Annotated in this window: 46 protein-coding genes, 6 tRNA genes, 1 other RNA gene and 1 CRISPR repeat array (2 of these 54 cut by a window edge); of the genes, 14 read left to right on the forward strand and 39 right to left on the reverse strand. The window is 35.5% G+C overall.

Annotated features, from left to right (window positions below):
- Together J3U63_RS02085 and idnR are read left to right on the forward strand one after the other, a co-directional pair.
- On the forward strand, positions 1 to 353 hold the end of the coding sequence (locus J3U63_RS02085) for an MFS transporter (protein WP_267370338.1). Its footprint begins 898 nt before the window's first position; 353 of the gene's 1251 nt are visible here — the last part of the coding sequence; its start codon lies off the left edge, out of view; its stop codon occupies positions 351 to 353.
- A gap of 143 nt (positions 354 to 496) precedes the next feature.
- Positions 497 to 1489 (forward strand): DNA-binding transcriptional regulator IdnR, encoded by a 993-nt coding sequence (idnR, locus tag J3U63_RS02090; RefSeq protein WP_267370339.1) that lies wholly within the window; start codon positions 497 to 499, stop codon positions 1487 to 1489.
- A gap of 70 nt (positions 1490 to 1559) precedes the next feature.
- Here the strand turns inward: idnR and era are convergent, their stop codons facing one another.
- From era to J3U63_RS02130, 8 genes are all read right to left on the reverse strand, one after another.
- Entirely contained in the window at positions 1560 to 2465 is a 906-nt protein-coding gene (gene era, locus J3U63_RS02095; protein WP_065633327.1) for a GTPase Era, read from the reverse strand.
- The gene (gene rnc, locus J3U63_RS02100; protein ID WP_416379573.1) at positions 2462 to 3139 is read right to left on the reverse strand and encodes a ribonuclease III; all 678 of its coding nucleotides are present in this window, start codon (positions 3137 to 3139) and stop codon (positions 2462 to 2464) included. The genes era and rnc overlap by 4 nt, the downstream gene beginning before the upstream one ends.
- A gap of 8 nt (positions 3140 to 3147) precedes the next feature.
- The gene (gene lepB, locus J3U63_RS02105; protein ID WP_267333342.1) at positions 3148 to 4149 is read right to left on the reverse strand and encodes a signal peptidase I; all 1002 of its coding nucleotides are present in this window, start codon (positions 4147 to 4149) and stop codon (positions 3148 to 3150) included.
- Between the two features lie 20 nt (positions 4150 to 4169).
- A complete protein-coding gene (gene lepA / locus J3U63_RS02110; RefSeq protein WP_065633325.1) occupies positions 4170 to 5966 on the reverse strand; it encodes a translation elongation factor 4 in 1797 nt (598 codons plus the stop codon).
- Positions 5967 to 6122: 156 nt separating this feature from the next.
- Positions 6123 to 7058, reverse strand: coding sequence for a MucB/RseB C-terminal domain-containing protein (locus J3U63_RS02115; protein WP_267333341.1), 936 nt, complete (start codon positions 7056 to 7058; stop codon positions 6123 to 6125).
- A gap of 54 nt (positions 7059 to 7112) precedes the next feature.
- Complete coding sequence (locus J3U63_RS02120; RefSeq protein WP_267333340.1) at positions 7113 to 7673, reverse strand: RseA family anti-sigma factor; 561 nt, start codon at positions 7671 to 7673, stop codon at positions 7113 to 7115.
- Between the two features lie 42 nt (positions 7674 to 7715).
- Positions 7716 to 8291 (reverse strand): RNA polymerase sigma factor RpoE, encoded by a 576-nt coding sequence (gene rpoE, locus J3U63_RS02125; protein WP_267343548.1) that lies wholly within the window; start codon positions 8289 to 8291, stop codon positions 7716 to 7718.
- A gap of 207 nt (positions 8292 to 8498) precedes the next feature.
- The gene (locus J3U63_RS02130; RefSeq protein ID WP_267343549.1) at positions 8499 to 11006 is read right to left on the reverse strand and encodes a class I adenylate cyclase; all 2508 of its coding nucleotides are present in this window, start codon (positions 11004 to 11006) and stop codon (positions 8499 to 8501) included.
- Between the two features lie 74 nt (positions 11007 to 11080).
- Between J3U63_RS02130 and J3U63_RS02135 the strand changes: the two genes are divergently transcribed.
- Together J3U63_RS02135 and J3U63_RS02140 are read left to right on the forward strand one after the other, a co-directional pair.
- Positions 11081 to 11698 (forward strand): NUDIX hydrolase, encoded by a 618-nt coding sequence (locus J3U63_RS02135; protein WP_267346504.1) that lies wholly within the window; start codon positions 11081 to 11083, stop codon positions 11696 to 11698.
- Between the two features lie 352 nt (positions 11699 to 12050).
- Entirely contained in the window at positions 12051 to 12851 is an 801-nt protein-coding gene (locus tag J3U63_RS02140; protein WP_267343551.1) for a YdgH/BhsA/McbA-like domain containing protein, read from the forward strand.
- Positions 12852 to 13814: 963 nt separating this feature from the next.
- Here the strand turns inward: J3U63_RS02140 and J3U63_RS02145 are convergent.
- The 7 genes from J3U63_RS02145 to J3U63_RS02175 all read right to left on the reverse strand — a co-directional run bounded on the left by J3U63_RS02145 (position 13815) and on the right by J3U63_RS02175 (position 16199).
- A tRNA-Gln gene (locus J3U63_RS02145) sits at positions 13815 to 13889 on the reverse strand.
- Between the two features lie 21 nt (positions 13890 to 13910).
- Positions 13911 to 13995 (reverse strand) — tRNA-Leu (locus J3U63_RS02150).
- A 77-nt stretch (positions 13996 to 14072) separates the two neighbouring features.
- Positions 14073 to 14147: transfer RNA gene (locus tag J3U63_RS02155), tRNA-Gln, on the reverse strand.
- A 26-nt stretch (positions 14148 to 14173) separates the two neighbouring features.
- Positions 14174 to 14258 (reverse strand) — tRNA-Leu (locus J3U63_RS02160).
- A 37-nt stretch (positions 14259 to 14295) separates the two neighbouring features.
- Positions 14296 to 14372 (reverse strand) — tRNA-Met (locus J3U63_RS02165).
- Positions 14373 to 14489: 117 nt separating this feature from the next.
- Complete coding sequence (locus tag J3U63_RS02170) at positions 14490 to 15587, reverse strand: multifunctional CCA tRNA nucleotidyl transferase/2'3'-cyclic phosphodiesterase/2'nucleotidase/phosphatase (RefSeq protein ID WP_267370340.1); 1098 nt, start codon at positions 15585 to 15587, stop codon at positions 14490 to 14492.
- Complete coding sequence (locus tag J3U63_RS02175; RefSeq protein WP_267343553.1) at positions 15588 to 16199, reverse strand: TIGR04211 family SH3 domain-containing protein; 612 nt, start codon at positions 16197 to 16199, stop codon at positions 15588 to 15590.
- A 227-nt stretch (positions 16200 to 16426) separates the two neighbouring features.
- Between J3U63_RS02175 and J3U63_RS02180 the strand changes: the two genes are divergently transcribed.
- Both J3U63_RS02180 and J3U63_RS02185 read left to right on the forward strand, forming a co-directional pair.
- On the forward strand, positions 16427 to 18544 hold the full coding sequence (locus J3U63_RS02180; RefSeq protein ID WP_267333331.1) for an alpha-galactosidase: 2118 nt from the start codon (positions 16427 to 16429) through the stop codon (positions 18542 to 18544).
- Between the two features lie 331 nt (positions 18545 to 18875).
- On the forward strand, positions 18876 to 19880 hold the full coding sequence (locus J3U63_RS02185) for a substrate-binding domain-containing protein (protein ID WP_267343555.1): 1005 nt from the start codon (positions 18876 to 18878) through the stop codon (positions 19878 to 19880).
- 154 nt (positions 19881 to 20034) lie between these two features.
- Here the strand turns inward: J3U63_RS02185 and J3U63_RS02190 are convergent, their stop codons facing one another.
- Positions 20035 to 21774, reverse strand: a complete 1740-nt coding sequence (locus tag J3U63_RS02190; RefSeq protein WP_267370341.1) for a carbohydrate porin — start codon at positions 21772 to 21774, stop codon at positions 20035 to 20037.
- A 436-nt stretch (positions 21775 to 22210) separates the two neighbouring features.
- Between J3U63_RS02190 and J3U63_RS02195 the strand changes: the two genes are divergently transcribed.
- Positions 22211 to 25300 carry a beta-galactosidase gene (locus J3U63_RS02195; protein ID WP_267370342.1) on the forward strand — a complete coding sequence of 1030 codons (3090 nt, stop codon included), beginning with the start codon at positions 22211 to 22213 and terminating at the stop codon, positions 25298 to 25300.
- 148 nt (positions 25301 to 25448) lie between these two features.
- Here the strand turns inward: J3U63_RS02195 and recB are convergent, their stop codons facing one another.
- Genes recB through J3U63_RS02210 form a run of 3 tightly spaced genes read right to left on the reverse strand, consistent with a single transcriptional unit; the run spans position 25449 to position 29662 of the window.
- The gene (gene recB / locus J3U63_RS02200) at positions 25449 to 28919 is read right to left on the reverse strand and encodes an exodeoxyribonuclease V subunit beta (protein ID WP_267370343.1); all 3471 of its coding nucleotides are present in this window, start codon (positions 28917 to 28919) and stop codon (positions 25449 to 25451) included.
- A complete protein-coding gene (gene sixA / locus J3U63_RS02205; RefSeq protein ID WP_267333326.1) occupies positions 28898 to 29341 on the reverse strand; it encodes a phosphohistidine phosphatase SixA in 444 nt (147 codons plus the stop codon). Before sixA ends, recB begins: the two co-directional genes overlap by 22 nt.
- Positions 29342 to 29365: 24 nt before the next feature.
- Positions 29366 to 29662 (reverse strand): YfcZ/YiiS family protein, encoded by a 297-nt coding sequence (locus tag J3U63_RS02210; protein ID WP_267333325.1) that lies wholly within the window; start codon positions 29660 to 29662, stop codon positions 29366 to 29368.
- Positions 29663 to 29909: 247 nt separating this feature from the next.
- Between J3U63_RS02210 and J3U63_RS02215 the strand changes: the two genes are divergently transcribed.
- On the forward strand, positions 29910 to 31304 hold the full coding sequence (locus J3U63_RS02215) for an MFS transporter (protein WP_267370344.1): 1395 nt from the start codon (positions 29910 to 29912) through the stop codon (positions 31302 to 31304).
- 39 nt (positions 31305 to 31343) lie between these two features.
- On the opposite strand, the gene J3U63_RS02220 is transcribed toward J3U63_RS02215, so the two are convergent.
- The 14 genes from J3U63_RS02220 to J3U63_RS02280 form a co-directional block, all read right to left on the reverse strand.
- Positions 31344 to 33113, reverse strand: a complete 1770-nt coding sequence (locus J3U63_RS02220) for a DEAD/DEAH family ATP-dependent RNA helicase (protein WP_267370345.1) — start codon at positions 33111 to 33113, stop codon at positions 31344 to 31346.
- Positions 33114 to 33457: 344 nt separating this feature from the next.
- Positions 33458 to 34315 (reverse strand): lipoprotein NlpI, encoded by an 858-nt coding sequence (gene nlpI / locus J3U63_RS02225; protein WP_267333322.1) that lies wholly within the window; start codon positions 34313 to 34315, stop codon positions 33458 to 33460.
- A gap of 23 nt (positions 34316 to 34338) precedes the next feature.
- Positions 34339 to 36453, reverse strand: coding sequence for a polyribonucleotide nucleotidyltransferase (pnp, locus tag J3U63_RS02230; protein WP_416379567.1), 2115 nt, complete (start codon positions 36451 to 36453; stop codon positions 34339 to 34341).
- 275 nt (positions 36454 to 36728) lie between these two features.
- Positions 36729 to 36998, reverse strand: coding sequence for a 30S ribosomal protein S15 (gene rpsO / locus J3U63_RS02235; RefSeq protein ID WP_065634359.1), 270 nt, complete (start codon positions 36996 to 36998; stop codon positions 36729 to 36731).
- Between the two features lie 149 nt (positions 36999 to 37147).
- Positions 37148 to 38071, reverse strand: a complete 924-nt coding sequence (locus tag J3U63_RS02240; protein ID WP_267333321.1) for a LysR family transcriptional regulator — start codon at positions 38069 to 38071, stop codon at positions 37148 to 37150.
- A 326-nt stretch (positions 38072 to 38397) separates the two neighbouring features.
- Positions 38398 to 39135 carry an MBL fold metallo-hydrolase gene (locus tag J3U63_RS02245; protein ID WP_267370346.1) on the reverse strand — a complete coding sequence of 246 codons (738 nt, stop codon included), beginning with the start codon at positions 39133 to 39135 and terminating at the stop codon, positions 38398 to 38400.
- 607 nt (positions 39136 to 39742) lie between these two features.
- A CRISPR array of direct repeats spans positions 39743 to 40250; the repeat unit is 28 nt; unit sequence TTTCTAAACTACCTACACGGTATTGAGC.
- 614 nt (positions 40251 to 40864) lie between these two features.
- Entirely contained in the window at positions 40865 to 41617 is a 753-nt protein-coding gene (locus tag J3U63_RS02250) for a TSUP family transporter (protein WP_065634356.1), read from the reverse strand.
- A complete protein-coding gene (gene aroC, locus J3U63_RS02255; protein ID WP_267348754.1) occupies positions 41614 to 42687 on the reverse strand; it encodes a chorismate synthase in 1074 nt (357 codons plus the stop codon). The genes J3U63_RS02250 and aroC overlap by 4 nt, the downstream gene beginning before the upstream one ends.
- Before the next feature lie 29 nt (positions 42688 to 42716).
- Complete coding sequence (prmB, locus tag J3U63_RS02260) at positions 42717 to 43610, reverse strand: 50S ribosomal protein L3 N(5)-glutamine methyltransferase (protein WP_267370347.1); 894 nt, start codon at positions 43608 to 43610, stop codon at positions 42717 to 42719.
- Between the two features lie 154 nt (positions 43611 to 43764).
- Positions 43765 to 43852 (reverse strand) — tRNA-Ser (locus J3U63_RS02265).
- A 70-nt stretch (positions 43853 to 43922) separates the two neighbouring features.
- Positions 43923 to 44012 carry a YnhF family membrane protein gene (locus J3U63_RS13285; protein ID WP_416379566.1) on the reverse strand — a complete coding sequence of 30 codons (90 nt, stop codon included), beginning with the start codon at positions 44010 to 44012 and terminating at the stop codon, positions 43923 to 43925.
- A gap of 34 nt (positions 44013 to 44046) precedes the next feature.
- On the reverse strand, positions 44047 to 46119 hold the full coding sequence (prc, locus tag J3U63_RS02270) for a carboxy terminal-processing peptidase (protein ID WP_267333316.1): 2073 nt from the start codon (positions 46117 to 46119) through the stop codon (positions 44047 to 44049).
- A 9-nt stretch (positions 46120 to 46128) separates the two neighbouring features.
- Entirely contained in the window at positions 46129 to 46665 is a 537-nt protein-coding gene (gene proQ, locus J3U63_RS02275; RefSeq protein ID WP_267333315.1) for an RNA chaperone ProQ, read from the reverse strand.
- A 69-nt stretch (positions 46666 to 46734) separates the two neighbouring features.
- The gene (locus J3U63_RS02280; RefSeq protein WP_065634351.1) at positions 46735 to 47091 is read right to left on the reverse strand and encodes a DNA-binding protein; all 357 of its coding nucleotides are present in this window, start codon (positions 47089 to 47091) and stop codon (positions 46735 to 46737) included.
- A gap of 177 nt (positions 47092 to 47268) precedes the next feature.
- Between J3U63_RS02280 and J3U63_RS02285 the strand changes: the two genes are divergently transcribed.
- The 3 genes from J3U63_RS02285 (at position 47269) to rnpB (ending at position 48708) form a co-directional block, all read left to right on the forward strand.
- Positions 47269 to 47532, forward strand: coding sequence for a helix-turn-helix domain-containing protein (locus tag J3U63_RS02285; RefSeq protein ID WP_065634350.1), 264 nt, complete (start codon positions 47269 to 47271; stop codon positions 47530 to 47532).
- 215 nt (positions 47533 to 47747) lie between these two features.
- A complete protein-coding gene (bamE, locus tag J3U63_RS02290; protein ID WP_267370348.1) occupies positions 47748 to 48110 on the forward strand; it encodes an outer membrane protein assembly factor BamE domain-containing protein in 363 nt (120 codons plus the stop codon).
- Between the two features lie 206 nt (positions 48111 to 48316).
- An RNA gene (gene rnpB, locus J3U63_RS02295) (RNase P RNA component class A) lies at positions 48317 to 48708 on the forward strand.
- A gap of 1 nt (position 48709) precedes the next feature.
- Here rnpB and J3U63_RS02300 read toward each other — a convergent pair.
- The 6 genes from J3U63_RS02300 to J3U63_RS02325 form a co-directional block, all read right to left on the reverse strand.
- On the reverse strand, positions 48710 to 49396 hold the full coding sequence (locus tag J3U63_RS02300) for a DedA family protein (protein ID WP_267370350.1): 687 nt from the start codon (positions 49394 to 49396) through the stop codon (positions 48710 to 48712).
- 31 nt (positions 49397 to 49427) lie between these two features.
- Complete coding sequence (gene tldD, locus J3U63_RS02305) at positions 49428 to 50882, reverse strand: metalloprotease TldD (RefSeq protein ID WP_267333312.1); 1455 nt, start codon at positions 50880 to 50882, stop codon at positions 49428 to 49430.
- Between the two features lie 148 nt (positions 50883 to 51030).
- Complete coding sequence (gene rng / locus J3U63_RS02310) at positions 51031 to 52506, reverse strand: ribonuclease G (protein WP_267333311.1); 1476 nt, start codon at positions 52504 to 52506, stop codon at positions 51031 to 51033.
- Between the two features lie 14 nt (positions 52507 to 52520).
- On the reverse strand, positions 52521 to 53006 hold the full coding sequence (gene mreD / locus J3U63_RS02315) for a rod shape-determining protein MreD (protein WP_267370351.1): 486 nt from the start codon (positions 53004 to 53006) through the stop codon (positions 52521 to 52523).
- Positions 52993 to 53835 (reverse strand): rod shape-determining protein MreC, encoded by an 843-nt coding sequence (gene mreC / locus J3U63_RS02320; RefSeq protein ID WP_267333310.1) that lies wholly within the window; start codon positions 53833 to 53835, stop codon positions 52993 to 52995. Before mreC ends, mreD begins: the two co-directional genes overlap by 14 nt.
- Positions 53836 to 53973: 138 nt before the next feature.
- Complete coding sequence (locus J3U63_RS02325; protein ID WP_065634343.1) at positions 53974 to 55020, reverse strand: rod shape-determining protein; 1047 nt, start codon at positions 55018 to 55020, stop codon at positions 53974 to 53976.
- A 368-nt stretch (positions 55021 to 55388) separates the two neighbouring features.
- Here J3U63_RS02325 and accB point away from each other — a divergent pair, with 368 nt between their 5' ends.
- From accB to J3U63_RS02340, 3 genes are all read left to right on the forward strand, one after another.
- The gene (accB, locus tag J3U63_RS02330) at positions 55389 to 55853 is read left to right on the forward strand and encodes an acetyl-CoA carboxylase biotin carboxyl carrier protein (RefSeq protein ID WP_267333309.1); all 465 of its coding nucleotides are present in this window, start codon (positions 55389 to 55391) and stop codon (positions 55851 to 55853) included.
- Positions 55854 to 55882: 29 nt separating this feature from the next.
- Positions 55883 to 57229 (forward strand): acetyl-CoA carboxylase biotin carboxylase subunit, encoded by a 1347-nt coding sequence (accC, locus tag J3U63_RS02335; RefSeq protein ID WP_267333308.1) that lies wholly within the window; start codon positions 55883 to 55885, stop codon positions 57227 to 57229.
- Between the two features lie 69 nt (positions 57230 to 57298).
- Positions 57299 to 57671, forward strand: partial view of a bifunctional 4-hydroxy-2-oxoglutarate aldolase/2-dehydro-3-deoxy-phosphogluconate aldolase gene (locus J3U63_RS02340; RefSeq protein ID WP_065798822.1) — the 5' portion only. It continues 266 nt past the right edge of the window; only the first 373 of its 639 coding nucleotides appear in the window; its start codon is at positions 57299 to 57301; its stop codon lies off the right edge, out of view.

Here is a 57671-nt window from a genome sequence, read left to right on the forward strand (position 1 = left end):
TTTTTGTTTGGCCTTTATTATTAATTGCAACGATCGCTTTTTTTACCGCTTATATATTAGGAAGTGATCAATTTTGGATCTGCTTTATATTATTATCAATTGCTGCTGGGTGTATGTACGCACCTTATGGTCCTTTTTTTGCATTAATCCCTGAATTATTACCAAGTAATGTGTCAGGGGTTTCTATAGGTTTAATTAACAGTTTCGGCGCACTTGGTGCATTTATTGGCGCTTGGCTTGTTGGCGTGATAAACGCAGCAACTGGCAGTGCTGGAGCCTCATATGTTTTTATGGGAGCTGCATTGATTTTATCAGTAATATTAATGGCGAGTGTGAAAGCCCCTAAACAGTAGTTATCCATTAAAAAATAGGAAGATAATAGTAACGATTATCTTCTTATTTAGTACAGCAATAATGGGATTTATTTTTTATTTTTATTTTTACTGGTAAAATGGCTAAATTCAACTGGCTTGTTTACCTATAAAAATAAAGGGTTATGAAAGATAAACGCATTAGTTTACAAGATATCGCAGATTTGACCGGCGTGACTAAAATGACTATTAGTCGCTATTTGAGAAATCCAGAACAAGTCTCTGAAAAAAACAAAGAAAAAATAGCAAAAGTTTTAAAAGAAATTAATTACATTCCTAATCTTGCACCGCAAATCATGTTGGGCTCACGCAGTAGGTGTATTGGTATTGTTATTCCTTCATTTAAAAATCACATATTTTTAGAAGTGTTAGCAGGAATTGAGTCAGTTACCTCGAAGCACCATTATCAAACCATTATTACCAATTATAATTATGATAAAAAAATTGAAGAAGAAAAAATTATCAATTTGCTATCCTATAATATTGATGCCTTGGTTCTAATGGAAAAAAACCATACTAAAACAACTTTACAGTACTTAAAAACGGCCAATATTCCTGTTGTTGAATTGATGGATGTGACTCAGCAATTTTTTGATATCCAAGTTGGGTTTGATAACGAACAAGCCGCCTTTGATATGACAATGCAAATGTTAGCTTCAGGCAAAAAAAATATTATCTATTTTAATTCTATCGCCAGTGCCCGTGATAGCCAACGCTACAATGGTTATCAACGCGCCATGAAACAATCAGGATTGATAGCAAAGCAGATTATTCCTGATGCAATATCCTCAATTAATTTAGGTAAAAGTTTATTTAACCAAGCTATCGAACAATATCCCGACCTTGATGGAATATTTTGTACTAATGATGATATGGCAATTGGCGTGTTACTTGAATGCCAAAAATATAATATTGCAGTACCTGAACAAATTGCTATTGCAGGCTTTCATGGTTTAGAAATTGGTCGCGCTAATCAACAAAAAATAGCAACGGTTATCACACCCCGTTTTGAAATTGGAAAAGTTGCAATTGAGCTTTTATTAAAAAGGCTAGATGGAGAACAAGTCAAAAACAGTGTTTGTTTAGCGTATAAAATAGAAAAAGGACAAACAATATAAAAATCAGTCAAATCAATTAAGTAATTAAACACGATGATGAGTTTAATTACTTAATCTAAAGTGATGATAATTAATCATCACTATAACCTAAACTTCGCAGTGCCCGTTCATCATCAGCCCAACCCGCTTTGACTTTTACCCACAGCTCTAAATGAACTTTGTTATCAAAGAAGGACTGCATATCTTTGCGCGCTTCAATACCAATTTTTTTAATTTTTTCGCCCTTATTACCAATAACCATTTTCTTTTGACCATCTCGTTCCACTAAAATCAAGCCATTGATACGATACATGCCGTTGCGTTCATCAACTTTAAATTGTTCAATTTCAACAGTAACTGAGTAAGGTAACTCATCACCTAAAAATCGCATTAGTTTTTCACGAATAATTTCTGATGCCATAAATCGTTGAGAACGATCGGTAATATAGTCTTCAGGAAAATGGTGTTCACCTTCGGGTAGGTGTTTTTTGACAATACTTTTAATAATGTCAATACCTTCCCCTTTTTCAGCACTAATAGGCACCACATCGAGAAAATCAAGTTTTTGACTGATTGCTTGAATATGGGGTAAAAGTTGCGTTTTATCCATAACATTGTCAATTTTATTAATGACAAGTAAAACCGGACATTTACATCCTTTCAACTTGTTAGCAACCATCTCGTCGTCATCATTCCAATGCGTACCTTCAACGACAAAAATAACTAGTTCAACATCACCTATTGAGCTACTCGCTGCGCGATTCATTAAGCGATTAATTGCGCGTTTTTCTTCAATGTGTAGTCCTGGCGTATCAATGTAAATAACTTGATCATTGCCTTGTGTATCAATACCAATAATTCGATGGCGTGTAGTTTGAGCTTTACGCGAAGTAATTGAGACTTTTTGGCCAAGTAATTGATTTAATAAGGTTGATTTACCTACATTTGGTCGGCCAACAATGGCAACAAAACCACAATGTGCTATCGTTTCTGTCATTTTATACCTAATTGATTGAGAGCTTGTTGTGCTGCGGATTGTTCCGCCTTACGGCGACTTAAACCACGCCCTAAATATTGATTATCATCGTTTTCAATTTTACACTGAATTAAAAACTCTTGTTCATGATTGTCACCAGTCACTTCAAGAATTAAATAACATGGCCTTTCATGATGAATACCTTGTAAATATTCTTGCAAACGGGTTTTAGCATCTTTTTGTTTAATGCCGGGTTTAATTTCAGTTAAGCGAGTTTGGTACCAAGCTAAAATTAATTGACGTATATTTTCAATATCACTATCTAAGTAAATTGCACCAATTATGGCTTCTACAGCATCAGAAATGATGGATTCACGACGAAATCCACCGCTTTTTAATTCACCTTGTCCTAAAATAAGATGATCACCTAACTTAAAGTCTTTACCAATTTCCGCTAAAGTTTGACCACAGACTAAGCTTGCTCGCATTTGACTTAAATCACCTTCGTCTTGTTTGATAAATCGGTGATAAAGCTCATCGGCAATAACAAAACTTAAAATAGAATCACCAAGAAACTCTAAACGTTCATTATGTAATTTATTAGCACTACGATGAGTAAGTGCTAATTCAAGTAAAGATAAATCGTTAAATTGGTAACCAATTGATTGTTGTATTTGACTAAATTTTTTCATCATCATTATTATTAATGTATACCACCAATACGGCTGAATCTTATACCGGTAGGCCATTCATTAGGTTGTTTTTCAAAACTAATCCAAATTGCGGTTGCTCGTCCAACAAAGTTTTCTTCGGGTACAAAACCAAAGTAACGGCTATCACCACTGTTATCACGGTTATCCCCCATCATAAAATAGTGCCCTTGTGGGACAACCCATGTCGCAATAGGTTGACCTTCTTGATGGTAAAAATAATTTGGATCTTCTTGTGAACCTTGAGTGGTTAAAATATCGTGAGGTTGCTCGCCCAACGTTTCTTGTTGTATTTTCATATCAAGCGATACCACAGATCGTGAATTGACAATATCTTGCTTTGCATATTGTTCTAGCGTATAAAAATTCGGGTTGGCTTTCATTTCTCTGTGCACTTCTTTCCAATCACTAGGTTTGGGTTCAGTATAATGTAAATCTAACGGCTGAGCTTTTTGTCCAACACAATTGAGATCACTTGTTTGACAAGCAGGGTAAATAAATATCTTTTTATCATTGACTGAATAGACAATTTTATCACCAGGCAACCCCACAACACGTTTAATTAAATCCATTTGTGGAACATTTGGATGTTTAAATACCGCTACATCACCTCGCTTTGGGTGGCCAGTTGGAATCAATACTGTATTTGTGATGGGATCTCTAAGTCCATAGGAGTACTTTTGGACGGCAATAAAATCGCCGACCAGTAAAGTTTGCATCATTGAACCAGACGGTATTTGGAAAGGTTCAAATAAAAATGAACGAATCACAAATACAATAAATAAAACTGGAAAAAATGAGGATAACGTCTCTATCCAGCCATTTGGTTTTCCAACTTCAGCAAGTATTTTGCCATCAACTTCACCATTGCATTGTTGGCGAACTTCTTCAACTTTTCTTTGTCTTGCTGGTTTCCATTTAAATTTTTCTAAAAACCAAAAGATTCCAGTTATAAATGTTGCTAACGTTAATATGATGGCAAATATTCCAGCCATTTTTTTACCTCTTCAACTAATTAATCTTTTCCTACATGCAAAATAGCTAAAAATGCTTCTTGCGGTAGTTCTACGTTACCTACCTGCTTCATGCGTTTTTTACCTTCTTTTTGCTTCTGTAAAAGTTTCTTCTTACGGCTTACATCACCGCCATAACATTTGGCTAATACGTTTTTGCGTAACTGTTTGACTGTTGATCGAGCAATAACATGATTACCTATAGCTGCCTGAATAGCAATATCAAATTGCTGACGAGGAATAAGATCTTTCATCTTTTCAACTAATTCACGCCCACGATAAGGTGCATTATCTTTATGTGTAATTAGAGCTAACGCATCAACTCGCTCACCATTAATCAGTACATCTAGTCTGACCATATCAGCAACCTGAAAACGTTTAAAACTATAATCTAATGATGCATATCCACGCGAAGTTGATTTCAATTTATCAAAGAAATCTAATACAACTTCAGTCATTGGGATTTCATAAGTCAGTGCGACTTGATTACCATGGTAAACCATATTAGTTTGTACACCACGTTTTTCTACACATAAGGTAATAACATTTCCTAAGTAAGTTTGCGGCACTAAAATATTACATTCAGCAATCGGTTCACGAAGTTCTTGAATATTATTTACAGCTGGTAGCTTAGCTGGGCTATCAACATAGACAATTTCATTTGATGTGGTTAAAACTTCATAAACAACAGTTGGCGCAGTTGTAATTAAATCAAGGTTATACTCGCGCTCTAATCGTTCTTGAATGATTTCCATGTGTAATAACCCAAGGAAACCACAACGAAAACCAAATCCTAAGGCACCTGAATTTTCTGGTTCATAAAATAATGACGCATCATTTAAGCTTAATTTACCGAGTGCATCACGAAATGCTTCGTAATCGTCAGAACTTGTCGGGAATAAACCAGCATAAACTTGTGGTTTTACTTTTTTAAACCCGGGTAATGGTTTATCCGCTGGAGCTCTGGCGGAGGTTAAGGTATCACCAACTGGTGCACCTAAAATATCTTTGATTGCACAAACAACCCAGCCAACCTCGCCACAGTTTAGCGAATCTTTATCAACTTGTTTTGGTGTAAAAATACCAAGGCGATCGACATTATATGTCATGCCAGTACTCATTACTTTGATTTTATCACCTTTGTGCAGTTCGCCATTTTTAATCCGAATTAACGACACGACACCTAAATAGTTATCAAACCATGAGTCAATAATCAATGCTTGCAATGGTGCATTAGAATCACCTTCAGGAGGGGGAATATCTTTTACTAATTGTTCAAGTACATCAACAACACCTACCCCGGTTTTGGCTGAACATCGAACAGCATTACTTGCATCAATACCAACAATGTCTTCAATTTCAGCGGCAACGCGCTCTGGTTCTGCTGCTGGCAAATCAATTTTATTCAGTACCGGGACAACTTCCAGATTCATGTCTAAAGCAGTATAACAGTTAGCAAGGGTTTGTGCTTCTACCCCTTGACCAGCATCGACAACCAATAAGGCACCTTCGCAGGCGGCTAGCGAACGAGAAACCTCATACGAAAAATCAACATGTCCAGGCGTATCGATAAAATTAAGCTGATAGGTTTGACCATCTTTAGCATGATAATCTAATGTCACGCTTTGTGCTTTAATTGTGATACCTCGTTCACGCTCAAGATCCATCGAATCCAGAACTTGGGCTGCCATTTCGCGATCAGAAAGACCACCACAAATTTGAATAATACGATCTGAAAGTGTCGATTTACCATGATCAATATGAGCAATAATTGAAAAATTGCGGATATTTTTATTCATATCAATAAATTATAGTTTATATTTTAGTTATATACTGTTGATTATCCAATAATGGTTTTGACAAATAATAGAGCAATTAGATAATCACGGAAAATAGAAAAGCAACATTCTACACATTAATAGCCACTAAGCATAGTCTTATCGAAAGGTTTGCAGCTATTTCTCAACAATATTTTGAGCAATTCGCTCAATGGTAGTTTTAGGCAAGTTACCAATAATAATAATATTTTTGTTACCAATATTTGTTGAAAAAATTGTACGTCCACCTTGTTGGATAAGCTGGTTTGATTGATTTGATGAATCAGAAGAAACATTTACTGTGAACGAAAATACGCCATCCGAAAAAAGTTTGGTTGCAATATCAGAATTGTAAAAATTGACATTATAAGCAGCAACTTCTTTAAATCCTTTTGGTAACCAAGCTAATCGCCATGCATCTAACATATTGTTCTGTTTTTCAATAGATAATAAGATAGGGTAAGTACGGCTATCGATATAATCTTTCATTTTTTTCTGATCAAAGTCTTCATCGATATCTACTACTTTGAATTGATTGATAATCTCACCATCTTGATCAAGTAAATCGATTCGTATCGGTAAAAAATTCTTGTCATCTATCCAAATAATATAGCTATAGCGATCTTTATCTTTAGCTATCATTTTTATTAGCTGTACACTGCGATTGGCCGTTCTAGTTTTACCTAACTTCACAAATTCGTATACATCAGTAAGTTTAGTAAAATCATTATAAATGACATCAGGGAAGGCTTCGGTTATACGAGGGCTGGTAATAGAAAAAGATGCACTATCAGGTTGAAAATAACTGGTAATATTATTGTGTAAAATAATCTCTTTTGCAGGACCTTCAAGATAAAGCAATTGCGCTTTGACCTCCTCTTTTTGTAAAGCCCCTAAATGGCTATATTCAAAGGTCGTGACATACTGATCTTTATCTTGTGAAAGGAAATGGATTTGATAACTATTTGTTTGGACAGATTTGCTCATTTTATTTAACAAATTTACCGCTTTATCGGTATCAGCAGCAAAAACAGATAATGCAAACAACATAAAAAACAGAGTAACAATAATCATTATACTCTGTTTGATTTTGCACTTAGTTAAATAAAATGAAAAATTCATATAAAATTAGTACGCATTGAGCCTTTTTTGCAATTCATAATCTTGGACCAACAGTCGAATTTTATCATACTGTCTTTTTTCAATTAGTTGTTGATCATTGTGCTGTTGTATACCACCAACTGGCGCGACATTTACCCCAATGGGTACAGTATTTAAGACTGGCGAACCGTTGGAATCATCGGATTGCCCTTGGTGATATTGAACGCCTGCAATAATCGCTAAAGTCACACAGGCTGCTAGTCCAACCTGACTTACTTTACCTAAGCAATCTTTAATTCGAAGCCAAATAAGATTTTGTGCTTTGGGAATATCAACGTTATTTTGATCAGGTTGATTTGGTAGAGGTAAATATAAATTATCAGCAGCGATTGCTTTTGCGACTTGATTTGAAATATCTAACGTCAATGAACTATCGTGCAATTCACCACGCATTGCAGATCTTACAATGTGATAACGATGCCAACATGCTTGTAAACTTTCATCTTTTGATACAGCATCAATGAAGTGATCATCGTTTAACTCGTCATCCATGAGTAATGAAAGTTGCTCTTTTTGTTCTATTTGCATAATAGATACCTTAAATTTATCACTGCTTATTATTAATTCATTTCAACCATTTATTAATGGTTTAATCTTTTCATCAATAATATCACGCGCTCTAAAAATACGTGATCTCACTGTTCCAACTGGTGTATCCATAATTTCAGCAATTTCCTCATAACTTAAACCGTCTATTTCCCGTAAAGTAATAGCGGTTCTTAAATCATCAGGCAAAGCTTCAATAGCGTCAAATACAACTTTTTCAACCTCTTTTGACAGGACTAAACTTTCTGGATTGTCCAAATCTCTTAACGAATCTGCACCTTCATATCCTTCAGCCTCACTTGCATCGATATCTGAAGATGGAGGACGTCGTCCTTGAGAAATTAAATAATTTTTTGCTGTATTAACTGCTATTCGATACAACCACGTATAAAATATACTTTCACCTTTAAATAGACTTAACGATCGATAAGCCTTAATAAAAGTTTCTTGCACAACATCAGGTATTTCTGAAGCTAAAACATAGCGAGAAACCAAATGAGCGAGTTTATTTTGATAACGTAGTACAAGCAAATTGAACGCATTTTTATCTCCGTTTAATACACGATCAACTAATACTTGGTCTGTTACTTTCTCCCCCATTACAGGCCATTCCTCATTATGTTAATAACTGCTATGTGGCCCAAAATTGCGCTTACAAACAGTTAGATTCTTAAATTTAAAAAAAGTTCCCACATTTTAATAGAAATTTTAAAAATTTACCTATTAAAATTACTTTTTTACTCTTTTTTATACTAAAACGTAATGTGTTTCTCAATTTTTTTTACATTAATTTTTAATTGAGATCGATTAATTTAATAAAAAGATCTCACGATCCCCATTATCACTGTAGGTAATTTGATAGAATTGCGGAAGATTAAAATTAACAGAGCTGCTTGTAGTAAAAGTAAAGCGATCATCAGACAAAACATAAAAATCGTTGATTGCTTTGACCATATTTTCTTTATTACCATTACAATTGCGATAGATCTCGATCTGATTATGTTCATTTAAAATATACAGATCAAAACCTGTTTGGGTATCTTCAAAAAAGAATTGTATGATGCCTTGATAAGCTACACTATCAATTTCTTTTGGGAGTTCATTGGTTTCATCTAAAATGTTTAAAGGCCTACCTTGAACTTTGTTATTCGATACCGCACCATAAAAGTCGATAGCATTTTCAAATTGATGGAATGAAACACCTAAACGTTCAAAAAATAAATACCAAGATGCTCCATCAATTCTTAATGGTTTAACTTGTGTCGAATTATTGATAGTGGTAGTCAAACGTAATTCGACACAGTCATCCATTAATTTTTTAATCTGTTTTTTAATTTCAACACTAAAATATTTACTGTAACAAAAAATTTCCATTGAATTGGGTAAATCCGCATCTTTATGCATTCGGTTTAGTAATGCTTTTATGGCTTCAAGGACACATAATGTACCACTAAAGTGCAAAACGCGAATTTCATTCCATGAGTTGCGATAAAGCAAATCAACCGATCCCACTAAACTTAACTCTTTTTTACCATAATTTAATATATTAGTATTAATTTCATGGTCTAATTCACATTGAGTAGTTGGATCATTTTCTAAATTCAAGATGATCGCTAAATGTCGGATTTCACATGGGCCATACAATTGCTCTTCGGTTGCTGCTGGCACATCAATAGGAAAATATTCTTTTAGGTCATCAATAAATTTGGTTATTTTTGCTTTATCCCGATCCTCGCCATCGTGATAATAAAATTCAGTAGAGTCCGAGATTAAACGATTAAAGTAACACCAACTTACCAGCTTAACTAAATACTTACTATATTCTAAATATTGGTGACCAATAATTTGATCCAATATTGGTTTTTGTTTATAAACATACCAACCAGCTCGATTTATTCTATCTTCTTTAACATGAATAAAGGTTAACGCCTCTTCTTGTAAATTATGAGAAATGTTAAGCTTTAATGTGGTTATTTTACCCGGTAATACTTCAAATGAAGCATACAATTTACGTGTTAATATTGCTAAGTCTTGGGGACTAATTAAAGAATCCAAATTATTACGGCGACCAAAATTAAGTAAGTTACGATACCCCGTCATCATAGTTTGCAGTAAAACTTCATGTATTTCACGAACTTGTTCTATTTTCCAAGTATCGCTGGTATCGAGTTTAGCAAAACATGATTTATCCCATTTCCATTGCTTTACCAAATCTTCAAGTACTTTACGACGCCACGATAGCGTAGAATTTGCAATAGATAATTTTTCATTAACTTTTAGGTAAAAACACGTTCTTACTAATTTTAATCTCGAGAAATCTTTAATTTCAATTAGATAGTTACTGATTCGTTGCAATAGCATATAGTAAGAATCAAGATAACACCCTTCATCGCTTTTAAATGTTTGTATCAAATCGCGCATTTGATAAGCAATAGGTTTGTTTTCTGGATATATCCACGAATAGGCTTCAAGTAATAATGTCTTTAATACCGCTTTGAAAGGTGAATCAATACTTTTATAAAGTTGCCACAGGCTGGCGCCAAAATATTCTTCTGCCGATAGCCCAGTTAAAGGTCCAAAATCGATCCATTGATCACGTTCAATTATTTTTTGTTCAACTAACGCTTCAATACATTTTTCATAGCTAGGATAGGTTGTATTATTCACGGTTAAATTTGCGGGCACAGCAAACCACAATAATAGTTTGCCTGCAAGTAAATTAGCTGATCGATAAAACTCTTCCAATAATAAAATATGTTGAGCAGAACCACAGTTTTCGCCCATTAAACATTCATGATGTTGATTAATAAAACGATCTACATCAACAACAAATAATGTTAATTTTATTCCAAGCTCTTTTGCCCATTGTTCAATCAATCGGCATTTTTTTTGTAATGACGATTTTCTAACTGCCGATAAATTATTTTCAATACAAATCCAAATATCAAGATCTGACGTTACTGACTGGCCGATAGAGCAAGTACTGCCCATTGAATATAATGCGGAAATATCTGCCTTATTAAATGCTTGTGGAAGATTAAAATTAAATTCATTTTTTAACTGAGCAAAAACTTCATCAGAAGCTTGATAACAAGCAATGCCCATCGGGGTATCTTCGTTTAAATAGCCAGGCAAAGCCGGATGATGAAAATGAAAAAGCGCAGGCAACAATGTAAAAACACGTTGGAACTCTAAGGACATACCATCGAGTGCTCTTTTATGTTTTAGTAAAGCAAGATCTTTAAGTTCTTTTTTTATGTTGTTAATATAATATTGCATGACATTATCAAGGTGAACCACGTGTACTACTAACAAACAACTTCAATCTACCATGTTCATATTATAACGTAAATACAGCGTAAATTTAAAAACAAAACTAAATAAATATTATGATCACAACAGAACAGATAGCTAACTTATTGAAAACAGATAAGATAGCAAACGAAATGAATCAAAAAGCAGCAGTTTTAATACCGCTTGTTAAGGTCAATAATCAATTGCATTTACTGTTTCAAGTCCGCTCGAAAACATTGAAATGGCAACCTGGTGATATTTGCTTTCCAGGTGGGCGAGTAGAGGTAGACGATAGTAATCCAGAATATACAGCCAAACGTGAAACTTGCGAAGAATTAGGTATTTTACCCACACAAATAACTATTTTAGGACAATTACCTAAATTTATCGCAAATTTTGCTATGACTATTTACCCTTTTGTCGGTGAAATCAAATCTATAGATAACTTTATCCTTAATCCTGATGAAGTTGAAGAAGTTTTTACCGTACCGCTTAATTGGTTTATCAACAACAGTCCTAGCCAAGCTACCGTCGAAGTTGGCCATAAACTTGGCAAAGACTTTCCTTTTCATTTATTGCCTAATCGCCCTCAAAAATGGCAGAAAAGATCAGAACATTTAGTTTACTTTTACCAATATAATAATTATATTATTTGGGGATTAACAGCTCAAATATTGAATAACTTTATTCATCAAATTCAGGTAGTTGTTTAAATTTCAAAAATAACCAAGTAATTCAAAAAGTTGTTGTATCGTTTTAAATTAACTATTGTTAGCAATTTGTTGCATTTTTAGCAAAAAGTGCTATGAAGTTTTATTTTCCACTATAAATATCTTGAGAATTATCTTAAAATTCATACATATATAGGAAAGAAAAAAGCTATTTTATAATTATTCAGTGAAAAAGCTTTATGTCTAAACGCATTTAGTAATAAGTAGATTAAGGCATTATACCGTAGAGTACGTGATATTCCATTTGCTCTATAAGTGATGTCATGAATTTGCAAATTAAAAAAAGCGTTAAATTTAATTCTAATTTCAATAAATAAAAATGAAGGAAATTATCATGAAACGTTTTAAAAAATCATCTGTTGCATTAGCACTATTGTTATCACTACCAGTTGCAAGCTTGTATGCAGCAGAACCACTAACAGCTAAAGAAAGCAGTAATTTAATCCCACTTAAAGAAATCTCAGTAACAGGTAAATATTTACAAGCAGATAATGCGGCAAGTGATATTTCTCGTGCAGCTGATGAAGCAGGTGCTAAATATTATCATATTAAATCAATTGAAAGTGCAACAACTAGTGATTCAGCTGATCAAGCAATCGTTTATGCTGATATTTATCAATCAAAAGAACCTGTTGCAGTTAAAAAAGAAGAAGTGACTCAAAATGGTGTTGTTGTTTATCCTCGTGCGAAAGCACTTTACTACTTACCATTTGAAGTGATTAAATTTAAAGGTAATTACAACAACACTTCAGATATTATGAATGCAGCAAGTAAATTAGCAGCAGAAAAAAATGCATATGCTTTCTATGTGTATTCAATTGCACCTGCTGATGTAAAAAATCAAGCACAAGATATTGATGTTGCATTATACAAAAAAGATGCTGTAGCAAGAGATTTCATCGTGACTAAAGCAATTGAAGGTGAAGACGCTTACGAAATCAGCAGCGATGCATTCAAAAAAATGAAACCATATGACACTATTAGTTTCCATGGTTCATTCAACAATACAGCTGAAATCAGTGCTGCTGCTCAAAAACAAGCAATTGCTAATGGTGCACATTTCTATTATGTGAAAGAAGTGTCTGCAAATACAAAAGGCACTTCACAAACTGTATATGTAAACTTATATAAATAATACGTTATAGTTTATACGTATTCCACATGCTATATAAATTATGCATGTGGAATACATCTAATGATAAAAATAACTATCAAAATATCAATATCTTTATATTCTAACAAATCGAAAACTTATTTTTTATTAACAGATTTTATTCCCTCTTTATTACACAATCTAAACACTTAATTGATTTGAGCCTATTTCACAATCCTTTATTTAGCTTTTTAAATTAAAGATAAGACAATACAGTTCGCTTTATAAGTTAATTTATGTATTGTTTAATATCACTTCAACTTTAGATGTCCAAACAAACCATTTATTTAACGAGATATGCCCTACTTTTGCCACTCTTGAACCACGCTAATTCAATACAGCACTCAACCATAATAAAAGAAACTTTATTTATTTTGATACACTATGATAATGAACCAATATTATCAATTATTAAAATTCAATCGAAAGAATAACTCAGTTAATTTTGTTTGAACGTCATCCTACCGTTTATCTTAACAAACAATTGATAATTGAAATTTCACTGTAACTGATTCAAGTGATACTCCAGCAATTTGCTTGAAAAACTCTAATTCGACAGAAAATTGTTGCCGGCAACCATATGAACTTGAATGGATGACCCATTTATTATTGATTAACCTTACCGAGTAACCAATCAAGCTTGCAACAGTTAGCCGATAAATAGCATTCTTAAGAATTACACAAGATAGAAAATAAAATCCAGACATTTAAATATCAAGCTCTATAGCCCAATATTAACGATGCTATTACCAATTTATAAAAGTGGTGCCCAGGCTCACTACAACTTATTAAGTTACACAGTTAACTTTCGGCTTAAACTGACAATTCGCACATACTGCGCTAATTCTAATCTATCACGACTATTACATTAGATATAGAGATTAAGTTTACTGGGCATAACAACCGATATTATGTTGACTGTGAACACTTCAAATGATTATTTAGTGGCTGGGGTACAAGGATTCGAACCTTGGAATGGCGGAATCAGAATCCGCTGCCTTACCGCTTGGCTATACCCCACTATAGTGTGAAAATGATATCTGGTACGGGTAGTGAGATTTGAACTCGCACACCTTTCGGAACTAGAACCTGAATCTAGCGCGTCTACCAATTCCGCCATACCCGCATATGAATAATTTAGAAATCGATATGATTAACAATAAAATACAAAAGAGTGAGATATCAAAAATATGCAGATTGGAATGGCTGGGGTACCAGGATTCGAACCTGGGAGTGGCGGGATCAAAACCCGCTGCCTTACCGCTTGGCTATACCCCAATAAAGGATAGATACTAAGATTAAAATGGTGCGGGTGGAGAGACTTGAACTCACACACCTTGCGGCGCCAGAACCTAAATCTGGTGCGTCTACCAATTTCGCCACACCCGCACTGTATACTTCCGGTAAAAGTATTACTTAACCTTAATGGTGGCTACGACGGGATTCGAACCTGTGACCCCATCATTATGAGTGATGTGCTCTAACCAACTGAGCTACGTAGCCATCTCATTCGCAACGTCATAACCAACACTGCGAGGCGCATTATGCTTGTCTTAAGCCAAATCGTCAACCCTTTTTTTTAGATATTTTGAAAAAAAATGACGATTGATTAAGATGCAATCAAATCCAGTTTAATAACGCTTCAATTCGCCTTTTTTGTAATTCATTATAAATAGCTTTACCAACAAAACCATCTGCAATAATATTTTGCACGTTAACACTATTGGCAACATTATAAGCTCCATTTAAGTATTGAGCTTGCAAAAATGGTTCTTGTTTACAATATGCATGGCTTGCAATAATTAATTGTTCAAGGTGTTGGGGATTACGCCAAACGTCAATACTATTTAGTAAATGGATAATCTGCTCTGCCGTCAACTGCTTTATATCTTCAACAACTTTACCATATTGCTGAACCATAACAGCTATCTTCAAAAAACTTGTAGGTGATTTTATTTTTTGACATAACAATTCAACACTTCGCTTAGTCGGCATCTGGGCACATAATATTGCAAAACGAACCGTTAATAGCGCAGTTAACTCAACAGATCTAGCTAACGCATCAACAACATTTTGTGACAATATTAATTGCGGAAATAACACAGCAAGCGCACCACATTGGTTGAGTACTTGAAAATAAATGTGTGGATGCTGAGTCGATAATGCTTTTTCTGTCTCTTTCCAAATGCGTTCAGGCGTTAAATATGACACCTCGCCAGCATCAACCATTTCTTTCATCAAAATTAACGTTTCTGGCGCTATTTTAAATCCCAAATGGTGATAGCGAGCAGCAAAGCGAGCAATGCGTAATATCCTTAAAGGATCTTCCCGAAAAGCCAAAGATACATGACGTAGTATTTTATTATGGAGATCACTTACACCATTATAAGGATCGACAATATGCCCTTGCTCATCCATCGCTATCGCATTAATTGTTAAGTCGCGACGAATAAGATCTTGCTCTAACGTGATATTTGACCCAAAATCACAAATAAAACCAGTATAACCGTTACCTGACTTTCGTTCAGTACGCGCTAGTGCATATTCTTCTTTAGTAGTAGGATGTAAAAATACAGGAAAATCTTTACCAACTTGTTGGTAACCTAAAGCAAGGAGCTGATCGGGTGTTGCACCAACAACAACCCAATCATGATCGACTACAGGTAATCCTAATAATCTATCCCGAACACTGCCGCCGACAAGATAGATCTTTGACATTTAACGCATCCAACGATCTTTTCTACGGCGTGGCATAATTAATGGTAAAATTAAACCTAAAATTAAGCCTCCACCAGCAACGAGTCCGCCATAGGTGAACCAAGTGATAATCAGATCACGGCGTTTATCATCCACTTGATTGAGCATTGACTCAAGTTGACTATTTTGCTGCTTAAGTTTGTTTTCAAGCTCAGTATTTTTATTTTGTAAAGACTCAATTAAAGTGTTTGCATCTTGCAATTTTTGCACATATTGATTAGCAACATTTTGTTGGGACTGATCGGCATTATCAGCTTTACTTTTGTACTGGGCAAGTTCAGATTCGAGAGATGGCAGTCGCTCTTTGCAACTCGGTTGATCGTTAAGTTTACTTGTTTCAATCCATGCAACACTACCATTATTGACTTGAATTTTGGTATATTTACCATCGCTATTTTTTTCAAGTTCAATGACTTTTTCGCCCGCTTTTGCTGAATTTGAATAAGCATATTGTGCCCCCGGACCTCGACGCAAGTAAACATCAACATCATCGGTGATATATTTATCTACACCATAAGCGTTAAAAGCACAACTTAAAAAAGAAACGACAGCAATAATATTATGTTTTTTCATGATATTTAATCTATTCACCCAACATTGGTTCATAATAGCATAAAAAATGAATTTTTCGCATAATCATTTCATAATATATCTTACTTGAATGAAGTTAATAACCCTAAAAATGAAAACGATTACATTTTATGAGATCTTAATCACAAAACAAAAAATTAATAATATCCTTCTAATTAAATTATCATTACTGTATAAGAATTGTTTTAGTAATCAATTTTGGAGAAAACATGAATTACCATCTTGGAAATAATAACTTAGATATAATTTTACGCACGCAACCTTATGCTGAAATCTGTTATTTTGGAAAGCGATTACAAAATTTAAATATCAATTCTATCGATATGCTTAACCCTGCCATACCTAATTCACGCCTAGATATTGATGTTCCATTCACACTTTGTCCTGAAGAAGGGTTAGGTAACTTTAGTACACCCGGGCTTGAAGGACATCGGAATGGCAAAGATTGGTCTCCAGTATTTATCACTAAAGAAGTCAAAAAAAACAATAACAATATTACTATTATTAGTGAAGATGATATTGCCAAGCTTCGTTTAACTAGCCAACTCATTTTAGATGAAAGTGGTGTTTTGCAATGTCAAAATAGCCTAACCAATTTAGCAGAGCAGCCTTATCAAGTGAATCGTTTGTCAGTAACCTTACCTATACCTGAACGGGCGCAGGAATTAATGGCATTTAATGGTCGTTGGATTAAAGAATTTTTTCCACATCGCACTAAAATTGAACATTGCGGATACTTACAAGAGAATCGCCGAGGAAGAACTTCACATGAATATTTTCCTGGCATGATTGTCGGTACAAGTGGTTTTAAGGAACAAACAGGAGAAGTATGGGGTATCCATTTAGGTTGGAGCGGAAACCACCGCATACAGGTAGCCGTCAAAAGCAATGGAAAACGTTTTATTCAAGCCGAAGCACTTTACCTGGCGGGCGAAATATCTTTAGCTAAAGGCGAAACAGTAAGTACACCATGGTTATATGCAACCTATAGTGATCAAGGTTTAAATAAAATGAGTCAGCACTTTCATCAATTCTTACGAACCAATATTATTAAGTTTTCTGCTCATAAACCACGCCCTGTTCATCTTAATACTTGGGAAGGCATCTTTTTTGATCATAATCCCGATTATATTATGAAAATGGCAACACAAGCAGCTCAAATAGGTGTTGAACGTTTCATTATTGATGATGGCTGGTTTGGTCATCGCGATGATGACTATCAAGGCTTGGGCGATTGGTATCTTGATGAGCGCAAATATCCAAATGGTTTAGAACCAGTCATTAAACATGTTAAAGACCTTGGTATGGAATTTGGTATCTGGGTTGAACCTGAAATGATTAACAAAAACTCTAATCTATATCGTGCCCATCCTGACTGGCTATTAGAACTTCAAGGTTATCAACAACCTGAAGGTCGTCATCAATATGTACTAGACTTACAAAATCCAAATGTTTTTGACTATTTGCTCGAAAGATTAACCTGGTTACTTGGAAGTTACGACATAGACTACATAAAATGGGATATGAATAGAGAAATCGTACAAGCGGGTCATAATGGTCATCCGGCTATAGTTGGCCAAACTAAAGCTGTTTATCGGTTACTTGATATTTTGCAAAAAAAATTTCCGAATGTCGAAATTGAATCTTGCTCATCTGGCGGTGGTCGCATTGATTATGAAATATTAAAACGTACTCAACGTTTTTGGGCATCGGATTCCAACGATGCATTAGATAGACAAATAATTCAACGCGGCATGAGTTATTTTTTCCCACCAGAAGTAATAGGAGCCCATATTGGTGGAGCGCTATGTCACACCACATATAGGCAAATTGATATGAATTTACGTGGTTTAACTGCACTATTTGGCCATATGGGGGTAGAACTCGATCCTGTAAAAGAATCACAACAAGAAAAACTATCATTTGCTAATTATATAAAATTACATAAACAATTACGTTCATTGCTCCATTCGGGCAATTTTATTCGGTTAGATGTTGATGATAATCAAGCCATGCAAAGTTATGGTGTGGTTAGCCAAGACCAAACCGAGGCCGCTTTTATAATTGCACAACTTATTTTACCGACTTATGCTTTGAGTGGTAATTTACGTTTAGCGGGTTTATTACCAGATAAAGATTATCACATTGAGATTCTTGACATGCCTAATAATATTGATCCTAAAGTGAATGGACATGTCATGAAAGCCCTACCTAATTGGATGGTAAAAAGCACAACGTTATCGGGCGATTGGTTAATGAATATTGGTTTACCCCTACCAGTACTAGATCCTGCAACTGCAATGCTAATCAAGATCACATCGGTATAAATTGTTTAGCAAAGAGGCTTAATTTTTTAGCAATTCAAGAGGGATTTCAACAGCACAAATCCCTCTTAATTAATATATTTAAACTGAATCGATTCGACAAACCAGAGAGCAATTGGCAAAAGCAAAATTTTCTCGTATTATAATGCGTTGGCTCATATATTCAGAGTATTACATACTGAATTCACTTAAAGATTTTAAGTACAGGATTTCTCCCAAACTGCGAGCCCTTTTGCTTGAATCATTGGTAATCTTACGAAACTCTATATGGACAAACATAAAGTATCAAATATGGATATAAATAATTAGTAGTAATCAATTAAAAGGTAGTTTTATGGCGACAATAAAAGATGTTGCACGATTAGCCAAAGTTTCAGTGGCAACAGTATCTCGTGTTATTAATAATGCAAACAATGTTAGCGAAAATACACGTGAAATTGTAAAAAAAGCTATGGAAAAATTAAATTACTATCCTGATGCCAATGCTCGCGCGTTATCCCAACAAAATTCAAATACCATAGGCATTGTTGTTGCCGATGTTTCCGACCCTTTTTTTGGTGAGATGGTAAGTACCGTTGACAAAGTAGCTCATCGAACAGGTAATTTTTTATTAATTGGAAATGGCTATCATCAACATGATCAAGAATATAATGCAATAACGCAACTTATCGAACATCGCTGTTCATCATTAGTTGTTCATGCTAAGGTTTTGCCCGACAGTATATTAAAAAAATTAATGCAGCAAGTGCCAGGAATGGTATTAATCAATCGGGTAGTGAGCGGCTTTGAAAAACGGTGTATTGCACTCGACGATCGTTATGGTTCCTATTTAGCGGTGAAGCATTTAATTCAACATGGCCATCTTAAAATTGGTTATTTATGTTCAAACCATGATATCTCGGATGCATCTGACCGTTTGCAAGGCTATAAAGATGCTTTAGCTGAATATAATATAGAGCTTGATGAAAAACTTATAGCTTTTGCCTCACCTAACGAAGTCGGTGGCGAACAAGCTATGATGACATTACTCGAACGCAATCGTCAAATTACCGCTATAGCTTGTTATAATGACTCTATGGCCGCTGGTGCAATGTCAGTGTTATATGATAATGATATAAAAATTCCAACCGAGATTTCTATTATAGGTTTTGATGATTTACTTCTTGCTCGCTACTTGCACCCTAAATTAACAACTATCCGTTATCCATTACAAACGATGGCAGAACAAGCGGCTGAATTAGCATTGAAACTTGCTAAAGGTGAAGCGCCACCTGCTAATTTAGTTAATATATTTATACCTACGCTAACTAAACGTTATTCTGTCAATTTGATCAAATAACATGATTATTAACGACCAATAACATCTTAGTTTATCAACACTATCAAAAATAGAGGATAATCACCACTTATCTGAGCTTACTTAATGATTTTTGATGCATACTATTAGCTCAGATAATCGTATTGTATTATCCCTCTCGATTAAAAGATATTAGCTAAAACCAAACCTCTGTTTGTACCCCAAAACTAATTTGGTGATGCTTACCATTAAAATCAAACTTACTAATATCATTTTGCAATGATTCAATATATGAAACATAAAAACGAATATCAGGTCTAGAAGATAAAATACTTTGTCCGACTTTGAAAGAATGATAAAGCGTTGTTTTATAGCCTTCCTCAACGTAAGTTTGACTATTAGCTTTATTTTTCTGTCTAAAATAGCCAAGCTCAACACCACTCTGGTTATAGGTATCCCATATATATGCAGGTCTTACCGCTGATTTAAAACTAGAAAAATTGGTATGAGCACGATGGAGATCATAAGAATAAACATCATTACCCGTAGTTAGTGCCAATGCATGGGCAACAATAACATTATCGGCTAAATAAGCTTCACCTTCAGAAACCAAGCGATAAGCTTTACCCCCAGTATGTTCACCAATATAATCATTATCAGCATTAGCTGCAAACTCTGGATTATTAGTATTGATGTTGGCTAATTGTGAAGCAACCGAATTTGTCGCTGCTTGTAGTGTAAACTGATTGAATCCAGCAAAAAATTCATTCTGACGTAATACAAAACTACCAAGCCATGCATTTTTGACTTCTACATTGCCTTGAATTTTGGATTTATTCGGTGCTGAATAACGTGCATTTATGCCAAACAGCGCATCTTTCCACAATGGAATGTTATGATAACGTAATTCGATTTCATTAAGATCAACGTCCTCTTTTTTATGCCTAGTAATCTGATTGCCATTTTCATCAACACCAACCACATCAGCTTTTTTACTTTTTACATTCACATCAGCTCGAACTAAAGCTAAATCAAGTACACCAATACCAACGGCAAGATTTTCAATCCCTACCCCACCACCAGCAGGTGTTTTTTGCGTTTTCCAGTCAAGCATCTGAATTTCGTTGTAAGGTAAAGAGTGCTTACCAATCCATAATGTTGCATCAGGGAAACGAGGCACAAATCCTTTAGTAGCTAAATAAATATCAGAGAATTGCATAATATTATCATCTTGGGTATTAAATAAACCCGCTGCCTTATTGGTTGCCACATTCCCATCAATCATGACAATAGCATCGACTCTACGCCCATCTTGATCATAAACTTTTTGTTTAAAAATAAGATCATACCAACCGCCATATTCATTACCGAATCGACCTAACGCACCTTCAGCATAGTTTTTAGGTTTACCATTATTCGATGTTGACCATCCACCACGGAAATAACCGTTATAAGAAAATCCAATTTCATCTTTAATATAATCTTTAAATTCAGATAGAGTAAAAGATTTTTTTGCAGAACCATCTTCGTCTGATGCAGAAGAAGTTTTAACATTATTAACTAACACAATTTGATTATCACTTACGCTATTATTGACATTAATTTGTGGTGAACTAGCCGATTTTTTAGAATTGGTGAGTGATGCTGTCTGATTTTTTAATTGTTTTTGTTGATTGTTAATAACGACTTGTTGTTTTTTAATATTATTATTTAATTGAGCAATTTGCTTGTTTGATTCAACAAGTTGCTTTTTTAAATCCGCTGAGTCTTTACTGATCTCTAGTAACTTCTGTTCTAAAATTGTTATCCTTGCTTCTAACTCTTCTGACGTTGCAGCCATAACATTTGGCAAATAGCATAAACTTAACATCGTAATTAACGCAATTTGTTTTAGTTTGGCTATGACTTTTACAACCTTATTTGTTAAATATTTCATATTTACCTACTCATTATTTTATAAAACATAATGAAGCCTCGTAAATTCGAGGCAAAAAAAAACCTAAAGAATAGCTATTTATGGCTATTCTTTAGGTTTTGCCCGTTACACAGCGGTAACAATCCTTTGAAGAATAATTATCGTTTTTTAATATAACAAATAAAAATAGTGATAAATAAATTAAATGTCTAAGCTGTGACCTATATCACAGTAATAGTTATCTATTTATATACAAAAAGGGATGTAATCGAAAATCACAAATAAAAAAAATAAACCAATCTAGCCATTTAGAAAAAAGATGTATTCGGTTACATAAATGTTATCTAGATCACTGTTTTAAATTACCCGTTACTTATAATTTATAACAATTAATGCTCATGTCATTAACTACAATAAATAAAAAATAGTGGTTAACGGAACAGTAAATGGAGAGTATATGACCCCTTCTTTCAATGAAATAATTAACCGCCATGATTGGAATAACTTATCTGTGTTAAGTCTGAATAGACTCGATACACATGCTAAATTTCACAGTTGGCGAGATAAACAGAGCGCTAAAAACAATCTGAATTCAGACACCACTATGTCACTAAATGGCGATTGGTTTTTTAGCTATTACAATAGCCCAAATCAAGTACCAGAATCATGGTTAAAAAAAGAGTTAGACAAAACAACTATTCCTGTTCCGTCTAATTGGCAATTGCAGGGTTATGATAAACCGGTTTATACCAATATACGTTATCCTTTTCCTTATAATCCACCTTTTTTACCGGAACAAAATCCCACAGGCTGTTATTCTCGCTATGTCAATATCACTCAACAATGGCTGGCACAAGGAAATACCAGAATTATATTCGATGGTGTCAGCTCAGCGTTTCATCTTTGGTGTAATGGTCAATGGGTTGGCTACTCTCAAGATAGTCGTATTGCGGCAGAATTTGATTTAACACCTTTTTTAAAGGTCGGTGAAAATCGCATTGCGGTATTAGTATTAAAGTGGTGCGATGGTAGTTATCTTGAAGATCAAGATATGTGGCGATTAAGTGGTATTTTTCGCCAAGTCTGGTTATTAAATAAACCGAAATCACATTTACGAGACATAAAAATTCACACCCAACTCGATGCACTTTATCAAAATGCCACGCTTTCACTACAGATTGATGTCAATCTTGATGACAACAAAGATTTATTCAATGTTGATATTGAATTATGGCAACAAAATAAATTAATAACTAAGCATTCTCAAAGCATTGGTACTGATGCTGTTGACGAAAAAGGCGGATATCACGATCGCTTAGACTGCCATATACCAGTCACCAGCCCCAAATTATGGAGCGCGGAAACGCCGAATCTTTATCGTGTGGTTATCAGTTTATACCATAAACAAACAGGGTTGATAGAATCAGAAGCCTACAATGTCGGTTTTCGGACAGTTGAAATCAAACATGGTCAGCTTTGCTTAAATGGTAAAGCTCTACTCATAAAAGGGACAAACCGACATGAATTCTATCCAGATATGGGGTATGCCGTCACTGAACAAGCGATGTTGCATGATATAAAACTCATCAAACAACACAATTTTAATGCAGTTAGATGTAGTCATTATCCTAATGATCCAAGATGGTATGAACTTTGTGACCAATATGGGCTGTATTTAGTGGATGAAGCCAATATTGAGTCACATGGTATGTTTCCTATGTCCCGTTTATCGGATGATCCTCGTTGGTTTGCAGCGTATAGCGAACGCGTCACGCGCATGGTACAACGTGATCGAAATCATCCCTCAATTATAATCTGGTCATTAGGAAATGAATCCGGTCATGGTGCTAATCATGATGCACTTTATGCTTGGATTAAAAGCAATGATCCAACGCGACCTGTACAATACGAAGGGGGTGGTGCGAATACAGCTGCTACCGATATCATTTGCCCTATGTATGCACGTGTTGAGCAAGATCAACCGCATCCAACAGTCCCTAAATGGGCAATAACAAAATGGATTTCAATGCCTGATGAACACAGGCCTCTTATTTTATGTGAATATGCGCATGCCATGGGTAATAGTTTAGGTGCGTTTTATAAGTATTGGCAAGCATTTAGGCAATACCCTCGTTTGCAAGGCGGATTTATTTGGGAATGGGCAGATCATGGTATTCGCTGTCAAACTCAAACGGGGGAAAGTTATTGGGCCTATGGCGGGGATTTTGGTGAAACGTATCACGATAGACAATTTTGCTTAGATGGATTAGTGTTCCCCGACCGCAATGCTCATCCTAGTTTAATCGAAGCTAAGAAATTACAGCAACCTTATCAATTTAAGCTAATAAGTCAAAAACCATTAGTAATTGAGATAACCAGCGAGTATTTATTTTATCATACCAATCATGAGGTTTTACAATGGGAGTTATTAGTCGAGGGTAAAAAACGAAAATACAGCAAAACCAAACTGGACATTAAAGCCAATAGCACAATAAAAATGGTTTTGTGTGATGATGTCGGTAATGATTTTAACTGTGAAGATTTGCATTTATCAGTCAAAATTATTCAAAGCAAAACCACGCCATGGTCTACCGCTGGGCACCTAGTCGCATGGGAACAGTGGAAGTTAACCAACACTTTTATTCCATTACTGACTATTAATCAAGATAAAAGTTCGCTTAAGTTAACCGAAAATCAGGATAATTATGTCATAAATTATAAAAATCAACGTTGGCAATTGAATAAAGCAACGGGTCAATTAGAACAATGGTTTAAAGGAAACAAACCGTTATTAGCTTCAGCTTTTACCGATCAATTTATTCGTGCACCAATTGATAATGATATAGGTATCAGTGGTGATTTTGATAGCAATAATAATCCTTTTGCTTGGGTTGAGCAGTGGAAAGCGGCGGGTTATTATGACCTAAAACACCAATGTTTTGGGATAAAAGTGGCCGAATCTTCTGATAAAATTATTATCGAAGTGCTTCATGGATATGTTGTAAAAAATAAAAAAGCCATTCAAAGTAAATGGTTATACCAATTTGATCAGCAAGGACAACTAACCTTATCTGTACAAATTGATATTGCGAATAATATGCCACCACCTGCACGTATAGGGTTAACATTTCAATTAAAACAGGTACCAAAACAGGTAAAATGGTTAGGATTAGGCCCACACGAAAATTATCCAGATCGTAAAACATCGGCAATCTTTAGTGACTGGTGTTTACCTTTTTCCCAACTCTACACGCCTTATATTTTTCCTTGTGAAAATGGTTTACGTTGCGATGTAAAAAAATTACAACTCAATCAATTAACCATTACGGGTCATCAATTTAAATTTAATATTAATCAATATGGTACAAAACAGTTAATGGAAACATCACATCGACATCTATTGCAACCACAAGACAGCGCTTATGTCAGTATTGATGCATTTCATATGGGAATTGGTGGCGATGATTCTTGGACACCTAATGTCCATAAAGAATTTTTATTAACCGAAAAGTATTACAGTTATCAATTGGTTTTTAAATGCTCATAAAATTAAACGGTTACCTACCAATAATTAATACAGAAGGTAGTAGTCGATACCTTCTGTATTTCGTTTAGATAACAACATGCCAACAAAAAAATCTGCAAAATTTAACGCCCAAAAATAGCTCAAACCATCAAGTGCTAAGATTAACAGATTAAATATTGTAGTTATTATCCCCGTCAAATAACTGATCAAGTTGCTCTATGAACTGTTTTGCTGGTTGGCAATAAAAAATCCCGTATTCGGGCATACCCCGTAAGAAAAGATAATACACCCCACCAAAATGGTCTTGATATTGATAATTGACTAAACGACTTTTTAAAAATCGATGTAATGCTAAACAATAGAGTTGATATTGTAATTCATAACGATGTTCACACATTACCTGCTCTAATGCGGGCTTTTGATAATAAGCAGCAGAATCACCTAACCAGTTCGATTTATAATCAACAATATAATATTTACCTTCAAATTCAAACACTAAATCAATAAACCCTTTCAACATACCTTGTACTGTTTCAAAATCTAATTCTGGGCATTGTTTAGATAAAGGGTCATATTGTTTACACAAAGAGTCCAATTGCAAGCTAGACACGGCTTGACGAATAGGTAAATAAAATTGAAGCTCGTGAATACATTTTCCACTTAATATTTGCGCTAATGTAAGCCCTTGCTGATTAATTTTTGTGCTAAGCACCTGTTGCATCCAATCACTTACAACATCGATCCAGATTGCGTCTAAATTGAGTTTTTTTACCATTTCATCGCATAATTGAGCAACATTATTTCCTGCAACATTTTCCATCATTGTATGCATAAGCGTACCAACATAAGCTCCTTTTGGAAAATGATGAATATCATATAATTGCACTAACTGTTGCGCTTGATTATCTGATTGAGATTCATCCCAATCATCGAAGATGGCATAATTCAATATTGAACTACCATTATGCTTTTGAAGTTCAGTATAACTTGTCACACGCCAACAACTCGAAAGCTTTCGCTTAAATACACTTGCAAACAAGGTGCTATTTGATGTTTTTGGTGAAATATACTGTTCACCGACTATAGGTAATTCAACCTCAATTAAATTTGAAAATTTGGCTATCGATTTTAAATCATCATTTAAAAGATAATTAATCGCTGATTGATTTTTTTTCAAAGAAGCTAAACCAATACTACAATGATAAACAGAGCGAGTCATTGCCACGTACAGCAATCGTAAATCTTCTGCCAGATGTTCATCTTCAATTTGTTGTTTAATTTCATCAGTTAACGACCACGCATAGCTTGGCTGATAATCATTATGTTTATCGTGATAAAATTGGCTATTAGCAGGGCGATATTTAGCCGCAAATGGCAACCAAACTATTGGAAACTCTAACCCTTTAGATTTATGTATCGTGATAATTTTGACCAAATTTTCATCGCTTTCTAAACGTTGTTCATGATTGTCTAAATTCAAATCGGGATTGACTATTTGTTTAGTCAACCAACGAACTAAAGCCGGTAAACTATCTAACTCATCCGCGGCGGCTTGTAATAATTCCCCTAAATGCATGAAGTTAGTCAATATTCGTTCGCCATTCTGGCAAGCTAAAAGATTTTCGGCTAAGTGTCGCCGTTTCATCAAACGACGTAACATCACTAATACCCCATAGTGTTGCCAAATAATCTGATATTGTTTAAATTCCTCTACTAAATTTTCCCACTGATCTTGATCATCAATCAATTGCTCAAGTTCTGCCATGGTTTGACCTAATAACCTAGTCATTAGCGCTAAACGTAATGCTGCTTCATTTTCTGGCATGAGTACGGCTTGCAATACAGAAAGCACATCCTGTGCTTCGGTTGACGAAAAGACGCTATTTCGATTGGATAAATAAACGCTTTTAACCCCATAAATCGCCAGTTTTTGTTGAATTATTTCAGCCTCTTGTCCGGTGCGCACTAAAATTGCAATATCGCTAGTTGCCACAGGGCGTTTGCCATCTTTATCACAGATGAATATTGAACTATCCGTTAACCATGAAACAATTTCTTTAGCACAACAAATCGCCATATGTTCTTGATAATCTGTAATAGTTGTTATAGTTTCAGGTAATAAATAAGCCGTTAAAGCATTTGCCTCTTGATCATTGATTATCAACGTTTTTTGATTATTTCTTGTTGCACTCTCCATAGGTAAAAAGGGAATGCGATCAAAAATAAAAGGATGTTGACGATTAGCGAATAACTGATTTACAGCCTTTACCATTTCAGAAGAAGATCGGTGATTAACATACATGGTAAAATTATTTTCGCCTGCCGACTGTTTTGCTTTTAAATACGTAAATATATCAGCGCCACGAAAGCTATAAATTGCTTGTTTGGGATCACCAATAAACAATAAACCTGTATCTAGTCGCTGCTTATTATAAATACGATCAAATATTTGATATTGTGCAGGATCGGTATCTTGAAATTCATCGATTAAAGCAACACAATATTTTTTTGCAATACTTTGTGCTAATCGATGACCATTTTTGGCCTGCAAGGCCCGATTAAGTTGCCAAATTAGATCGTTAAAACTCATCTCGGCACGTTTAATCTTCTGATAATAAATGCCTTTTTGTATAATTTTAACAATATGCATCAAAATTTCGTTGCGTAAATCAAGTTGGCTTGTATAAAGTTGTGCTATTTGCTCAAAAACTAAATGTCGTGGAGCCGTCTTATCGGTTTTGGTTTTCTCAATTAATACCGCTTGACTAAACTTTTCCAGTTCAGCGGGTAACTTAAACGTCGTTGTCGGTGTTTGGCACCAAGCCGAAACTTTGGCAATCCAATTAGGTAAATAACTATTACTATAAGATTGTTTACTGACGCCTGACAGAATAATGATATCGGTTAATTCATTTACTGATTCTAACCAAGCCTGTTTTAACATTTCGATTTTGTAAAAATTACGCTGATAAAAATCATTAATAATATTCACAAGATCGATATTGTCATCTGTGTTTTGGCTAAAATCAAAACTCAAATAAGGTTTAATACTTGCTAATAAGGCATCTGGATCTTGCCAAGTTGCAAAAACTATCTGAGCAAGTGGTTTATTTAAGGGAATAAAATAATGACGCCAAAAATCTTGGGTAACTTGTAAGTGTAATTGCTGCTCATCAGTAATTAATTTTTGTTCAAAAAGTACACCCGATTCAAATGCATGACTAGTCAATATTCGCTGACAAAAACTATGGATGGTATAAATAGCCGCATCATCCATTGATTGTTGGGCTTCAGTGAGTTTTTGAATCGCAGCTTGACGGTCATCAATTAATTCAATCAATTGTTGATATATCGGATCTGAATGGTTACCTTGCAGTAATCCTGTTCTTAGTTCTTGTATCGTTGCTCTAATGCGTGAACGCAGCTCTTGCGTTGCCGCTTTAGTAAAGGTGACAACTAAAATTTGATTAATACTCAGTGGGTTGGGATAACTGTTTTTGCCTATGCCTAATAACAATCGCAAATAGATAAAGGCAAGTGAATAGGTTTTACCTGTTCCGGCCGAGGCTTCAATTAAGGTACGTCCGGTTAACGGTAAATCAAAAAGATTAAGTTTTTTTACTCCGCTTGATGAAACCATTCAAGATTTCCTGCGGTGCCAATTGAGTAGTTAATACATGCAATTGCAGCTGTTGGAAACATCGGTGGCGAAATATGAGGGCAAAGCTCATTGACTAAATAGCCGACTAATGGAAGGTGTGAAACTATAATCACTTGCTTAACATCTTGGGGTATAAGGGTCATTAAAAAATCAGCAATTGAAGCAGCACTTCCACCCGGAACCAAAAGCTTTTCTGTTTTTACTTTTGAAATAGGAATATAAGAGGATAGTTGAGCAAACGTTTGCTCTGCTCGTAAATATGGACTCACTAAACCTAAGTCAAATTTAAAATGTTGCTGTTGAAGCCATTGACCGGCTTGATTCGCTTGTTCAATGCCATAAGCTGTAAGTGGTCGACTTGCATCAGATGAAGCAGAAAATCCTGCTTCACCATGTCTCATAATACAAATTTTCATTAATGACAATTAACGTAATTTTAATTGAAAAATTAAGCACTCAGCGCCACAACAAAAAGTAAACTTAGCAGTTAATTTAAAACCATCTGCAACTTTGTCGATACTGCTATTAATTTCACAGGGTTCAGTTGCAGCATCTTTTGCAGCTTGTGTTAATGATACTAATTTAGCTTGAGCTTCTGATTCTGACGCAAAAACGTGTTCGTATTCTGCTGTGCAATCCTCATTATCGATAATTGTTCCAACATCAACACAACAACATGCTGGTGTTTCATTTGCTTTACATTTATTTAGTGAATCTGTCATCCTGTACCTCTATTAATCATTTGGTTTTGACATAGTATACTCTCAATCAAACTTAAGGGCAAAGTTCTAACATTTTTTTAACAACCTAATAACTGATATAAAAAAACGTTTTTTATCAATCAAAAATAGAAGTTTTTTAAAAATAACCTTTGTAAGTCACGGTTATTTCTCAAAAATAATTATTGTCTTAGCGTTTTCTTTTTGTAGTATATAATATTTGCAGTATTTATTTGTATTGGTGTTTTTTATGCAACAACGTAGTAACGTCCAGAAAATGGCAATTTTAGTCGCCGCAACATTTTTTATGGAAAATTTAGACGCGACAGTTATTACTACCGCTATTCCTAATATCGCAAAATCATTTTCAGTTAATCCTCAAGATATCTCAGTTGGAATTAGTGCCTATATGTTAGCCCTTACCATAGGTTTACCTGCAAGTGGTTGGCTGGCTAATCGTTTTACTGCACATCGAATTTTTTCAATCTCGATTGTTTTGTTTATGTTAGCATCTTTACTCTGTGCACTCTCAATTAATCTAACCATGTTTACGCTGGCAAGATTATGCCAAGGATTGGCAGGATCGTTAATGGTCCCTGTTGGCCGCACGGTGGTACTTAGCCGGACTGAAAAACAAAATTTAGTCAATACTATATCAATACTGGTCTGGCCAGGATTAATCGCTCCGGTCATGGGACCTGTGATTGGTGGATTTTTCGCGCAATATCTAACATGGCATTGGATTTTCGTTTTAAATATTCCACTTGGATTTATTGCCCTTTTTTATGCATTCAAACTTCTACCAAAAGAACTACCGCAAATACGCGCATTTGATGGCATTGGTTTTATTTTGTGTGGATCAGGTTTATTGCTCTTTGTTTATGGACTTGAAATGATTTCACATTCACAAAAGAGCATAGGAATAAGCCTTTCAATCGTTTTACTTGGCTGCATAATGTTAACAATGGCATGTTATCACTTAACTCACAGCACACATCCACTGATTAGCTTACAGGCGTTTTCTAAACGTACATTTAGAACCATGTTTTTTGGGGGATCCTTAATCCGAATCGCCTTAAGCAGTGCCCCATTTCTTTTACCTTTGATGTTTCAAGTTGGATTTGGATACTCACCATTAACAGCAGGTGCTTTATTGCTGGTGCTATTTGTTGGTAATATTCTTTTTAAATTGATCAATACACCGTTAATTGAACGATTCGGTTTTCGAAATATACTGATTATTAACGGAATAGTGTTATCAGCGAGTTTTATTTTATGTGCATTTTTTACAGAACAAACCTCGATTATTACTATGATTATCGTTCTTTTTCTATCAGGAGGAGCACGATCAATCCAATTTACTACCTTAAATACACTAGGTTTTTCTGAAATCGAAAAAAGTGAAGTTCAAAGTGCCAATATTTTATCTACTTTAGCACAGCAACTTAATAATGTTCTTGGCATTGTACTAGGGGCATTATTCTTATTTATTGCATCTTGTTACCATGATCATAATAAAACAATGTTAAGTGTTGAAGACTTTCAATTTGCTTTATTGATGATTGCAGGGCTAACAATCATTGCTATGATTGATTTTATTACACTACCTAAAAATGCTGGTGATAATGTGCGAGGAATAAAATAACGAAGAAAAGCCTCTGCCTTAAGGCAGAGGTTAAATTAATTAAAATTTTGGTGCTGACGAGCGACCTCGTTTTTTCGAAAATCCTTTATCATTCGACTCAGATTTACTACTTCTACGTCCACCACGTCTATTATCAGATGAAGCATTACTCACTAAGCTCATTTTCATCGGTTGATTAAGCACTCTTACCTTTTCGAAGTGTTTAAGAATGTCTTGAGGCATACCTTTAGGTAATTCAACAGTTGAATAAGTTTCGTAAAGTTTGATATTACCAATATAACGACTACTTATATCAGCTTCATTAGCAATGGCACCAACAATATGTCGAACTTCAACACCATTCTCTTTACCAATCTCGATTCGATACATATCCATATCGCCAACATCACGACGTTCTCGACGTTTTGGTGTTTCACGATTATCACCACGCAAACGGCGCTCACCACTGCGATTATCACGATCGCGACTATCACGAGATGGTTTCATCACTGGATCTGGTGGTAATATTAACGGGCGCTCGCCCTGAGCCATTTTTAAAATCGCAGTAGCGATCGTTTCTAAATCTGTATCACAGCTTGCTTGAATTTGTGATAAGAGTGCTTGATATTGATTAAGATCAGCACTTTCTAACTGTTTTTGTACTTGCTCAGTAAATTTTGCTAAACGACGTTTTTCAATCAATTCTTTTGAAGGTAATGCGACTTCTGGTATTGATTTTTTAATGGTTTGTTCAATGTTTTTAAGCAAACGGCGCTCACGGCTATCGACAAATAAAATCGCGCGTCCAGCTCGACCTGCGCGACCGGTTCGCCCTATTCGATGAACATAAGATTCAGAATCAAGTGTAATATCATAGTTGATGACTAAGCTAATACGTTCAACATCTAAACCACGTGCTGCAACATCGGTTGCAATTAAAATATCTAATCGACCATTACGTAAACGATCAAGAGTTTGCTCTCGTAATTGCTGCGTCATGTCACCATTTAATGCTGCGCAGCTATAACCATGTTTTTCAAGAACGTCGGCAACATCTAACGTGGCGCTTTTGGTTCTAACAAAGATAATCGCAGCATCAAAATCTTCAGCTTCTAAAAAACGAATAATTGCTTCGTTTTTACGCATACCTCTGACTAACCAATAACTCTGATCAATATCAGGTGCGGTTTGATTGGTTCCTTTAATTTGCACTTCTTTAGGTTTTTGCATAAACCGTTTAGTAATGCGACGAATAGGTGCTGGCATTGTTGCTGAAAATAGTGCTGTTTGATGATTTTCAGGAATCGTTGCCATGATACTTTCAACATCATCAATAAAGCCCATTCTTAACATTTCGTCAGCTTCATCAAGAACTAAACCTTTAAGATTAGACAGATCTAATGTTTTACGGTTTAAGTGATCCAGTAATCGCCCCGGTGTTCCGACTACAATTTGCGGACCTTGTTTTAAAGCGCGTAATTGTACATCGTAACGTTGTCCACCATATAATGCTAAAACTTTTATGCCTTTCATATATTTTGCATATTCAGCACATGCATCGGCAACTTGAATAGCCAACTCTCGTGTTGGTGCTAAAACCAACAGTTGTGGTGCTTTTAAATTAGCATCTATATTCATTAAAAATGGGATAGAAAAAGCAGCAGTTTTACCACTGCCAGTTTGTGCCATTCCTAATACATCGTTACCTGCTAACAATAAAGGAATACATTCAGCTTGAATCGGTGATGGTTTGCTAAAACCAAGATCATTTAATGCATTAAGGATATCCTCGGATAAACCAAGGTCAATAAAAGAAACTTCTTTTGTCATGTAAACTCGCTTATAAATTTTATTATATCTAAACAGGTTATTTGCACTGTTAATAATATTAAGCACAACTTAATATCGGCAATGTGCCATGGCTAATTTAATAAAACCAAGAATAGATAAATTTATGCCAGCTCACTAAATTGAAAATTTACAACTCACCCCAATAACTAACTGCCAATATTAATACTATCGATAATTACTCAGCAAAATTTAACGATGATTAGCGTTTTATCATAAAATAGATAAAGCAAAATAATCAAATCATTAAAATTCAGGAGTATATTATTGGCAAATCAGAACTACGCTATAACAATATTTTCACTTTTAAACTGGCATGACCCTTGTTACTTTTCTTTTTCTTCAAGTAACTTCATTTCGTAGAGTGCCTGTTGATGTTCAACAAAGTTATAAATATTATTAGCTAAAGCATATTTAAATAACATTTTGGCACGCTCATTATCACCTTTACTTTGATAATATTTACCTAAGTAAAAGTAGGCTTCACATAGGCGCTCAGCTAATTGCCGATTACTTTCTACACCTTGTTGAAGATTTTGCATCAATTTAGATTCATTAATTTTACCTAAATAAAATGCAACAATATCGCTACTATAAATCGTTTTATCATTAAGCAGATCATAACGTTTTTGTAGCTCATGCTGTGCAACTTTATTATCGATTTCTTTTTCGATCAGATAAAGCCACAAAATTCGAATGGGTTCATTCACATCATATTGATAAAATTGCAACGCATCACGATCTGCTGATTGATAATGCCCAGTACGGTACAACGTAATTGCACGATTTAAGTAGGCATACGCATAAGCAGGATCAAGCTCTAAGGTAGTATTAAACGATGCTAAAGCCGAATCGAAGTCACCATCGCGAAGTGCATAATTACCTAAAAAATTATACAAATCTGGAATTTCAGGATTAAAGCTTAGCAAATGTGTAAAATCACTGTATGCAAAAGCTTTAAAACCTAATGAATCGTAGACAATACCTCGCTCAAAAATGAGCTGCATACGTGTAATGGTATCAATATCATTTTGTGATAACTGCTGACTGAGCTGAGCAATTTTCAATTCATCCTCGTAAGAAACTTGCTCAGGAACAGCCAGTACAGGTAAAGAGTTAGAACAACCTGATAAAAGAATAACAGCTAGCAAAAAGCAGATAATTCTCAGGTTGAATAGTCTCATTTTAACTCCTAGTGAATGACATTTTATTCAGTAATTGGTGCGACATCAGCAGCAGGCTCAACAGCATCTTTCATGCTTAAACGAATTCTACCCTGCCGATCTATTTCTAATACTTTAACATTCACTTCTTGTCCAACTTTCAAGTAATCAGAAACTTTCTCAACGCGATGATCAGCAATTTGAGAAACATGCACAAGACCTTCTTTACCACCAATGATTGATACAAAAGCACCAAAATCAACAATTCGTGTCACTTTACCGGTATAAATTTTACCCAACTCAACATCAGCAACTAAATTATTGATACGATTCATTGCATCTTTAGCTTTATTACCATCAGATGCCGCAATTTTTACTGTACCATCATCAGTGATTTCAATCGTAGTACCCGTTTCTTCCGTTAAGGCTCGAATCGTTGCCCCACCTTTACCAATAATATCGCGAATTTTATCTGGATTGACATTCATGGTATAAATGCGAGGCGCAAATTCAGAGATCTCTTGACGAGGTTTATTAATTGCTTGCTCCATCACACCTAAGATATGTAAACGTGCACCTTTAGCTTGATTGAGGGCAATTTGCATAATTTCTTTAGTAATACCCTCAATTTTGATATCCATTTGCAGCGCACTTACACCTTCACGTGTACCGGCTACTTTAAAATCCATATCGCCAAGGTGATCTTCATCACCCAAAATATCAGATAGAACAACAAAATTATCGCCTTCTTTCACAAGTCCCATCGCAATACCAGCAACAGAAGATTTAATTGGCACACCAGCATCCATTAATGCAAGTGAAGCACCGCACACAGAAGCCATTGAAGATGAACCATTAGATTCAGTAATTTCAGACACTACGCGCACAGTATATGGAAACTCTTCTTTGCTTGGCATTACAGCTGCAACACCACGCTTAGCTAAGCGCCCATGACCAATTTCACGGCGTTTTGGTGAACCGACCATACCTGTTTCACCAACTGAATATGGTGGGAAGTTATAATGAAGTAAGAAACGTTCTGTATATTCACCTGTTAACTCATCAATAATTTGTGCATCGCGCTCTGTTCCTAGTGTTGCAGTAACCAGTGCTTGCGTTTCACCACGCGTAAACAATGCACTACCATGCGTTCTTGGTAACACATTAGTACGAATATCTAGCGCACGGATCATATCTTTTTCACGACCATCAATACGCGGTTCACCAGCAATAACGCGTTGGCGAACAATTTGACTTTCTAATTCAACAATAATGTTAATGACTTGATTTTCATCGAGTTCTTCATCTTGTGCTTTTAACGTTGCTAACACATCGTCTTTAATGAGATCAATTTGTGCATAACGTGCTTGCTTTTCAGTAATTCGATAAGCTTCACCTAAACGATCTTTAGCCAATTCGGCAACAGCATTATATAAAGCTTCGTTCTTAGCTGGCGCAACCCAATCCCATTTTTCACAATTTGCTTTAGCAACAAATTCATTAATATTATCAATGACAACTTGTTGTTGATCATGGCCAAATACCACAGCTGCTAGCATCTGATCTTCTGAAAGCAGATCCGCCTCAGACTCAACCATTAATACTGCACTTTTTGTCCCAGCTACTACTAAGTCTAAACGGCTATGTGCTAGTTCTTTAACTGATGGATTAAGAACAAACTCATCATTAATAAAACCAACTCGAGCGGCGCCAATAGGACCATGAAACGGTACGCCAGATAAACAAAGGGCAGCTGAAGCACCAATCATCGCAACTAAATCAGGGCTCACGTCAGGATTTACAGAAACAACTGTTGCGATAATTTGAATTTCGTTAACAAATCCTTCTGGAAATAGTGGACGAAGTGGTCGGTCAATTAAACGAGCAATTAACGTTTCGCCTTCGCTAGGACGACCTTCACGTTTAAAAAAGCCTCCAGGAATACGACCGGCTGCATAACTACGTTCTTGATAATTTACGGTTAAAGGAAAAAAGTCTTGACCTTCTTTCACTTTTTTATCAGCAACAACGGTGACAAAAACAGCCGTATCATCCATATTAACCATTACCGCAGCTGTTGCTTGTCGAGCCATTATACCCGTTTCTAAAGTTACGGTATGACGACCATATTGAAATTTTTGATGTGTCGGATTAAACAAAACAATTTCCTCTTGTATTTTGTGTGTTGAAGTTTGAATTTGAACAAAAAGTAACATAACACGAATTAGGCTACTCACTTCAACAGTGTGGGGATATCAAACAAAAGATTATTTCACTGTCACGACTAATGACAAATCTATAAACTATAGAGCTCTCATTAGTCGCGCGAAACATGAGATACAATCTTTTATTTTTCCGAGCTCGATATTATATCAGAGTCCTAATTTTTCACAACGAAAAAGAGGCCTAAGCCTCTTTCCAAGTAGATAAGTTATTAGCGACGTAAGCCTAATTTTTGAATTAGTTGGTTGTAACGTTCGATATCTTTACGACGTAAATAATCTAATAATTTACGACGGCTAGAAACCATACGTAATAAACCACGACGGCTATGGTGATCTTTTTTATGCGCTGAAAAATGACCTTGTAAGTCATTAATACGTGCAGTTAAAAGAGCAACTTGAACTTCAGTTGAACCTGTGTCATTAGTACCACGACCATATTCGGCAACAATTTTCGCTTTCGCTTCTACAGTTAGAGACATAATAAACCTCTTAAAATTAATATTAATGATGGAATGTCCGATCTCTAATTCAGACATACCTCGATATTCATATAAACATTATATGAATTGTGCGCAATTATACTCAAATTTATTAAAATAGCAATTTGAATTATGGTCATTATTGCCTGCTACTTAAGCTTAAAACCATATTCTTCTTGTATCAGTTTTTTTAGTGCTTCTATATAGTTTTGTGCCGACATACTCAATTGCACTTTTTGAGAGGTAATCCAACCGATTAATATTTTTTCATTAACACTCAGTGGAATTGATAAAATATCAGAACCATTCAAATCGGTACTTAAAACCCCAGTGCTAATTGTGTAACCATTTAATCCATGTAATAAATTAAATAACGTTGCCCTATCACTCACATGAATGCTTTTTTTATGATAGACCGTACTTAAAATCTCTTCAGAAAAATAAAACGAATTATATTCACCTTGCTCAAATGATAAATACGGATAATCTTCCAGATCATGTAAGGTTAACGATTTCATCGCAGCTAAAGGATGATGGGTACTAATAAACACATGTGGATCGGCTTCAAACAAAGGATTAAATGTTAAACGATGCTCTTTAAGTAACCGCAATATGACTTTTTGATTAAAATCAGTTAAATAGAGTATACCCACTTCACTACGTAAATTAGCCACATCGGTAATAATGTCGTAGGTTCGCGTTTCACGTAAGGTAAATTCATATTCGTCAGTATGATTCTTCTTGATTAAATTAACAAAGGCATTCACAGCAAACGCATAGTGCTGGGTCGAAATGCTACATAGTTGCTTTGAGGGCGCCTTTTTAGCATAGTGCTGTTCTAATAACTCAGCTTGATCCAATACTTGTTTGGCATACCCCAAAAACTCTACTCCATCGGTTGATAAAGATACTCCCTTTGAAGTGCGTACAAAAATTTCAATGCCAAATTCGGCCTCTAACTCTTTAACCGCTGTCGACAAGCTGGGTTGGGTAATATATAAATTTTTAGCCGCTTCATTGATGGAGCCTGATCGAGCTATTTCTAAAATATAGCGTAATTGTTGTAATTTCATAACGTGAATTGATAAAGTTTTTTCAGCAAATCATTTGCCTTGATATAATTAAGAATATAACAGATATTAATGATTATAAGATAGACAAACTTAAAAAAATTAAATCAGATAATAATTAGTCCATTTTTATCTAAAACATTTTTTAAACATTATCCAACTAATGAAAAACACGCAATAAATTTCCTACCTTTGATTTTTTCATCCACATAATGCACATAGCAGGCTTTTGCAACTCATCATTCACTTTTTAATTAAAAAAGTATTAGCTAACATCGCGTATTTTATATTAAGAATATCGGTATCAATAGTAAACATTATGCTTGTGTTTATGGATTTTCGATTAAATCATTGTCTAAAATCAGTCTATCTTGCCAGTTACCTTTATAACTGCCGCCATGATAACAAATCATCTCATCAATATCATAATTCATTAGATTTTTTATAGAACTTTGGGCTTGAGCCAAATCATAAGCAAACTCTGGAAAAGGTATAACTAATTTATCATTAACCAAAACGAGTGCATCACCCGCTATCAGGGTTTTATTTTCCTTGATATATAACGATATGTGACCTTGGGTATGCCCAGGCGTAAAAATAACCTCTACCCCTTCACCAATAGGTAAAACTTGATGGTTGTGCAAAATATCATCTACCTTAACACCTTCTATATTTTCTAATATTTTATGAAAAATCAGTGCTTGTTGCTTATCATTATCCGACAAGAAAGGATATCTTTTTTCTGCTTGCTCTAAACGCAATGGTTTTTTATGCTTTTCTATATAGGCTTTTTCTATACTTGATGACAATATTTGAATATGAGGAAATCTTTTCTTAAATTCTGCTAACGAACCAATATGATCGAAATCATGATGCGTAATGATAATATGAGATAACTTATTTAAATCAAGATCACTCTTTTTTGCTGCTGCTTCAAATAACTCAAACTGACAAGGATACCCCGCATCAATTAAGATCATATGACTATCATCTTGTATAATGACAGGATTAATTATCTGCTCAATACCGTTATATTCAAATTTTATAGCAAGTACAATTATTTTCATTTTATGCTCACCTTACTCGATACTTATGTCCGTAAGTTAATTAGCCTGTATTGGTATTATTGAACCACGCTATGTATCACTATCCCTTACTGACAATATAACATATGGTTAATCAATTAACTGTTGATTTTTATCATTCATATACCTTCTACATTTTAGCAATACTTAACAAACAGACAAAAATTTTACCTTCATTGTTAATAAAGCTTAATCTTTCTTGTTTTTATAAATTGTAAAAATAAGCTGTGGTAAAGGTATTTAATAATCAGTCTAAACAGATTTTTTGAGCAGAAATTTTGCTATATGGAGTTTAACAAGATTGAGTTGTCTGAATACAAAAAAAGACTATATGCCTCGAATGTTAAAGGCCTATGTATTAATTGTGTGTTGCTTAAAGCACATCAAAATATCTATTTATGTGTGGTTATTAGCTGAAACAAGCTTGGTGATAGTTGATATAAAGTTGGAATAAAGGCACATAATGACAATTTCATAGTTAACTCATTTATCTTAATGAAATACGTTAAGGCATTTTTATAGCTTTAACTAAAGACTTCCTGAGGATAGGCTATTAAAATGTAAAAATCTACCTCGCCAAATTTTTGCTTTCTTTAACTACCTACACGGTATTGAGCGCCTTTTTTAATTTGTTTAATTACATAAACTCTTTCTAAACTACCTACACGGTATTGAGCAGGACTTGCACCAGCATTTTTGATTGTAGGGTTTTCTAAACTACCTACACGGTATTGAGCAGGTGTTACCTGCGGTATGAACGTTTACAAATTTTCTAAACTACCTACACGGTATTGAGCGAAAGCAAAATCTGATTTATTAATATTTGAGTTTTCTAAACTACCTACACGGTATTGAGCGATAAACAAGTCGGTCCTCTTCCGTTACTACTTTTCTAAACTACCTACACGGTATTGAGCTTACAGCGCGGTGGTTTTTAGGGTAATATTCATTTCTAAACTACCTACACGGTATTGAGCTTGATGTTTCAAAAAAAATATTTAATGGTGATTTTCTAAACTACCTACACGGTATTGAGCAACTCACTAACGGCATGATGTTTCAGCATCACTTTCTAAACTACCTACACGGTATTGAGCTAGAACAGCACATACTATAATCGCCTTTGGCATAAAGGTAAATATTGTTTTATTACTTAAAAACCCTTTTTTTTAACTGTTTTGTAATACATTGATTTTATTAATCTTTAAATCTAGCGAAAAAAAAGGGTAAAAACGATGGTGTAATTATTGATAATGTTTCAATGATATTGACTTGAAATAGTCTGTTTGAAATCTAATGCGAACAAATTACAATTTATAATTACTCTGCTCGACAATTTATTTAACAATATTAAAAATACATCAATTGCTTTTTATTCAAAACAGTAACAACTACCATTGATAAACAAAAATATATTTTAAATCGCAACGTTAAAGGAGTGTGTCAAATATTCTTGTTAGCTTTGGGGCGATAACGATGGCAGCATATTATTACCATTACATTGAAACAGTGCATTAAGTATATTTAGATCGTTTACTGCAAAAGTATTGAAAATGTAAAAATCGTTCTATTAGTTTAGCTTAAATATATCTATGTTATTACGATTAAAAATTCTGAATCTTTTGTGTCCCACGTTTTATTAGCTAAATATATTAAAACAAAATTTATCATCAATGACGGTTAGCTAACAATCAAAAGCAAAATCTAATCATCAGAAGAAGTTCTCATAAATCAACTTAATACTCATAACTGTAGAAACAATAATCAACATTGGTCTTATTAATTTTCTTCCTTTCGCAATAACCATTTTAGCGCCTAATCTTGCGCCGATGAATTGTCCGACTAACATGACTAAACCTATCGACCAGACCACTTGTCCGCCCATAATAAAAAATAACAATCCCGCTAAGTTTGAGGTAAAGTTTAGGACTTTGGTATGCGCAGTTGCTTTTGTCAGATTAAATCCGGCAAGGGTAATATAGGCTAAAGCATAGAAGGAACCGGCACCGGGTCCAAAAAAGCCGTCATAAAAACCAATTGCTAACGCCGGAATAAGGGCAAATTGTAGGGTGGTCAGGCGGCTTTTGCGGTCTTGTTCTCCGATTGTTGGTGAGAGTAGGAAATATAACCCAACACTGATCGTTAATATCGGTAATAATAGTCTTAGAAAATCGGCTTGGATATGCATCACCGAAACAGTACCAACTGCGGAGCCGATAAAGGCGAAGATAATTGCGATTTTTTGTTCTCTAAGATTAACCATGCGCTCACGGATAAAGTAGAGACTAGCCGAGAATGATCCACCACAACTTTGTAACTTATTAGTCGCTAAGGCACTAGCCGGCGGTAAACCGACTGCCAATAGTGCCGGCACGGTGAGTAGCCCACCTCCACCGGCAATTGAGTCGATGAATCCCGCTAAAACTGCTATGGCAAACAGCAGAATAAGGAGTTCGTAATTCATAGCGGATTCACATCACTGCATTGAGCACGATAACGAAGGTAGTGATCCATTAAAACAATAGCAACCATTGCTTCAGCGATGGGAACTGCTCTTATACCCACGCATGGATCATGCCGACCATGCGTCGATACTTCAACGGCTTCACCTTGTACATTAATCGATCGACCTGCAATTTCAATGCTTGGTGTAGGTTTTAAGGCAATGTTGGCTAAAATGGTTTGTCCTGAGCTGATACCGCCTAAGATGCCACCGGCGTGGTTGGATAAAAAACCTTCTGGACTAATCTCGTCGCGATTTTCGCTACCACGTTTAGTAATAACAGCAAAGCCATCACCTATTTCGACCCCTTTAACTGCATTAATACTCATTAATGCATGGGCCAATTCAGCATCTAACTTATCAAAAACTGGTTCACCCAGCCCAACCGGTACATTTTCAGCGACAACAGTGACTTTCGCACCAATTGAATCACCCTCTTTTTTTAATTTTCTTAATAATTCATCAAGTTGCTCAAGTTTACTTTCATCAGCACAAAAAAAGGAATTTTGTTCAACTTGTTGCCAATCTCTTAATTGACATTCAATATCACCCATTTGAGCTAAATAACCACGAATAGTAATGCCGAGTTTTTCGTTTAAATATTTTTTAGCTATAGCACCTGCCGCAACACGCATTGCTGTTTCGCGCGCCGATGATCGACCGCCACCTCGGTAATCACGTGTGCCATATTTTTTTTGGTAGGTGTAGTCAGCATGACTAGGGCGAAAGATATCTTTAATTTTGCTATAATCTTGTGAACGTTGATCGGTATTTTCAATCATCAAACCGATACTGGTGCCGGTTGTGACACCATCAAAAACACCTGATAATATTTTAACTTGATCTGCTTCGCGGCGCTGCGTAGTATAACGAGAAGAACCAGGACGGCGTCGATCGAGATCGTGCTGCATATCGGATTCAGTTAAAGCAAGTCCCGGTGGTACACCATCTACAACACATCCTAATGCTATGCCATGTGATTCGCCAAAAGTGGTGACTTTAAATAACTTACCGATCGAGTTTCCAGACATAAATTTTATTTCCAATGATTAATAACACATTATTTAAAATAGTGGTGAAATTCTATTAAGGTTTGACACGATATTGAAAATACACCAAGTCCACCATGTTCAAACGTTATCCAATTGAATGGAATATCAGGATATTGTTCTTGCAAACTGATCCAACTATTTCCTACTTCACATATTAAAACACCATTTGGTGTTAGATAATTGACGGAATCACGTAAAATTCTTTTCACAAGATCTAAGCCATCAACGCCCGCTTCTAATGCCAATTTAGGTTCATATAAAAACTCATCAGGGAGATCACGCATGTCTTCGTCATCAACATAAGGAGGATTTGAAACAATAACATCATATTTTTTAACCGGCAGATTATCGAATAAATCCGATAATATCGGCGTTACTTGAAATTGCATTTCATGTAATTCAATATTCGTTTGCGCAACATCTAACGCCTCTAATGATATGTCAGAAATATCAACTTGCGCATCAGGAAATGCATATGCACAGGCAATACCAATACAACCACTGCCTGTGCACATATCTAATATTAATTTTGGCTCAGTTGTTAACAAGTTGGAAAAGTGATTATCAATTAATTCACCAATTGGTGAGCGCGGTATTAACACCCGTTCATCAACATAAAATTGGTGACCACAAAACCAAGCTTGATTGGTTAAATAAGGCGTTGGAACCCGATCTTCAATGCGTTTTTGAATCAGATCCAGTAACTGTTGTTTTTCAGACTCAGTAAGACTGCTGGCATAAAATTCTGGCGGAATAAATAATGATAAACCTAATGTTGTTAAAATAAGCTGCTTGGCTTCATCAATCGGGTTATCAGTTCCATGACCTAAATAGATATCAGACTGGCTAAATTGGGAGGTTGTCCAGCGTATAAAGTCCTGAACAGTGCGTAAGTTTTCCATAATGGCTCCAAATATTCTAGGAGGAGGAAGGTTCTACTCGTCACTTTCGGTCTTGTTAACGTGAATGCATATTGTCAAAGTAACATTGAAAGTCACTCCTGACAGTTAAAACCTGACGGCTTTTATCCTTCAATGACTAAATAATAAAAATTTATGGCGGTGAGGAAGGGATTCGAACCCTTGATACGTTGCCGTATACACACTTTCCAGGCGTGCTCCTTCAACCACTCGGACACCTCACCAAAATTTATCAACCCGCTAATTAAAGCAGGTTGCATACTATAATGATCACAAGCTAATTAATCAAGCTTTTTAATTCATTACAACAATAGTACCAAATGCGGCTAAAACAACTAGTATAGCGACAACAGTTACTAAAGCAAATTTCAAATTTGTACACATGTTTATTATCTCCAATTATTTGTTGAACCCAGCTTTATTTAATTGATTGATCTAATGAAATAAATCCACTTACGGGTTGACTAACATCAATTTTTGGATAGTTAGGCGCTAAATCTAATAGAATTTCAATCGCTTCATTTAAATAAGCATCGGGTATTTTATAGTCCTTAGGTAAATCGTCTAATTTAGCGATGGCTGGTTTTCCTTCACGAGCCAAGCGTTCATTCATTCTTTTTAGATCACGATCATCATAAGTTTTTCGCTCTGCTTCACGCGATTTTTTGTTCAACGAAACAATGTACTGACGATCCTTCTTGTTATTAAAATCACTGATATCTTGTTCAAGATAGATAAATTCAGGATTTTTAGCTATTCGCGTTAAATGCTTAGCCGTTAAATCAGGTAGAAGCGGTTTAACATTAGCAACAGTCAAATATTCAGACGAAGGAATTTTATCCCATGGCATAGCATTATCTAAGAACCGCTCGCCCGTTTCGTCCATATATTTAGTTTTACTCATTTCAATGTCAGGCTCAACCCCTTTCAGTTGGGTACTGCCACCGTTTATACGGTAAAATTTTTGTACAGTATATTGCACACCGCCAAGTTCAGGCCAATTGGGATGTAATCTTGAATCAGAAGGATAGGCAATATTACGAGAAGTTTGTACCGTGCCTTTACCATAAGTTGTTTCACCAACAATAACAGCGCGTCCATAATCTTGCATGGCTGCGGCGAAAATTTCAGAAGCCGAAGCGCTATATCGATTGACCATTACAACAATAGGGCCTGCATAGTCGGCACCTTTATTTTTATCGTCGTAAACGACAACTTTTTGTAAATTATCGCGAACTTGTACTACTGGTCCATTGTCAATAAATAATCCCGTTAGGGTAATAACTTCAGCTAAAGAACCACCGCCATTATCACGTAAATCAATAACTAACCCTTGCAGTTGTTCATTTTTAGCTTGCAATAATAGATCGTGGACTTTATCTGTTAAACCCATATAAAAACTTGGAATCTCAATAACACCCACTTTTCCACGTTCATTATTGATAATTTTTAATTTGGCTTCACGATCTTCAAAATGAATCTTATCTCGCGTTAGTTCAATAATTTTAGATTTGCTATTGTTACCTGCTGGTAAAATTTCTAATCTAACTACTGTACCTTTTGGACCACGAATTTTATCGACAATATCGTCTAAACGCCAACCGATAACATCTTCAATAGCTGAGTTTTTTTGACCAACACCGATAATTTTATCGCCAACAGCTAGCAACTTACTTTTTTCAGCCGGCCCACCAGTGACAAAAGACATGATGACAGTATAATCATCTTGTTGGCTGAGCGTTGCGCCAATACCTTCAAACGATAAACTCATTTCAGAATCAAAATCACGTTTTGAACGCGGTGCTAAATAACTGGTATGCGGATCAATTTCACGTGCAAAAGCATTCATAAACACTTTGAATGCATCTTCATTATTGGATTGTAAAATGGTTTTTATAACACGATTATATCGTTTGGTTAGTGCTTCACGAATTTGTGCTTCATTTTTACCAGATAAAGACAAACTGAGCTCGTCATATTTAACACGTTTATCCCAATAGGCATCGAGTTCTTTTTCAGAAGTTGGCCAAGCAATATCTTCACGTTTAAAATCAATTTCGTCATTATTGGTGAAGTCCATTGGGCGCTTCAAAACCTCAAGAGCATACTTATAACGATCATAACGCTTTTGTAAGGCGAGATTATAAATATCGTATGCAGTTTTCAAATTACCATCTAATAATTCTTGTCCAAGCGAATCTTGCCTATTTCGAAAACTATCCACATCACTTTGAATAAATATTGCTTTGCTACCATCAAGCATTTTGAAATAACGATCAAAAATTTTAGCCGAAAAAGCACCATCTAAAGCAAAATTACGATAATGTGCTTGAGTAAAATAGTTAGTAACTCTTCTCGCCACAACTTGGTGTATATCATCTTGTTTAAGAACAGGTATTTGCTCGTTATTAACTTGCTTAGCCTGCGTACTTTGGCTAACAATACATAAAACAAGGCTTAATTTGATAACAACTTTGAGTAATTTATTCATGCAAATTCTCTATTTGGTAATAATATGCTCAGGTTTAACAGTTAATTCCATGCCAGAGCCGACATTCACCTTAATATGTTCTTTTTCAATATTAATGATTTGAACTCTTAATGGTTTATTGCCTAATAATACTTTAACAAAGTCACCCACTTTTAAAGCCTTCGGTTTTTTGACTGGTGGGCGAGAATTTTTACGTTTTTCTTTCGCTCTTTCTTTGGCTTTTTGTTTACTTTCTTTTAACTGTTGTTGGGCGTATTGTTCTTGTTCTTCATTAATAATATCATCAGGATTTCCATCTAAATCAACTCGATTAGCACCCGCTTTAATACTATATAAATAACGCCAACTCATCGTATAAGCACGCAATGCAACACGAAGTTTGGTTTTACTCAGAACTTCACTTTCGCTCAAACGAGAAAGGATATCTTGAAATATCCCTATTTTGAGGGGTTTAGCTTCGCCTTCAAGCGTAAAACAATTAGGAAATTGTTCGACTAAATATGCAATAATCTCTTTACTATTTGTTAATTGAAACTGACTTTCCATTGGTAATTCCATTAGCAACTAAATTGAATTTTACTAGCGTTAAAGTATATCTCAGCTTAAACAATAACACTAATTATCTTTTTTCTGTTTATTAATAAAAGTAATAAAATCTTTAATACCATTACGCATTAACCAAGATGCAACGATAGATTTTTCATCATCCGATAATTGTTCAAATGCAATCATCCATAGTTGAAAAGGTTCGATAGGTGATACGACGTAGCTTGCACTTTCTTCTTCTGCATACAGTGCTTTTTTGACAACTAACGGTAAACTGGCAATATGATACTCTAGCGCTTTACCACGAACACCCGTTCTTTTTCGTGAAGTCCATTTTTCGGCTCTAGCTTTTCGATTGACGCCTTGTATCGTTGATGGCATCCCTGCAATGCTTGATAGCTCTTTTGACGAGAACCATTCTTTCATTTTCACTATCCTATTTTAGCACAATAAGAAAAAATTACAGAAATTAAAGAAACTTTGATACAATAAATTAAGAAACATAATTATTAATAACTAAAGTTCAATTGTAAACTTACTTGTTTTAGTAACATCAAAGCATAACATAGATGCACAAGGTTATAAACTAAGAGGAAATAAAAAATGAAAATAAAGTCTAGTGATTGGCACCCTGCAGACATTATTGCCGCCTTAAAAAAACAAGGAACGACCCTGGCAAATCTATCCCGACAATCGGGTTTGAGTTCATCAACATTGAGTAATGCGTTAGTTAGACCCTGGACTAAAGGCGAAGTTATTATAGCTCAAGCTCTCAATTTACAACCTCATGAGATCTGGCCTAGTCGTTATATCAATTCAAATACAAACCAACCAATAAAACGCGTCCTAAGACAAAATAAAGACTAAAAATAAAAATTATTGTACATTAATAACAAATACGCGGAAAATATGGAAACAGTAAAACACATATAGTTTCCATATTTACATAAAATCGACCAATTTCTTTGATTAATGATAATTTGATTTTTTCAAAATTAAAAAATGCGCTCATCTTGAACGTTGACGAGCATGTGTTATTATTGACACTTCAAAAATTATGTTAGTTGTCAGGTAACAATACCATGAAAAATATAAGTAAATTCATTATCGCACTATTTTCAATTATTATCCTTTCAAGCTGTAGTCAAAAGAATTTTGTCGAACAAGGCACACCATTAAGTAAAGAAAAAGTCAGTCACATCGTTGAAGGTGCAACCACCGAATCACAGATAATTTCATTATTTGGCGAACCAACGAGTAGAAAGGTCATTAATGCTAATGAGACCCAGTGGACGTATAAATATACTAAAAAAAGCTCTACCAGTCATATGCTCATTGGCGAAACCCAATATAATATTGTTGAAGGAACACTTGATGTGCTAATTTCAAACGGTGTTGTAACTTGGTTTAATTACGACGAAAATGAAAGACAGAAAAAATGGTAATTAATTTACCTTTATACAAAAACTAGTGCATCTTTTTGATGTGCTAGTAATTAAAATAGTTCACAGACTACCCCCTATTGATTAGCGCCTTGTTATTAGGCCTGTTTATTCGTTAATCATTTTTAAATGCCTAAACATTCAACATTTATTTAATCAAGTCCAAGACAGAGCTGGACAAAATTATGCATTAGGCTATACTCATGGACGAAATTAACCAGACAATCGCTGCTTTGTTGTAGTCCTTTTTAAAGGAGACAAACAGAGGGGAGGAAAGTCCGGGCTCCATAGGGCAGAGTGCCAGGTAACGCCTGGGGGATGTTGGCGAGAGCGAACATTCACGACTAGTGCAACAGAGAGTATACCGCCGATGGCTTATTGTTTAAATAAGATCAGGTAAGGGTGAAAGGGTGTGGTAAGAGCACACCGCGCAACTGGTAACAGTTGTGGCACGGTAAACTCCACTCGGAGCAAGGTCAAATAGGGATTCATTGGCGCGGCCCGCGTTGAATCCGGGTAGACTGCTTGAGCTAATGCGTGAGTATTAGCCTAGAGGAATGATTGTCCACGACAGAACCCGGCTTATCGGTTAATTTCAACTTTTATTTTTTGCCGTCTTGCTTTGCTTGTTTTTTATTATTTAACCAACGTTTTACTGCTAACCAAATCGAAAAGAGTAAACCTAGCACCAATAAAAATACCGGTATTAACATTAATAAAGACATGATCTGTTTTTCATAGGTTTTAAAAATTGGTGATAATCCAAATAGATAACCTAATGTAACAATCAAAAATATCCATAATGTTGCACTAACCCAATTGTAGATATGGAATTTACGGCTATGTAAACCCGATAAACCAGCCATCATGGGTAATAGTGTTCGAACAAAAGCAATAAATCGACCGATAAATAAAGCTTGTAAGCCATATTTATGGAATAGAACTTCTGATTTATGGTGATATTTTTCTGGCAAATGCGCCATCCAATTTTGCACAATTTTGGTATTTCCCAACCAACGTCCTTGTGCATAACCAAGCCATGTGCCAAAAGCGGCGCCGGCAATCAAAATTAAATTTATAAGACCAAAATGAAAAACATCAAGACTTATCAATACACCGGTTAAAAACAGTAAACTGTCACCGGGTAGAAATGCCGCGGGTAACACACCGTTTTCTAATAAGATAATGACAAACAGCATGCCATATAATATCCATAACACATTGGGATTTGAAAGTGTTGCAATATCCATATGAACAAATGCTTGATAAAGTGTAATGATTGTTTCCATCTATTTTTATATCTCACTTATTTAGTTATGACTAATTTATAGTACCACCAACCGTTAAATTATCCACTTTTAAAGTGGGTTGTCCAACACCGACAGGTACGCTTTGCCCGGCTTTACCGCAAACACCTACACCGGAATCGAGTGATAAATCATTCCCTACCATTGAAATTTGTTGCATGGTTTCAATGCCCGATCCTATTAATGTCGCGCCTTTAACTGGATGGGTAATTTTGCCTTTTTCAATGAGGTATGCTTCTGATGCAGAAAATACAAATTTGCCGGATGTAATATCAACCTGTCCGCCAGCAAAGTTAGGTGCGTATAGCCCATAATCTACACTACTAATGATTTCATCAAATGTTGAATTACCCGCTAGCATGTAAGTATTGGTCATTCTTGGCATAGGTAAGCAAGCATAATTTTCACGGCGACCATTACCGGTAGAATGGCATCCCATTAACTTAGCATTTAGCTTATCAAACATATAACCTTTCAAAACACCATTCTCAATTAAAACCGTTTTTTGAGTTGGTGTACCTTCATCATCAATCGAAAGTGAACCACGTCGATTTTCGATGGTACCATCATCAACAATCGTACAAAGTTCTGAAGTGACCTGCTCGCCTATCTTACCAGAAAACACGGAGCTATTTTTACGATTAAAGTCACCTTCTAAACCATGACCTACCGCTTCATGTAGCAACACACCAGGCCAACCGGCACCTAAAATAACAGGCATTGTGCCGGCTGGCGCAGCTTTTGCCGATAGCGATACTAACGCAAGTCTTACCGCTTCTCGAGTATAGCTATCGGCAATACTTTCACCGGTTTGAGGATTGGTGGTTAAAAAATATTCATAACCAAAACGCCCACCACCACCACTACTGCCATGCTCTCGTTTACCATCTTTTTCAACGATTACTGAAACAGATAAACGCACTAACGGCCGAACATCAGCGCACAACGATCCATCTGTTGCTGCAATTAAAATATCTTCATAACTACCAATTAAACTCGCGGAAACTTCAATGACTCTTGGATCGATTGAACGTGCTAATGCATCAATTTGCTTTAATAGTGCTATTTTTTGTTCTTGTGAAAAAGAGTTAATTGGATTAATAGCTGGGTAAATAGCAACAGCTTCTGTTTGTTTAAACGGCGTTACAACAATTGGGGTTTGTTGTTTAGTGATTGAATTAGCGGCTAAAGCACTTTGCTCTAAACGGTTTAAAGAGAGTTGATCTGTATAAGCAAATCCAGTTTTTTCACCTACGATTGCACGAACGCCTACGCCCTGATCACGATGAAAAGAAGCATTTTTAATAATTCGATCTTCAAGCGACCAACTTTCATAGTAACCAGACAAAAAATATAAATCACCAAAATCAATTTGTCTTGAACTTAATATATCAAGCAAATTCAAAAGGTCTTGGTGGCTTAGGTTATTGGGATTGAGTAACCGTTCACTCACTTGAGTAATTATCATAAATTCCTTTATCTGTACTTTATCACATTCGTTATTTAGCTAATTGTTTTTCATCTTTGTTTATAATGGGGTTATTATTACACATTTCAAATCGTTATAATAAAACACAAGCATGATGACCGGGAGTATTGTGATGAAATAGCAATTATCACATCAATACCACATCATACTGCTCTTGAATATAAAGCGGTTCAACTTTAACTTCCACTCGCTTACCGACAAATATTTCGACTTCGGCTAGAGCATGTGATTCATCTGTAGTTAAAGCATTCGCGACAGCCGATGATGCATAAACCAAAAAGTATTCAGAACGATGAGCTTTATAGACACGGACAATTTCACGTAAAATTTCATTACAAACTGTTTCAACGGACTTGACCATACCTCTGCCTTTACATGCTGGACACTCCTCGCATAAAATGTGACCGATGCTTTCACGCGTCCTTTTGCGTGTCATCTCAACCAAACCCAATGCCGAAAACGAATTAATTGTTGTTCTTGCCCTATCTTTCGATAAAAAATCTTGTAAAGATTGCAATACTCGCTCACGGTGCAAGTCTTCTTGCATATCAATAAAATCAATGATAATAATTCCGCCTAAATTACGTAAGCGTAACTGTCGAGCTATGGCAATAGTTGCTTCAATATTAGTGTTAAAAATCGTTTCTTCTAAATTGCGATGACCAACAAAAGCACCTGTATTGATATCAATGGTTGTCATGGCTTCAGTTTGGTCAATAATTAAATAACCACCCGATTTTAATTTAACTTTGCGATCCAATGCCCGTTGAATTTCGTTTTCAGTATCATAAAGATCGAAAATCGGAATACTGCCACGGTAGTGCGATAATTTACTTGTTACTTCAGGCATAAATTCTTGAGTGAACTCAATAAGTAGATCATAGGTTTGCTTTGAATCGACCAATATTCGCTCTATCGGATCACCCACAAAATCACGCAATACCCGTTGTGATAGTTCAAGTTCACCATACACTAAATTTTTACTAATCGGGCGAGCCATTCGTTCTTGAATTTTTTTCCACAACCGTTTTAGAAAATTAGCATCTTGTTCAAGTTCATGTGCGTTAGCACCTTCAGCTGCTGTGCGAACAATAAAGCCACCTTCTGGCGTAACATATTGTTCTACAATATGTTTAAGTCTTTCTCGCTCTGTTTCACTTTCAATACGCTGTGAAGTGGCGACATGCGCTGAATTTTGCCCCGGCATTAATACCAAATAGCGCGAAGGTAAGGTAATATCAGTTGTGAGTCTTGCCCCTTTTGTACCTAAGGGATCTTTGACTACTTGTACCATTAAGTCTTGACCCTGGCGAACCAGTTCAGAAATATCCTTAACTTGAAATTGTTCTTGCTCAGAATAAGAAACGCATTCAGTATGCGGCATAATATCTGAAGCATGTAAAAAAGCCGCTTTTTCTAAACCAATATCAACAAATGCAGCTTGCATACCTGGCAAAATTCGAATGACTTTACCTTTATATATATTACCGACAATACCACGACGTGATTCACGATCGACATGAATTTCTTGCAAAACACCATCTTCAATATAAGCTACACGAGTTTCTGACGGTGTCACATTCATTAATAATTCAACAGACATAAAGAGCGTTTCCTTTAATTAATTGCAAAGTTCCGTGCTATTCGTCGTAAGAGTAGATATATCCATATCCATAAAAAGCCATCCACACAACTTGATAATAAGATATAAGGTGACATCGAAATTATATGATAAATACTAACTTGAAATATAAACACTAATCCATTATAGCAAACAGAAACCGCAATTATTATAAAAGATTGTTGCCACAATGCTAAATTACGAAGTAACTGATATTTAAAAACAAGCAAATAAGCAATAAATGAATAAATAAACGCGTGTACACCTAAAAAAGTACCCGAACATAAATCTAACATTAGACCAAATAAAAAAGCGGTGCCAATACCGACTTGGTAAGGTTGTGCAATTAACCAATAGGCTAAAATTAACATAAACCAATGAGGTTTGAACATGTTGTAAGCTGGTGGCCATGGTATAATTTGTAAACATAATCCAATAAATAATGTTAGCCAAATAAATAATATGCCATTATGACCCCTCATGTTTTACTCCTTGATCTCCCCATAATAATAGTAGATAACGTAATCGTTTTAAATCCGCTGTCGGTGTTGCCGAAATAATTGGCGTTGAATCATTAATATCGAGTTTAACTGAACTCACCACAGCCACGGGATATCCCTCAGGAAAGCGACCGTCAAGTCCTGAAGTGACAAGTACATCGCCAACTTTAATATCAACATTATTAGGTAAAAAATCAAGCGTTAGATCATTGCTACAACCATTCCCTACCGCCACCATTGATATATCGTTTCTTAATACTTGTACCGGAATGGCATGTTGATAATCACACACTAAAATCGCTCGGCTAGTTGTCTGTGCGGTTTGATAAATTTGCCCAACAATCCCTTTTTCATCAACTACCGGTTGACCAACATAAACCCCATCATTTTGACCTTTATTTACAACGACTTGATAAACATACGGATCTGTGTCTGCTAATAAAACTTGTGCCGCCATTTTATGTTCATCATGTCTGAGCGGAGATCCCAGTAATTCTCTTAACCGATTATTTTCATGTCTGAGATGATCAAGTAATAATAAATCTGCTTTTTTTTCAAGCAACAAATTATTCAGTTTTGCATTTTCTGTTTCTAATGTTTCTCGTGTTTTTGACATTTCATAAAACCCATCAAGCGTGGCTTGGGGAGCATTTGAAATGTAATATAAAGGGGAAATAATCGTATCTAAATAATAACGAACTTCTTTAAAAGGACGATAATTTATATCTAATGCAATTAAAGCTAACGACATAGCCAAAGACATAAATAATTGTACACTAAGAGGCGAACGTTTAGAAAAAAGCAATTTCATTGTTCAGTACTTACCTGTAATAGACTCAAGATCTAATTATTTTAAGATATGACTCCGCCGACAATGTCGGCGGAAAAATGAGAGGTATATTTACTAATCATTTCATTAATTAAGAGTTAGTTAACATTGTTTGAACTTTTACTCTTCACTAAATAGATCACCACCATGCATATCAACCATATCTAATGCTTTGCCACCACCTCGCGCAACGCATGTTAGTGGGTCTTCAGCCACAACAACATGAATACCGGTTTCAGCTGACAATAGTTTATCGATATTACGTAATAATGCACCACCACCGGTTAATACCATACCATGCTCTGAAATATCAGACGCTAGTTCTGGTGGACATTGCTCTAAGGCAACTTTAACCGCACTTACAATGCCACTTAATGGCTCTTGTAGTGCTTCTAAAATCTCATTAGAATTTAATGTAAAGCTACGCGGCACCCCTTCAGCAAGATTACGACCACGAACTTCAATTTCAAGCACTTCATCACCAGGATAAGCACTACCAATCACATGTTTAATACGTTCAGCAGTTGCTTCACCAATTAGTGCACCATAATTACGTCGAACATAATTAATGATTGCTTCATCAAAGCGGTCACCGCCAATTCGTGCAGATGCAGAATAAACTACACCATTTAATGAAATAACCGCAACTTCAGTCGTACCACCACCAATATCGACCACCATTGAACCGGTTGGTGCAGAAACCGGTAAATCGGCACCTATTGCTGCTGCCATTGGCTCTTCTATTAAATAGACTTCACGCGCACCTGCGCCTAAGGCTGATTCACGAATAGCACGACGTTCAACTTGCGTTGCGCCAACTGGTACACAAACAAGCACACGCGGGCTTGGTCTTAAAAAACTATGGCTATGCACTTGGCGAATGAAATACTGTAACATTTTTTCGGTAACAGAAAAGTCTGCAATCACGCCATCTTTCATTGGTCTAATCGCTGCTATATTGCCAGGCGTACGTCCTAACATTTGTTTCGCAGCATGCCCAACAGCAGCAACACTTTTAGGTGTGCCAGTACGATGATCTTGGCGAATAGCAACAACTGAAGGTTCGTTTAGTACAATACCTTGACCTTTTACATATATAAGAGTATTAGCTGTACCTAAATCGATCGATAGATCATTTGAAAACATGCCGCGAACTTTTTTGAACATAATGAAAACTCTTCCTAGAATTAATCGTGTTTAAATGTTAGTGAGTATTTGAAGCAACGCATTGTATAAATTATATACTTTTAAAGCAATATTAGGCTAAATAATATACTATTTGATGCTTTTAAAACACCACCAGCTTCAATAATAATTAAGTGCTACTATTGTATCGCAATTATAAAATAATACCTAGAAAATAGTATAACAACAGATCGTAAAGGAGATATATAATGACAAAATCGGTTTTACAGTGTATGCTTCCGCGTTAATGTTGAGTTACTGCCTTATTATCGACTTAAAAGATCTCTTTTAAGATATTAAGGATGCATTAAAATAATTGTTACTTATATCAAATAAACACGGTGTAATTCATGGATATACGCAAAATTAAAAAATTAATTGAATTAGTTGAAGAATCAGGTATTTCAGAGCTTGAAATTTCTGAAGGTGAAGAGTCAGTACGAATTAGTCGTTCTGTTCCAGCTACAAACTATTCTGCGCCAATACAAAATATTCAAATTCCTCAAGCATCCCCAGTTGTCGTTGCACCTAGTGCAGCAGCCGATGTTGTTGTTACTGAAGCTGATCCGATTACGCCTACTGGCACGACTATAAAATCGCCAATGGTAGGCACTTTTTATCGCACACCAAGTCCAGAGTCAAAAGCGTTTGTTGAAGTGGGTCAAACTGTAAATGTTGGTGACGTACTTTGTATTGTTGAAGCGATGAAAATGATGAACCAAATTGAATCAGAAAAAGCAGGCACAATTAAAGCTATTTTAGTTGAAAACGGTCAACCAGTTGAATTTGATCAGCCACTATTCATCATTGAATAATATTCATTTAAAAAATTAAGAGATTGAATATGCTTGATAAAATTCTTATAGCTAATCGTGGCGAAATCGCTCTACGTATCTTGAGAGCCTGTAAAGAACTTGGTATTAAAACTGTTGCAGTTCACTCGTCGGCAGATAAAGATTTAAAACATGTTTTACTTGCAGACGAAACCGTCTGCATTGGTCCAGCAGCTTCTGCTAAAAGCTATCTTAACATTCCAGCATTGATTTCTGCTGCTGAAGTAACGGGTGCGGCAGCTATCCATCCTGGATATGGTTTTTTATCAGAAAATGCGGACTTTGCTGAACAAGTTGAGCGTTCAGGCTTTATTTTTATAGGCCCTAAAGCTGATACCATTCGTTTAATGGGTGATAAAGTGTCGGCAATTCATGCCATGAAAAAAGCAGGTGTACCTTGTGTGCCAGGTTCTGATGGGCCATTAGGCAATGATATGAATACCAATAAACAAATCGCTAAAAAAATTGGTTATCCTGTCATTATTAAAGCATCAGGTGGCGGCGGTGGTCGTGGTATGCGCATTGTTAGAGAAGAAAAAGATCTTGAACAATCGATTAAAATGACAAAATTAGAAGCAAAAACAGCTTTTAATAATGATATGGTTTATATGGAAAAATTCCTTGAAAATCCACGCCATATTGAAATACAAGTACTATCTGATGGTCAAGGTAACGCGGTTTACTTGGGTGAACGAGATTGTTCAATGCAAAGACGTCATCAAAAAGTTGTTGAAGAAGCGCCAGCTGTAGGTATTACACCTAAAATGCGTAAATTCATTGGTGAACGTTGCGTTAATGCCTGCATTGAAATCGGCTATCGTGGTGCGGGTACATTTGAGTTTTTATTTGAAAATGGTGAATTCTATTTCATCGAAATGAACACCCGTATTCAAGTTGAACATCCTGTTACCGAAATGGTTACGGGTGTAGATTTGATTAAAGAGCAAATTTCAATTGCAGCAGGTCAGCCGCTATCATTAAAACAGAGTGATATTCATATTACTGGTCATGCCATTGAATGCCGTATTAATGCTGAAGATCCAAAAACCTTTATGCCTTCACCAGGTAAAATTACCCGTTTTCATGCGCCTGGTGGTTTTGGTATTCGTTGGGAGTCTCATATTTACGCTGGCTACACTGTTCCACCTTATTATGACTCAATGATCGGTAAATTAATTGCTTATGGTGAAACGCGTGAGGTTGCAATTGCACGTATGAAAAATGCCTTAGCTGAATTAGTCATTGATGGGATAAAAACCAACATTGATTTGCATATCGAAATTATGAATGATAAAGGCTTCTTAAAAGGTGGTACGAATATTCATTATTTAGAGAAAAAATTAGGTATTTATGAGTAGTAAACACTAATCGCTACGTTATTAGCGATTAGTGTCATATTTAATATTGATAAAGAATTGGTGAAGCAAATGAAAAACTGGAAAAAAAGCGCTGAAGATATTTTAACACTCGGCCCGGTTGTACCGGTTATTGTTATCGAGCGCTTAGAAGATGCGGTACCACTAGCCAAAGCATTAATCGCAGGTGGAGTAAAAGTGCTTGAGGTTACATTAAGAACGGCTTGTGCTCTTGATGCGATTAAGAAAATTATCAAAGAAGTACCCGAAGCGGTCGTTGGTGCAGGTACTGTGACCACTGTTGAACAACTCAAACAAGTGACCGATGCTGGTGTTGAGTTCGTCATAACTCCCGGTATTACCGATGCTATTTTAAAAGCGGCAGTCGAGGGACCAATTCCAGTTATTCCAGGTATTGCAACCATTTCTGAACTACTAACTGCTC

The organism is Gilliamella sp. B2838 (genome assembly GCF_026536185.1).
Taxonomy (GTDB): Bacteria; Pseudomonadota; Gammaproteobacteria; order Enterobacterales; family Orbaceae; genus Gilliamella.

Coding starts and splice junctions, on each gene's coding strand:
- idnR (WP_267370339.1), top strand. CDS start 497: ATGAAAGATAAACGCATTAGTTTACAAGATATCGCAGATTTGACCGGC.
- era (WP_065633327.1), bottom strand. CDS start 2,465: ATGACAGAAACGATAGCACATTGTGGTTTTGTTGCCATTGTTGGCCGA.
- rnc (WP_416379573.1), bottom strand. CDS start 3,139: ATGATGAAAAAATTTAGTCAAATACAACAATCAATTGGTTACCAATTT.
- lepB (WP_267333342.1), bottom strand. CDS start 4,149: ATGGCTGGAATATTTGCCATCATATTAACGTTAGCAACATTTATAACT.
- lepA (WP_065633325.1), bottom strand. CDS start 5,966: ATGAATAAAAATATCCGCAATTTTTCAATTATTGCTCATATTGATCAT.
- J3U63_RS02115 (WP_267333341.1), bottom strand. CDS start 7,058: ATGATTATTGTTACTCTGTTTTTTATGTTGTTTGCATTATCTGTTTTT.
- J3U63_RS02120 (WP_267333340.1), bottom strand. CDS start 7,673: ATGCAAATAGAACAAAAAGAGCAACTTTCATTACTCATGGATGACGAG.
- rpoE (WP_267343548.1), bottom strand. CDS start 8,291: ATGGGGGAGAAAGTAACAGACCAAGTATTAGTTGATCGTGTATTAAAC.
- J3U63_RS02135 (WP_267346504.1), top strand. CDS start 11,081: ATGATCACAACAGAACAGATAGCTAACTTATTGAAAACAGATAAGATA.
- J3U63_RS02140 (WP_267343551.1), top strand. CDS start 12,051: ATGAAACGTTTTAAAAAATCATCTGTTGCATTAGCACTATTGTTATCA.
- J3U63_RS02170 (WP_267370340.1), bottom strand. CDS start 15,587: ATGTCAAAGATCTATCTTGTCGGCGGCAGTGTTCGGGATAGATTATTA.
- J3U63_RS02175 (WP_267343553.1), bottom strand. CDS start 16,199: ATGAAAAAACATAATATTATTGCTGTCGTTTCTTTTTTAAGTTGTGCT.
- J3U63_RS02180 (WP_267333331.1), top strand. CDS start 16,427: ATGAATTACCATCTTGGAAATAATAACTTAGATATAATTTTACGCACG.
- J3U63_RS02185 (WP_267343555.1), top strand. CDS start 18,876: ATGGCGACAATAAAAGATGTTGCACGATTAGCCAAAGTTTCAGTGGCA.
- J3U63_RS02190 (WP_267370341.1), bottom strand. CDS start 21,774: ATGAAATATTTAACAAATAAGGTTGTAAAAGTCATAGCCAAACTAAAA.
- J3U63_RS02195 (WP_267370342.1), top strand. CDS start 22,211: ATGACCCCTTCTTTCAATGAAATAATTAACCGCCATGATTGGAATAAC.
- recB (WP_267370343.1), bottom strand. CDS start 28,919: ATGGTTTCATCAAGCGGAGTAAAAAAACTTAATCTTTTTGATTTACCG.
- sixA (WP_267333326.1), bottom strand. CDS start 29,341: ATGAGACATGGTGAAGCAGGATTTTCTGCTTCATCTGATGCAAGTCGA.
- J3U63_RS02210 (WP_267333325.1), bottom strand. CDS start 29,662: ATGACAGATTCACTAAATAAATGTAAAGCAAATGAAACACCAGCATGT.
- J3U63_RS02215 (WP_267370344.1), top strand. CDS start 29,910: ATGCAACAACGTAGTAACGTCCAGAAAATGGCAATTTTAGTCGCCGCA.
- J3U63_RS02220 (WP_267370345.1), bottom strand. CDS start 33,113: ATGACAAAAGAAGTTTCTTTTATTGACCTTGGTTTATCCGAGGATATC.
- nlpI (WP_267333322.1), bottom strand. CDS start 34,315: ATGAGACTATTCAACCTGAGAATTATCTGCTTTTTGCTAGCTGTTATT.
- rpsO (WP_065634359.1), bottom strand. CDS start 36,998: ATGTCTCTAACTGTAGAAGCGAAAGCGAAAATTGTTGCCGAATATGGT.
- J3U63_RS02240 (WP_267333321.1), bottom strand. CDS start 38,071: ATGAAATTACAACAATTACGCTATATTTTAGAAATAGCTCGATCAGGC.
- J3U63_RS02245 (WP_267370346.1), bottom strand. CDS start 39,135: ATGAAAATAATTGTACTTGCTATAAAATTTGAATATAACGGTATTGAG.
- J3U63_RS02250 (WP_065634356.1), bottom strand. CDS start 41,617: ATGAATTACGAACTCCTTATTCTGCTGTTTGCCATAGCAGTTTTAGCG.
- aroC (WP_267348754.1), bottom strand. CDS start 42,687: ATGTCTGGAAACTCGATCGGTAAGTTATTTAAAGTCACCACTTTTGGC.
- prmB (WP_267370347.1), bottom strand. CDS start 43,610: ATGGAAAACTTACGCACTGTTCAGGACTTTATACGCTGGACAACCTCC.
- J3U63_RS13285 (WP_416379566.1), bottom strand. CDS start 44,012: ATGTGTACAAATTTGAAATTTGCTTTAGTAACTGTTGTCGCTATACTA.
- prc (WP_267333316.1), bottom strand. CDS start 46,119: ATGAATAAATTACTCAAAGTTGTTATCAAATTAAGCCTTGTTTTATGT.
- proQ (WP_267333315.1), bottom strand. CDS start 46,665: ATGGAAAGTCAGTTTCAATTAACAAATAGTAAAGAGATTATTGCATAT.
- J3U63_RS02280 (WP_065634351.1), bottom strand. CDS start 47,091: ATGAAAGAATGGTTCTCGTCAAAAGAGCTATCAAGCATTGCAGGGATG.
- J3U63_RS02285 (WP_065634350.1), top strand. CDS start 47,269: ATGAAAATAAAGTCTAGTGATTGGCACCCTGCAGACATTATTGCCGCC.
- bamE (WP_267370348.1), top strand. CDS start 47,748: ATGAAAAATATAAGTAAATTCATTATCGCACTATTTTCAATTATTATC.
- J3U63_RS02300 (WP_267370350.1), bottom strand. CDS start 49,396: ATGGAAACAATCATTACACTTTATCAAGCATTTGTTCATATGGATATT.
- tldD (WP_267333312.1), bottom strand. CDS start 50,882: ATGATAATTACTCAAGTGAGTGAACGGTTACTCAATCCCAATAACCTA.
- rng (WP_267333311.1), bottom strand. CDS start 52,506: ATGTCTGTTGAATTATTAATGAATGTGACACCGTCAGAAACTCGTGTA.
- mreD (WP_267370351.1), bottom strand. CDS start 53,006: ATGAGGGGTCATAATGGCATATTATTTATTTGGCTAACATTATTTATT.
- mreC (WP_267333310.1), bottom strand. CDS start 53,835: ATGAAATTGCTTTTTTCTAAACGTTCGCCTCTTAGTGTACAATTATTT.
- J3U63_RS02325 (WP_065634343.1), bottom strand. CDS start 55,020: ATGTTCAAAAAAGTTCGCGGCATGTTTTCAAATGATCTATCGATCGAT.
- accB (WP_267333309.1), top strand. CDS start 55,389: ATGGATATACGCAAAATTAAAAAATTAATTGAATTAGTTGAAGAATCA.
- accC (WP_267333308.1), top strand. CDS start 55,883: ATGCTTGATAAAATTCTTATAGCTAATCGTGGCGAAATCGCTCTACGT.